The following is a 54,939-nucleotide window of genomic DNA, read 5'->3' on the forward strand; positions in this document are numbered from 1 at the left end:
AGTTCTCGGCGGAATCCACGGCGTGGGCGATCGGGACGCTGCCCGGCGGCGGGTCCCAGCATCCGCGCGATCCGGAGTACTCCTACTTCCGCGGCGACGGCCGCCGCCTGAAGGAGGCCTTCGAGCTGGTCGGGCCCGACCTGTTCCTGCGGGCGCTCAAGCGCACCGGGCTCACCTGGGACGACTTCGACGTGATCGCCGTGCACCAGGTGGCCGTGCCGTACCTGAAGGTCCTGGCGAGCGCGCTGGACCTGCCGGAGGAACGGCTGGTGCTGACGCTGCCCGAGCACGGCAACTGCGCCTCGGCCTCGCTGCCGCTGCAGCTCGCCGGGGCATCGCGGGGCGACAGGGTGGCCATGCTCGGTCTAGGCGGCGGGATCAGCCTCGGCATCGTGCTGGCCGACCTGTGAACGCCGAGACCCGCCTCTACCTGGCCGCGCACCCGTTCGCCTACCCGCTGATGCGGCTGCTGGCCCGGCTCGGCCCCGTGGTGCGGGTGCCGGGGCTCGGCGTGGTGGTCAACGACGCGGCGACCGCGCGGCGGGTGCTGATGGATCCGCGCTTCCGCAAGGACGGCCCGGGCTCGCCCGGCGATCTGTGGACGCCGGTGCTCGGCCCGTCGGTGCTGCTCAACATGGAGGGCGAGGCCCACGCGGCGCTGCGCGCCAAGCTCGCGCCGCTGTTCACCCCCGCCTCGGCCGCCGCGCTGGTCGACGACGTGCTGGCCGCCCCGCTGGACAGACTCGACGTACGGCTGGCCAAGGGCGCCACGGTGGACCTCGTGGAGGAGATGCGGCTGCTGGCCGGTGCGGTGATCTGCCGCGTCGTCGGCCTGGGCGAGGTGTCGGAGTCGCGGGCCAGGCAGCTGTTCGCAGACGGCGAGCGGGTGGTGTCGATGGTCTCGCTGCGCACCCGGCGGCTGAACCCGCGCCAGGTGAACGTGGCACGGCGCGTGCTCGACGGGATCGGCGACATCGCCCAGGCCGCCTACGAGGCCGGCGACCCCGCCACGGTCATGGGCCGGATGCGGGAGCTGGGCCTGTCGGCGGCCGAGGCCAGGGGCGCGGCGGGGGCGTTCTTCCTGACCGGCACCGAGACCGTGGCCACGCTCGTGCCCCGGCTGGTCGCCCTGCTGCACGACCACGACGCGCTCGGCGCCGATCTGGACAGCGCGATCGAGGAGTGCCTGCGGATGACCACGCCGACGCCGGTGATGCTCCGCTCGGTCGCCGCACCGGCCGAGGTGGGGCGGCTGCGGGTCCGGCCGGGAGACCGCGTGGTGATCGTCACGCACAACTGCGTGCACGGGTCCTTCGACCTGCAGCGGCGGCATCCACCTGAGTGGCGACGGCTGTGGTTCGGCGCGGGGCCGCACTTCTGCATCGGCTACCCGCTGGCGACGGCCGAGATCAGGGCGGTCGCCGCGACCGTGCTGCGGCACCGGGTCCGGGTGGTGTCCAGGCGCGCGGCCCGCGGCGTGCTGCTGCCGACCTACGAGCAGCTGTGGGTCAGGGCCGCGTGAGGGTCGGGGTGACCGGGGCGTCCGGGTTCGTGGGCCGCGCGGTGTGCCTGGCGGCCGCGGCCAGGGGCTGGCAGGTCCACGGGTTCGGCAGGAGGGCGAGCATCCCTGCCATGCCCGGCGTGCCGTACACCTCGTGGGATCTGACCCGTGACCGGCCGCCCGCGCTGGAGCTGGACGCGGTGATCCACTGCGCGGGCAGCGTCACCGACTGGGGGCCGCCGCGGGAGATCTGGCAGGCCAACCTGGCGGGCACCCGGGCCGCGCTGGCCGCCTTCCCCGGGGCGCGGTTCGTGCACGTGAGCACGGCCAGCGTCTACGACCCGCGCAGGCCGACGGTGATGGCCCGCGAGGACGAGGCCCCGGTGTCCCGCTACGTCAACGCCTACGGCGCCTCCAAGGCGGCGGCGGAGCTGGCCGTCATGGGCAAGGCGGTGATCCTGCGGCCGCACGCGGTCTACGGTCCCGGCGACACCACGCTGCTGCCCCGCGTCCTGGAGTCGGTCAGGGGGTCGAGGCTGGTCGCCGTGGGCGACGGCAGGCAGCGCGTCAGCCTGACCTCGATCGGCAACCTGGTCCAGGCCTGCCTGCTGGCCGTCGAGGCGCCGATCGGCGTCTACAACGTCACCGACGCCGAGCCCGTCGTCCTGGACGACGCGCTCAGGCAGATCCTGCGCGAGCGCGGCATCGACGCGACGCCGCTGTACCTGCCCGCCCGGCTGGCGCACGCCGTCGCCGCGCTGTCGGAGACGTTCTCGCGCACCCCCAGGCTGACCAGGTACGCCGTGGGGCATCTGGCCGTGGAGCGGACGCTGGACATCACCGCCGCCACGCAGCGGCTCGGCTACTCGCCGGCGGCCACGTCCTTCTCGGGCGCCTCGGCCTGGTGAGGCTTGCGCGCCTCCAGCATGACGGTCTTGAACCACGGCCCGCCGTACCAGAAGCGCCAGCCGAGGTCGCGCAGGCGCACGTCGGTCACGCCGAGCTCGCGCAGGGTCTCCTCGTAGTCGGGCGTGTGGCGGAAGTCCGCGATCAGCATCAGGCCGCCGGGCCGTAGCACCCGGTGCGCCTCGGCGACGGCCCTGACCCGGTCGGCCGGGTCGGGGATGTTGTGGATGGCCAGGCTGGAGACGACCACGTCGAACTCGCCGTCGGTGAACGGCTGCTCGCGCATGTCTCCCGTCACCAGCTCGACCCGGTCGGCCACGCCCTCCTTCGCGGCGTTGGCCCTGGTCACGTTCTCGTCGTTACCCGACTGGTCCTGGGTGCGCCACAGGTCCAGTCCCGTCGCCCTGCCCTTGGGCAGCCGCTTGGCCGCCAGCAGGAGCACCGCGCCGCGGCCGCAGCCCAGATCGAGCAGGTGCTCCTCGCCCTCGAGCCGCTCCAGTTCCCCCGCCCACACCGCGAACTTCCCCCGCCGCGTCGTGTAGAGGTAGCTCAGGGCGCTGAGCAGGGTATATACCCCTCCGATGAGGAACGCGACGCCCGCCGCGGGGATGTCGAACGCGAACGAGACCGCCATCAGGGCCAGGAGGACGGCCGCCACGATGAGCAAGCCGGCGAGCGCCCCGGGAGCGTCGAACCCGTAGCTTCCACGTCGATCGTTCACACTCACGTTATATCTCAAGAAGGGCTTGCCGGGAATTGGTACGACACATCCCCAGCTGGTAGCCGATCAATCACAAACCGTTACTAACCTGGGTTGAATATGTCCGTAACGGGGGTTGACCAGGGATGACAGGTAATGAGCGCGGTTTCGGACCCGTTGCGAGCGCCGCACTGACGCTCGGATCGGCCCTCCTGTGGGGCGTGGCACACGTGGCGACGGGACGCCACCGGATCGGCATCACGCTCATGGGAATCTACGTGGCGCTGCTCGCGGTGATCATCACCGCCGTCGGCGGGTTCGGGACCACGCTGCTCACCCTGGCCGTCCAGCCCGGCTGGCTCACCGCCCTCATCATCGCGCTGGCCGCCGTCGCGCTCGCCTGGATCTCCGTCATCATCTGGTCCTACCTGCTCGTCCGGCCCACCGACACGCACATCGCCGGCCGTACGGTGACCACCTCGCTGGCCATCTGCCTGTGCGGGCTCGTGGTGGCCCCCGCCGCCTACGCCGCCCGCCTGGCCTACGTCTCGCGCGACGTGGTCAACACCCTGTTCACCAGCCCCTCGCCGATCGTCGCCCTGGACCCGTGGAACGGCCAGGAGCGCGTCAACTTCCTGCTCATCGGCGCTGACGCCGCACCCAGCAGGCCCGGCGTGCGCACCGACAGCATGACCGTGGCCAGCGTCGACACCGCCACGGGTGCCACCACGCTGTTCGGACTGCCCCGCAACCTCGAGCACGTGCAGTTCCCGCCCGGCAGCCCCGCCAGGCAGCGCTTCCCCTTCGGCTTCTCCGGCGAGTCGACCTACACGCCCGGCCTGCTGAACGAGATCTTCCAGTACGCCGAGGACCACCCGGAGATGGAGCCCGGCCTGCACAAGGGCCAGCGCGGCCCCAAGCTGCTCAAGGCCACGATCTCCGACATCCTCGGCATCCCGGTGAACTACTACGCCATGGTCGACATGGCGGGCTTCGCCGACATCGTCGACGCGATGGGCGGCGTGAAGGTCACCATCAAGGAGCCCATCGTCTACGGCAAGTACCGCGAGGGCCTGCTGCCGGCCGGCACCCGCCGGCTGACGGGCGAGCAGGCGCTGTGGTTCGGCCGCTCGCGCACCGACAGCGACGACTACGTGCGGATGGGCCGCCAGAAGTGCCTGCTCAACGCGGTCGCCAAGCAGGCCGACCCGATGATGGTGCTCAACAGGTTCGAAAAGCTCGCCACGGCCACCAAGCGGGCGATCAGCACCGACATCCCGCAGAACCTGCTGCCGGCCCTGGTGGAGCTGTCGCAGAAGGTCAAGGACACCAGGATCCGCAGCCTCAGCTTCGTGCCGCCGCTGATCAACACCGCCTACCCGGACTGGGCGCTGATCAGGCACCGGGTCGCGCAGGCCCTGGCGCAGCGCCCGGCCAACAAGACGGCCACCGCCCCGAAGACCCATCACGCGCCCGTGCCGAGCATGGACGCCCCGATCGCCTTGGACAACACATGCGGTTAAACCACACGCAGCAGCAACGTCACGAAGCCGAGGAGGCCGCGATAGCCCTCCAGCCACATCTCCCGGTGCTCGAGCGCGGCGGCCATGGCCGCCTCGCCGTCGGCACCTGGGTTCCGCGTTGCCCAGTCGATGAGCGAGCCCGTCCACGACCACTCGTAGTCGTCCCACTCTGCGAGCTCGCTCACGTGGGCGTAGACGGTGCGCAGGCCCGCCGCCTCGGCCTGGGCCACCGTGCCCGGCAGGTCGGGGTACTCCCCGATCTCCGTCTCGAGCCGCTCGCCAGGCGGCCGTTCCCAGAACCCCTCGCCCACCACGGCCAGCCCGCCCGGCCGCAGCAGCCCGCGCACTGCCTTGAGCGTGGCGGTCAGCCCGCCGAAGGCGTGCGTCGCGCCCACGCACAAAACCAGGTCGTACGGTTGCGCGGGTGCGAACTCCGTGGCCGACCCGTGGTGCAGCGACAGCCGGTCCGCCACCCCTGCCCGCTCTGCGTGGCGCCTGGCGTCGGCGAAGCCGGCGTCGGAGAGGTCCACGCCGTCGGCGGTGGCCTCGCCGTACAGCTCGAGCAGGCGCACGCTCCAGAAGGCCTCGCCGCAGCCGAGGTCGAGGACCCGCGCGCCCGGGGCGAGCTTGGCCCTGCGCAGCAGCCTGTCGAGGCTGGCCTCGCTGATGGGCGCGGCGATGGGGTGGTCGGTGTGAGCCAGATGGCTGATCAGCTGTCGTTCCATCGGCTCAGGCTAGGGCTCGATCAGCGGGACGAGCACACCGTTTCTGACCTGGGGATTCAGCCGGGGACACCAGAAACTACCCAATACCGACTTGACGTGGAGGGAATTAGGGCATTGGATGCCCATATAGACGACTTATTAAGTAGGAAATAGGGAGTGGGCATGAACGCTCGCAGGGTGCTCGCCGCGCTGGCCGCATCGGCACTCGTCTCACTGGTGGCAGCCTGCGGGGGCGGCTCTACATCCGGCACGTCGGAGAAGGCGAAGGAGGTCCGGCTCGGCTTCTTCCCGAACATCACGCACGCGACCGCGCTGATCGGGACCGAGAAGGGCCTCTACGCCAAGCACCTCGGCGTGCCGGTGAAGACCAGCACGTTCAACGCCGGCCCCGCCGCCGTCGAGGCGATCTTCTCCGGGGCCATCGACGCCACCTACGTGGGCCCGAACCCGGCGATCAACGCCTGGGCGAAGTCCAAGGGCAAGGCCATCAAGATCATCGCTGGCGCGGCCTCCGGCGGCGTCTACCTGGTCGTCAAGCCCGGGATCAACTCGGTCGAGGACCTCAAGGGCAAGAAGATCGCCACCCCGCAGCTGGGTAACACCCAGGACGTCGCGCTGCGCTACTGGCTGCAGAGCAAGGGACTCAAGACCGACACCCAGGGCGGCGGCGACGTCCACATCGTGCCGCAGGAGAACGCCCAGACCCTGCAGACCTTCGCCACCGGCCAGATCGACGGCGCCTGGGTCCCCGAGCCCTTCGCCAGCAGGCTGGTCATCGAGAGCAAGGGCAAGATCCTTCAGGACGAGCGCGAGCTGTGGCCGAACAAGCAGTTCGTGATCACCCAGCTGATCGTCCGCCAGGACTGGGCCAACGCCAACCCCGACCTGGTCAAGAAGCTGCTCGAGGCGCACGTCGAGGCGACCAAGTTCATCAACGACGACCCCGCGGCCGCCGCCCAGGTGGCCAACCAGGCGATCGAGAAGCTGACCCAGAAGCCGCTCAAGCCGGAGGTCCTGGCCAGCGCGTTCAAGAACATCACCTTCACCAACGACCCGATCGCCTCCTCGCTCACCGCCAGCGCCGACCACGCCGTCAAGGTCGGGCTGCTCAAGCCGGTCGACCTGAACGGCATCTACGACCTCAAGCCGCTCAACGAGGTCCTGGCCGCTCAGGGACAGCAGTCGATCTCGGACAGGTGACGCCATGACCACGCAGGTAGTCGACACCGGAGAGGCCGTCAGGCTGGAGGGCGTCTCCAAGATCTACGGACACGGGCGGGCGGGGCTGCTCGCCCTGGACAAGGTCTCGCTGACCGTGGCACCCGGCGAGTTCGTCTGCCTGCTGGGCGCCTCGGGGTGCGGCAAGAGCACCCTGCTGTCGCTGGTGGCCGGGCTCGACCAGCCCACCGGCGGGCAGATCTCCACCGACGGGCGCAAGGTCGCGATGATGTTCCAGGAGCCCGCGCTGTTCCCGTGGCTGACCGTCTCGGCCAACGTCGAGCTGGCGCTGCGGGCGGCCGGGCTGCCCAGGTCAGAGCGGCAGGCGCGGGCGGCCGAGTTCCTCGACATCGTCCACCTGGGCGGGTTCGGCAAGAAGCGGCCGCACGAGCTGTCGGGCGGCATGCGCCAGCGCGTGGCACTGGCCAGGGCGCTGGCCCAGTGCTCGGGGTCGCAGGAGGCCGCCGTCCTGCTCATGGACGAGCCCTTCGGCGCGCTGGACGCGATGACCAGGGACCTGCTCCACGACGAGCTGGAGCGGATCTGGCGCGAGCGCGAGCTGTCGGTCCTGTTCGTCACCCACAACGTCCGCGAGGCCGTCCGGCTGGGCGACCGGGTGGTGCTGCTGAGCAGCCGGCCCGGCCGCGTGGTCGAGGAGTTCCCCGTCGGGCTCGCGCGGCCCCGCCGTACCGACTCCGCCGAGGTCGCGGGGCTGGCCGCGACCATCACCGACCGCCTGAAGGAGGAGGTCGTACGGCATGGCCGTTGACACGCACGCGCGGCAGATCGCCGGGCTGGACGCGCTCGAGCTGGGCGGCGACCAGCGCGCCGGGATCGCCGCGCGGGTCTGGGCCCGCGTGTGGCCCATGCTGACCGCCGTGGCGCTGGTCCTGGTCGCCTGGGAGCTGGTGGTGCTGAGCGGCCGCTGGCCGGAGTACGTCTTCGCCGGGCCGGTGACGACCTTCCAGGACCTGGCGAGCAGGCTCGGCGACGGAGAGTTCTACCAGGCGTTGGCGACCACGATGCGCCGCGCGGTCACGGGGTTCGCCCTCGCGGTGCTGGTCGGGCTCGTCGTGGGCGCGGCGGTGTCGCGGGTGAAGGTGCTGCGGGCCGCGTTCGGTGCGCTGATCACCGGGTTGCAGACGATGCCGTCGATCGCCTGGTTCCCCTTCGCGATCCTGCTGTTCGGGCTGAACGAGAGCGCGATCACGTTCGTGGTCGTGCTGGGGGCGGCGCCGTCGATCGCCAACGGGCTGATCACCGGGGTGGACTACACGCCGCCGCTGCTGCTGCGGGCCGGGCACGTGCTCGGGTTCCGCCGCCTGCAGCTGTACCGGCACGTGATCCTGCCGGCCTCGCTGCCGTCGTTCCTGGCCGGGCTGAAGCAGGGCTGGGCGTTCGCCTGGCGCTCGCTGATGGCCGGCGAGCTGATCGTGGTCATCGCCTACCAGTCGTCGCTGGGCCAGCAGCTCGCGATCGCGCGTGAACTGTCCGACTCGCCCGGCCTGATCGGCACGATGATCGTGATCCTGGTCATCGGCATCGTGATCGACCTGCTCTTCGAGCTGGCCGACGGCGCCCTGCGGCGGCGCTGGGGCCTGAACCCGGTGTGATGCGGATCTCCGCCAGAACCGATTACGCGCTGCGGGCGGTCACCGAGCTGGCCGCCGCACCGCCTGGCCCCGTGCCCGCCGAGAAGATCGCCACCGCGCAGAACATCCCGCGCAGGTTCCTGGACAACATCCTGCTGCAGCTGCGGCGGGCGGGGCTCATCCACAGTCTGCGCGGGCCCGAGGGAGGCTACTGGCTGGCGGTCCCCGCCGGCCGTCTCACGCTCGCCGACGTGATCGCCGTCGTCGAGGGCAAGCCCGAGTACCCCGAGCACGGCGGCTATCCGGGGGTCGCAGGTCCCCTGGCCGAGGTGTGGAGCGCCCTGCGCGAGCACGAGGAACGGTTACTGACCGAGGTCACCTTCGCTCAGATCGTCTCGTCCAGGTTCTCGGCGTAGTACGCGACGGCCTTGCCGTACGGGCCGACCTGGTCCTTCTCCGCGAGAAGGGTGAGCAGCGTGCTGACCGCCCGCCTGGCGTCACCGCGGTTGTAGAGCGCCATCGCCAGGAACGCGCGCAGCGCGGGATCTCCGGGGAACTCCGCCAGTCCCTGCTCGAAGACCTTCACCGCATCCTCGAAACGGCCGATGACGCGCAGCGTGCTGCCGTAGCCGGTGAAGATCCCCAGCCTGTCGTCCGCGCGCAGCGCCAGCGCCCGCCCGTAGTACGGCACGGCCTCGTGCTCCAGGCCGCGCCTGTCGTGGGCGTAGGCGACCTCCCGCACCAGCTCCGGATCGTCCGGGTTGCCCGCCAGCCGCGCCATCAACTCGTCGAATTGCTCGTCACTCACCGGATCAGTGTGTCATCATCGGGGACAACGGAAACGGTTTTCATAATCACTGGGAGTGCGGCGTGAGGGTGGCGTTCGTCGGCAAGGGCGGCAGCGGCAAGACGACGATGTCGGCGCTGTTCGCCAGACACGTGGCGAGCCAGGGCGGCCCCGTGGTGGCCATCGACGCGGACATCAACCAGCACCTGTCCCTCGTCCTCGGGGCCGACCGGGAGCCTGAGCCGCTCGGCGCCCACCTCACCGAGCTGAAGGAGCTCCTGCGCGGCGGCAACCCGCGCATCGCCTCGGCCGCGACCATGGTCAAGACCACCCCGCCGGGCCGCGGGTCGCGCCTGCTGCGCTTCGACGACCTGGCCGGCAGCCGGTACGCGGTGAGCACCCCCGACGGCATCCGGCTGATGGCCACGGGCCCGTTCAGCGAGGACGACCTGGGCGTGGCCTGCTACCACTCCAAGGTGGGCGCGGTCGAGCTGCTGCTCAACCACCTCGTCGACGGGCCGGGCGAGTACGTGGTGGTCGACATGACCGCGGGGGCCGACTCCTTCGCCTCCGGGCTGTTCACCCGCTTCGACCTGACGTTCCTGGTCGCCGAGCCGACCCGGCAGGGCGTCAGCGTCTACCGGCAGTACCACGACTACGCCTCCTCCTACGACGTGCCGATCGCCGTGATCGGCAACAAGGTCCAGGACCCGGCCGACGTGGACTTCCTGCGCTCCCAGGTGGGAGAGGACCTGCTGACCTGGATGGAGTACTCGCGGGCCGTGCGCGCGATGGAGCAGGGCCGCCCGTTCGCGCTGTCCGACCTGGAGCCGGTCAACGCCGACGCGCTGGCGCTGCTGCACAAGCACCTGGACGCCCAGGACAAGGACTGGGAGCGCTTCGGCCGCCAGACCCACGAGTTCCACCTGCGCAACGCCCGCGCGTGGGCCAACGAGCGCACCGGCCTCGACCTGGCCGAACAGATCGACCCCGGTTTCGTCTACGGCCCCTGACTGTCCCCTTCCCGGCATCTGGAGTGGCCCGGATGCCGCACATAGCGTCAGATAGATCCCTTTTGAGCGCAGGAGCTCGCGGGGAGAGAGCGAGGCACGATGCCAACGACCTGCGAAGCGGGCGCGACCATCAATCACAGTGAGGAGCAAGCATGTCGCTGACCGTTCCGAACGATCTGCTCGACCAGGCCGTGGCGGGGGACGTCGACGATGAGGCGTTCGTCGCCTGCGTCCGCGACTCCCTGCCCTACGCGTGGTCGATGATCAGCGAGCTGGTCCAGCAACGCGATCAGAGCGGCGCCGCGTTCGCCGACAACCAGGTGCCGCCGCCGGACGAGGCCGCCCGCGGGCAACTGCTGCGGTGCCTGGCCAGCGACGCGATGCGCGGGGCGCTCGAGCGCCACTTCGGCGTCCGCCTGGCCTTCCAGAACTGCCACCGGGTCGCCGTCTTCGACCCCACCGCGACCGAGGCGCTGCGCGACTTCGTCACCCCGCGCGCCCAGATCCTCAACCAGAAGCCCGAGCTCGTCGACTGCTGAGCTGCTCCGGTACGGCAGGCCCGGTCATCCCGCGTGGCCGGGCCTCCGCACGCGTGGCAGCACCTCGGCACCCAACCGCCGGATGTTCTCCAGGGTCCTGGCGTGCTCCCCCATCCCCTCGACCATGAGGATCAGGTGGCGCAGCCCGGTGACCTCGGCCGTGCGCAGGATCGTCTCCACGCAGTGATCCGCCGACCCGACCGGGTGCACCCGAGTCAGGAAGTCCACATATTTCCCGATATCGCGGGCGGGCCGAGGGCGGCCGTCCACCGGGACGTATCCCGCGAGCCCGGGTTCCAGCCACCGGGGGAGCGACGCCGTGAGCTCCGCGACCGCCTGCCGCGTGGAGTCACCTACGTATCCCACCGCGGCGGCCAGATGGCCGGCGGGCCCGGCGGCCAGGGCATCGTAGGCCGCCACCGCCGCGGCCTTCTCCTGGTCGTCCACGTGCATCCCCAGCAGCATCGGCAGCCCCCGCTCGGCCGCCACCCGCAGGGTCGCCTCGGAGGTGCAGGCCACCACGGGCCGCAACGACGCCGCAGGCACCGGCGACACCTCACGGAAGCGGAAGAACTCCCCCTGAGCCGAGACCGGCTCCCCCGACAGCGCCCCGCACAGCACGTCCAGCGACTCGGGAAACCCGCGCTCGAACCGCTCCACCCCGGTCCCGAACACCTCCAGGTCCACCCACGGCCCACCCCGCCCGACCCCGAGCAGGAACCGCCCGCCGGACAGGTGGCGCAGCATCGCCGCCTCCTCGGCCAGCGCCACCGGATGCCGCGTCGACAGCGTGCTCACCGCGGTCCCCACCCCGATCCGCGAGGTACGGGCGAGCGCCACCCCCGCCAGCAACGTCGCCGACGGGCACACGCCGTACGACATGAAGTGGTGCTCGGCGATCCACGCGTCGTCGAAGCCCGCCTCCTCGGCGGCCACGATCAGCTCGACCGCGTCCGCCAGCACGCGCCCCGCGGCCTGACCGGGAAATCGGGCCACCACCAGAAAGATCCCGATGCGCATCCTCCCGATGGTGTCCCGCGGCCCGGCGATCGTCTAGCCGAAGAGGCTGACCTGCCCCTCGACGGCCAGCGGGTCGCGGTGCACCTTGAGGTGGCGCCACTGCGGCAGGTCGTCCAGGTAGGACCACGACAGCCGGTGGTGCTCGGTGGGCCCCAGGCGGGCCAGTGCCTCCTGGTGGACGGGCGAGGGGTAGCCGGCGTTCTCCGCGAAGCCGTACTCCTCGAGCCCCAGCCCGGCCATGTAGGCGTCGCGCCGGACCTTGGCCAGGACCGAGGCGGCGGCCACCGAGACGCTCGCCGCGTCGCCCTTGATCTCCAGGCGCACCGGCCAGGGCGGGCCGATGTAGTCGTGGTTGCCGTCCAGGATCACCGCGTCGGGCCTCACGGGCAGCGCCTCCAGCGCCCGGCGGGCGGCGCGGCGCAGCGCCTCGGTCATGCCGACCCTGTCGACCTCCTCGTGGGAGGACTCGCCGAAGCCCACCCCGGCGGCCCAGGCCGACAGCTCGTCCTCGAGCGCCTCCCGCCGCAGGGCGGTGAGCTGCTTGGAGTCGGTCAGCCCCGCGGGCGGCTCCGACAGGTCGGTGACCACCGCGCACACGGTGACCGGGCCGGCCCACGCGCCGCGGCCGACCTCGTCGATGCCCGCGACCGTGCGCGTGCTGGGCTGGGCGAGCAGCAGTCGCTCGATGTCGTAGGTGGGCGCCACGGGCGCACACGTTACCGCTCGGCAGGCCGTACCGGGTCCAGGTCGGCGGCGATGTAGCGCGCGGCGACGTGGATGGCCCGCAGGGTGACCGACACCGAGGGGCGGTGCACGCTGGAGCCGCGCGCGACGGCGTGCACCTCGCGCCCGACCGGGTTGCCGGGGAACCGGCGTACGGCGATGCCGCGCACCGAGGAGGCCAGCGCGAGCGCGGGCACCGCGGCGATCCCGATGCCCTTGGCCACCAGCGACAGGATCGTCCCCAGCCCCTCGAACTCCCACGGCGTCGGCCTGGTACCGCCCACGTCCACGAACAGCCGGTCCACCGCCAGGCGGGAGGGCTCGCCGTCGGGCGTGGCCATCCACGGCTCGTCGCGCAGCTCGGCCAGGTCCAGCGGCACCTCGGGGTCGGCCAGGCGGTGCTTGCGCGGCACGACCAGCACCAGCGGGTCGTACAGCAGCGGGAAGACGCGCATCGACTCGCTGTCGCGGGCCCGGCCGTACCAGTCGTCGACCAGTGCGATGTCGGCCTCGCCCGACTGCACCTCGCGCATGCCGCGGCCCGACCGGCTCTGGCCCAGGCGCAGCGTCAGCTCGGTGTGCCGGCGCAGCGAGCGGGCCAGCGCGGGCGCGAAGGCCACCGCCGCCGTCGGGAACGCGGTCAGCACCACCCGGCCCGACGGCGTGCCGGCGTGCGCCGACAGGTCGGACTCGGCCTCCTCGACCATCGACAGGATCCGCTCGGCGTGCGCCACCAGGCGGCGGCCCGCGTCGGTCAGCTCGGCGCTGCGCGAGGTCCTGTCGAGCAGCGCGGTGCCCGTCTCCCGCTCCAGCGCGGCCAGCTGTTGCGACACCGCGGCCGGGCTGTAGCCGAGCGACTCGGCCGTGGCCGCGATGCTGCCCCGCCGGGCGAACTCACTGATCAACACCAGTCGCCGCAAATCAAGCATCGGATTTCCTTATGCCTACCCATGAAAAGCCTCGCTTGTACCGATGCCTTTGTACCCGCCAACCTGGGAACGTGACAAACATGAGCGTGACCCTCTCCGCGACTTTGGCGGCAAACGAAGACATCGATCGAAGACGACGCGCCGGGGAACGTGTGCTCAACCTGGCTTTCGGTGAGGCCGGATTGCCCGTCCACCCGGCGCTTCGCGACGAGTTGGTGGCCGCGTCCGATCGCAACGGCTACGGGCCGGTCGCGGGGGCGCCCGGACTCCGTGCGGCGGCGGCGGGTTACTGGCACCGACGAGGGCTCATCACCGACCCCGACCTGGTCGTCAGCGGTCCTGGCAGCAAGTCGCTGCTGTACGGCCTGCTGCTGGCCATCGGTGGCGACATCGTGCTGCCCAAGCCCAGCTGGGTCAGCTACGCCGCGCAGGCCGACCTGGTCGGCGCCAGGCCGCTGCTGGTGGCCCCGCCGCAGGGCGAGGGCGGCGTGCCCGATCCCGAGCGGATCACCTCCACCGTGCTGCACGCCCGCGCTCAGGGCCGCACCGTCCGATCTGTGCTGGTCACGCTCCCCGACAACCCCACGGGCCGGCTCGCGACGCCGCAGACCATCCGCCGCCTGGTGGAGGTCGCCCGCGAGCTCGACCTGATGATCATCTCTGACGAGATCTACCGCGACTTGCTGCACGACTCCGCCCTGCCGTACACCTCTCCCGCCGATCTCGCCCCCGAGCGGACCGTCGTCACGACCGGGCTGAGCAAGAGCCTGGCGCTCGGCGGCTGGCGCATCGGCGTGGCCAGGCTGCCCGACGGCGCCCACCAGCTGCGCAGCAGGCTGCTCGCAGTGGCCAGCGAGATCTGGTCCTCGCCCGCCGCGCCGGTGCAGGAAGCTGCAACCTACGCCTTCAGCGAGCCCCCCGAGCTGGTCGAGCGCGTCGCCCGCAGCCGCAGGCTGCACGGCCTGGTGGCGCGGGCCGTCCACGACCGCTTCGCCGAGGCCGGCGCGTCGGTGCCGATGCCGCAGGGCGGCTTCTACCTCTACCCCGACCTCGGCCACCTGAGGCTCGGCGGTTCCGCGGAGGTCGCCAGGATCCTGCTGGACGAGCACGGCCTGGGCGTGCTGCCCGGCCACGCCTTCGGCGACGACCCCGCGGCGGCCCGCGTGCGCGTGGCGGTGAGCCTGCTCTACGGCGACACGGCCGACCAGCGCCTGGCCGCGCTGACCAGCCAGGACCCGCTGTGCCTGCCCTGGATCGCGGAGAGTCTCGACCACCTGGCGACGGGGTTGAAGGAGCTGTCGGCGGCCCGGCCGGAGCCGGTGCGTGAACGGCGGCAGGCATTGGTGCCTACTCCTGCGCACAGTTAGCCAAAAATCTACCTTTGCGGAGCCGGGAAACTCGGCTCTGACCTGGGCAAATACCGCGGCTGCAGAAAGCTGCGAAAAGATGAGCGGGATGCCTCTTACCCTCGAGGTGGAGCAGCCCCCATCATGTGCTCATGCCCGCTCTTGTCACCCTGTCCGGGCGCACCGTGCGCCTGGAACCTCTCAGCTTCGCGGCGATCGACGATCTCGTCGCCGCGTCGGGTGAAGACCGTTCCACATACGCCTTCACTCGCGTCCCCCATGGGCGGGACGAGGTTGCCTCCTACGTGGGGGCCGCCATGGCTGAGCAGGCGGAGGGCCGCACGCTGCCCTTCGCCATCCGGTGGCTGACCACCGACCGCATCGTCGGTGCCACCCGTCTGATGCACCTGGAGTACTGGCAGGGCCCGATGCCCTGGCCTCCGGGTACACGCAGCGCGGTGGGCGATATCCCGTCCGTGGCGGACATCGGTTACACCTGGCTGGCCGCTTCGGCCCAGGGCACGGGTGTGAACCGGGAGAGCAAGTTCCTCATGCTCTCGCTCGCCTTCGAGACCTGGAACGTCCACCGCATCACGCTCAAGGCAGACGTACGCAACCATCGTTCACGGGCCGCCATCGAGGCCCTCGGCGCGCAGTTCGACGGGATTCGGCGAGCGGAAAGTCGGGGCGCCGACGACACGGTACGAGATACGGCCTACTACTCGATTCTCAATGCCGAATGGCCGTCGGTCCGAGAACGGCTGGCCATGCGGCTTGGCCTGGTAGAGGCCGCATAGGAAACCGTCCACAGCAGGCCCCGCCCGCATTTGCGGGCGGGGCCTCACGTATTTATGACAGGACCCGCGACCGCCCCCGCGTATTCGTGGGCCGCGCGACCTGGTGACTCCAGGATCGGACGGGACCCTCAACGCTCGATCAAAGGCGGATCAACGCTTCGGTGAACGAATGGCAGGATGCCTATCTGTTAGGGAACGAAGGATCTATCATTTGGTAACAAATCGTTCCATTGCGTTGGAGACAAGACGGCATGGCTGGTCAGAGCACCGAGGGCGGGCTGCGGTTCGCCGTGCTCGGTCCCGTGCGCGCGTGGCGTGATGGGCAGGAACTCGACCTGGGCACTCCGTTGCAGCGTTCCATTATGGGCATGCTGCTGTTGCGTGAGGGTCGTCCGGTCACCCCGACCGAGATGATCGACGCCGTCTGGGGCGAGGACGCGCCGCCACGGGCGCTGGGGGCGCTGCGGACCTACGTCTCCCGGCTGCGCACCGTGCTCGAGCCCGACCGGCCCGCCCGCTCCCGGCCCGAGCTGCTGACCTCCGTGGGCCGGGGCTACGCGCTGCGGCTGCCGGAGAACTCGCTGGACCTGACCCGCTTCGAGAAGGGCATCGCCGAGGCCGAGGCGGCCCGGCGAACGGGACGGCTGTCGGAGGCCGCCGAGGGCATGCGGGCGGCGCTGTCGCTGTTCGAGGGCGAGCCGCTGGCCGGCGCGGTCGGCCCGTACTCCGACCACCAGCGCGACAGGCTCATCGAGCGGCGGATCAGCGTTGTCGAGACGCTCATGGACCTGGACCTGGAGCTCGGCAACCACGCCGCGATCGTCTCCGAGCTGATCGCGCTGACCGCCGACCACCCGCTGCGCGAGCGGCTGCGCGCCCAGCTCATGCTGGCCTACTACCGCTGCGGCAGGCAGGGCGACGCGCTGGCCGTCTTCACCGAGACGCGCGAGGCGCTCATCGAGGAGCTGGGCATCGAGCCAGGGCCCGAGCTGGCCGCGCTGCACCAGCGCATCCTGGCCGCCGACCCGGCGCTGGCGGCCACGGTCACGGCGCCCGCCGCATCCGGCTCCTCCATGCCCGCCGAGCCGGCCGGCGAGGAGGAGGAATTCGACGAGCACGCGCTCGAGCTGCCCCGCCCCGCCCAGCTCCCGGCCGCGGTGAGCGACTTCACCGGCCGCAAGGAGATCGCCGGGCGGCTGCGCACGCTGCTGTCGGCGCAGAGCGCGGCCGAAGGCGTGCCCGTCGCCGCGATCTGCGGGATCGGCGGCGTGGGCAAGACCGCGCTGGCCGTGCACGTGGCGCACGCGGCCGACGACCTGTTCCCCGACGGCCAGCTCTATGTCGACCTGCGCGGCTACACCGACGAGACCACCGCGCCCGAGTCGGCGCTGGGCGCGTTCCTGCGGGCGCTCGGCATCCCGCCCGACGTGATCCCCGAAGGGCTGCCGGAGCGCTCGGCGCTGTTCCGCTCGCTGCTGGCCGACCGGCGGATCCTGGTGCTGCTGGACAACGCCCGCGACACCGAGCAGGTGAGCTCGCTGCTGCCGGGCTCGGCGGGTTGCGCGGCGATCGTGACCAGCCGGGTGAAGCTGGCCGACCTGCCCTCGGCGCGGCTCATCGACCTGGACGTGATGGAGCCCGACGAGGCGCTGTCGCTGTTCGCCGCCGTGGCGGGGCCCGAGCGGGTGGCCGCCGAGCACGGCGCGGCCATGGACGTGGTGGCGGCCTGCGGGTTCCTGCCGCTCGCCGTACGGATCGTGGCGGCGCGGCTGGCGGCCAGGCCCTCGTGGACGGTGGCCTCGCTGGTGCCGCGGCTGGCCGACGAGCAGCGCAGGCTGGACGAGCTGCGCGTGGGCAACCTGGCCGTGGAGGCCACCTTCGCGCTCGGCTACGGGCAGCTCGACCCCAACCAGGCACGCGCCTTCCGGCTGCTGTCGCTGCCCAACGGGCCCGACATCTCCGCGGGCGCGGCGGCGGCCGTGCTGTCGATGAGCCTGTTCGAGACCGAGGACCTGCTGGAGTCGCTGGTCGACGCCTCGCTGCTCGAGGCTCCCGCGCCCGGCCGGTACCGCTTCCACGACCTGCTCAAGCTGTTCGCCAGGCGGATGCTGGACAAGACCGAGCGGCAGCAGGCCAAGACCATGGCGCTGCGCCGCCTGCTGGGCTTCTACCTGGCCTCCGCCCAGTCGGCGCACCGGCTGGCCTACGAGGGCAGCATGATCGCCGACAACCTGGTCGTGGTGGGCAGCGGGCGCACGTTCAGCTCCGCCGACGAGGCGGTCGCCTGGCTCATCGCCGAGGGTGACGCGCTGTTCGCCGCCATCAACCAGGCCGCGAGCGCCTCGCGCACCGCCGAGCAGCTGCTGCCGGCCGGCGACCTGCTGGTGGCCATGGAGCCGCTGCTGGAGGCGGGCACCCACACCCGCGAGTTCGACCCCGGTACGCGCGCCGTGCTGGCCACCGCGCTGAAGATCGACGACAAGGGCAGCGAGCTGCGCGCCCGGTACGTGCTGGGCCGGGTGTTGTTCGCCGGCAACTCGCTGACCGAGGCCGAGGAGCAGTTCAGGATCGTCCACAAGCTGTCGGTGGAGCGCGGGGAGAAGGTCGTCACCGGCGAGGTGATGAACGCGCTGGCCGTCGTGGTCGGCCGCCAGCGCCGCCACACCGAGGCGCTGGCCTGGTTCGACACCGCGATGAAGTGGTACCGCGAGAACGGCGTGCCCGCCGGTGAGGCGCTGGTGCTCAGCTACTCCGCCCGCGACCACCTCGGCCTGGGCCGGCCGGAGGACGCGATCGCCGCCGCGGAGAAGGGCCTGGCGATCTTCACCGAGATCGGCAGCGGCGCCGGCACCGCCCGGGCCCGCTACCACCTGGGCATCGTGCTGTCGCGGGTCGGCCGGCTCACCGAGGCGGTCCACCACCACGCCGAGTGCCTGGCCTTCTTCCGGTCGAGCAAGCAGCGGGTCTGGGAGCAGCGCGTCTGCTCGCGCCTGGCCGAGACGTTCATCACCGCCGAGCGCTACGCCGACGCCGTACGGCACGCCGAGCAGGCCCTGGTGGTCTCGCGCGAGATCGGCCACCCCTACGGCGAGGCGCTCTCGCTGACCGTGCTGGGCAAGGCGCTCATGGGCCTGGGCAGCACCAGCAGGAGCATGGACTGCCTACGGCAGGCCTTCGACATCTTCTCCGGGCTCGGCGCCCCCGAGGCCGGAGACCTCAAGGCTCTCCTCGACAGTGCCCAGGTCGTCGAGTCCTGAGTACAGCTCGTCGTCCAGACGTGTCATCCACACATGGTTGATCAAGGCTGTCCCCTGGGAGTCACGAGATTGTGGCCCGGCCGGCCATCTGACCGCCACGCTTCGCTAGGGGGCCCGGTCATCCGGATGCTCCACGTGGCGGCTAGCCGCCTCACTTGACGGCCGGCCGGGCGCGACGCTGACCTCGAACCCCCCAGGTCCGCGCCTCGCCTCCGAGCTTCCCCCGGCCCGCTCAAAGAGCAATCAACGCCGGATTGCCGGGGCTCTCACCTGCTACGGCAGGCCACCGCCACCGGCCGCCACCCGTACTCCGGCCGAGGACCCGGGGCCTGAAGAGCCGAGGACGCCCCGGGATCGTGGACTTCCCGAGACACCTGAAGGCTCGCGCACGGCAGGCTTTCCGCGCCGGGTCGGCGAGGCGGGGGACGGGGAAGACCGGCGCTCCGTGCGGCGGCGAACCCGGGACGTGGGACGTGGATCCCGGGCGCCGTGACGGCGGGTGAGTGTCATCGACTCGCCAGTGGCGCCGGTCGCGGGCCCTCGGCACATGGCGGCGGGCGGCCGGTGGGGCGGCCCGCCGTACAAGATCAACCCAGCGTGAAGAAGCCCTCGGCGATCAGCGGGCGGAGGGCGTCGGCGTTCAGGATCTCGCCATCGCCGACGAGCTCGGCGATCACGTTGAGGAGCGGGCCGAGGGCGAGCTGGCCGTCGCAGACTCCGGCCAGGGCGGCCTCGACGGTGCCGACGTCGCGGGAGCGGCGCAGGCCGCGCGTCTGGCCCAGGGTGATGCGCATCGGGTCCTCGGCGCCGGGCAGGCCGACGCGCTCGTCCAGCAGGCCGTCGACGGTCCTGAGCATGGCCGCGTCGAGGTCCTTGACCCGGTGCGCGGTGGCGATGGCGGCCATGACGTCGTCCACGTAGCCGCCCACCGGTAGCTCCACCTGCTGCGTGAGTTCCTCCACGCGCACCACGGGGTCGAGCGTGCCGGAGCTGCGCAGGGTGATCCAGCCGAACCCGACGCCCTCCACGCGCTGGGCGTCGAACCAGGACAGCCAGCGGTCGTAGTGCTCGGTGTAGCCGGGGGTGCCCTGCTCGGCCGCGTCGCGCAGCCACAGCTCCACGTACTCGGCGGGATCCTGCACGTCGCGCTGGACCACCCAGCCGTCGCAGCCCGTCTCGCCCAGCCATCCGCCGACGCGGTCGCGCCAGTCCTCGCCCGCCACGTGCAGCCAGTTGGCCAGGAAGTGCGCCTGGCCGCCGGGGTTGAGGTGGTGGGCGGCCTGCCGTACGAGGTCGGCGCAGAAGCCGTCGTCGGCGCCCGTCTCGCGGTAGGTCAGGTCGCCGCCGGGCGAGATGACGAAGGGCGGGTTGGAGACGATCAGGTCGAAGCGCGAGTCCTGAACCGGCTCGAACATCGATCCGACCTCGCCGGTCACCCCGGTGACTCCTGACAACCGCCAGCTGAGCCGGGCGAGCTCCAGCGCGCGCGGGTTCACGTCGGTCGCCGTGATCTCCTCGGCCCGCCCCGCCAGATGCAGCACCTGGACACCGCACCCCGTGCCCAGATCCAGCGCGCTCCCCACCGGACGCCGCGTCACCAACTGCGCCAGATTCGCCGACGCGCCCCCTGCCCCCACGACGTGGTCGGCCCTGATCGCCGGATCCCCCGGCCGCACCTTACGATCGGAGACCACATAGCAGTGTTGATGGTCGCGCTCTCTCGGCCCTCGCTGGTCACGCAGGCTACCGCTCTCGGGCCAGGCGTTCGCCGCTCCGTCGGTCTCCCACGGCTGCAGATGCACGTCCGCGCGCACCGAGTCCCCGTCGACGGTGACCAGCCCGGACTCCAGTACGGCAGGCGGCACGCGCGAAGCGGGCACAGAAACCCCCAGCCACCACAGCCGGATCAGCGTGGCCAGCCGATCCCCGTCGGCCGTGGCGCGCAGGGCGGGCACGAGTTCCTCGCGGGCGAGGGCCGAGGCCGCCACCGTGCCGAGCCGGTCTCGGACGCCGTCGATGGTGTAGCCGGTCTCCAGGAGCAGCTCGCGCAGTCGTTCCACGAGCCCATCCTTTCACCGCAGAAGCTGCTGCATGATCTTATACCTACAGTAATCATTCTGTTACCGAACTAGCCAAGCAATCTGCAAGCGGCACACAAGAGGGTCGCGATATCTCTATACAGCCCAACCACCGTTCGACGAGGAGCGGACCCCGATGCTGATCCCGTGCTTGGCCTGCGAGTCCCGCTTCGGCCCTGACGAGTTCTTCCGCGCCTGCTCCGACTACAACCGCGGGCGCGACCTGGTCGCGTGGACCTGCCCGCGCTGCGGCAACCGCGACGAGCTGCGCGTCCTGCCGGGCGAGCTGGGGTTCGGCTATCCGCTGCGCGGCCGTTTCGCCGTGCACGACCGGCTCCGCGTGCCCGGGCTGCGCAGGCAGCGCGGCGACCTGCGCCTGGACATCTCCCTCGAATCGGACAGCTGGCGGGTGCTCACGCGGGTCCGGCAACCGGTATGACGGCGGGCTCGCCGCGCAGCAGCCTGGCCACGTGCTCGACGACCGTCTCGGCGTGCCGTTCCCTGCTCTCGCCGGTGGCCTCGCCCAGGTGCGGGGTGAGCACCACGTTGGACAGGCGGACCAGCGGGTGCGCGGGGTCGAGCCATTCGCCCTCGAAGTGGTCCAGGCCCGCGCCGCCGAGCCTGCCCGAGCGCAGCGCGTCCACCAGGGCCGACAGGTCGTGCAGGGCGCCGCGGGCGGTGTTGAGGTAGATCGCGCCCTGGCGCATCGCGGCGAACTCGGCGTCGCCGAACAGGCCCCTGGTCTCGGGCGTGAGGGTGACGTGCAGCGAGACCACGTCAGCCTCCGCGAGCAGCTCGCGCAGCGAGTGGGTGGCCTCCTCCACGTAGGGGTCGCAGGCGATGACATGCATGCCCAGGCCCTCGCACCGCCACCGCACGGCCTTGCCGACCCGGCCGAGGCCGACGATGCCGATCGTGCGGCCGCTGAGCCTGCGACCTCGGTGGCGCTGGGCGGGCGGGACGCGGCCACGGTAGACGCGGCCGCGCCGTACCTCTCTGTCGGCCGTGACGACGTTGCGGCTGACGGCGAACAGCAGCGCCAGCGTCAGCTCGGCGACGGCGTCGGCGTCGCGGTGCTCGGTGTGCAGGACGGGGATGCCGCGCTCGGCGGCGAGCGCCAGGTCGACGTTGGTGGGGGCGCCCATGCTGGCCACGACGTCGAGCGGGAGCGACAGCACGGAGCCGCGCACCTCGTCGCCGTCGGTGATGAGCACGGTCGCGCCGGTCTCGACGATCAGGTCGGCGAGCTGGTCGTCGGTGAAGCCGAGGCTGGGGCGTGCGGAAACCTCGGCCAGATCGGCGACCTCGCCCAGCAGGGCGAGAGCAGCCTGCGGCAGTGCGGGCAGAACCAGCGCCCGAGGTCGTCTCACATTCGCGACAATAACACCACGGAGGGTGTTCGACTCATTGCACGCCGCATTTGGTCGAGCCGGGTTCGGCTACCTCTCCTCGCGTTGCCTCAGCGACTGCCACGCCGCCTCGCCCAGTCCCTTGATCTCCTCGTCGGTGGGCGTGTGGGCGCCGGCGAACCACAGCCGGCACATCTCCTGCGCGGGGCCGAGCCACAGCACGTAGCACATGGTCGCGTGCACGGGCTGGAGCAGGCCGTTCTTCATGTGCGGCTTCCACCAGTCGGAGACCCGGCGGAAGAAGGTACGGCGGGCCTCGGCCACCTCGGCGCCGCCCGGCTCGCTCTTGCGCGGAGGCCGTTCGCTGACCAGGATCCTGGCCCGCTCGGGGTTCTCGCCCGCCCAGCGCATGTGCATGGCCACCACGGCCTCGATGCCGTCGCGGGCCTCTGAGTGCTTGACGAGCTCGCTGATGAAGGCCTCCTGGTAGGAGGCCAGGATCTCGGCGTACAGGACGCCGAAGACGTGTTCCTTGCTGGCGAAGTGGTGGTAGAAGCTGCCGACGCTGACGCCGCTCTCCTCGCGGAGGCTGGCCAGCGTCGTGGCCGACACCCCGTCCTGGCTGAACCGGCGCAGGGCACCCTCGATGATCCGGGTCCGGCCGTCGCGTCCGTTCTTGACACTCTTCACGTTGTCAATGGTGATGCACCAGAACGTTGTTCCGCAAATACCGCCGCTTCATGGATCATAGCGGTCACCTCAACCGACCCGGAAGTGACCTTCATCGTGGCACTGGGCCAGATCCTGCGGATCAGCCGCAGGACCCGGCGGTTCTCGCCGAGCACGTCCATCCCGACCGTGGTCGCACCCCTGATGGAGGCACGCAGCAGCAGCGTGTCGATCAGACGAGGGCCGAGCCCGCACCCCTGCCACCTGTCGGTGACCACGACCGCGATCTCCACGTCGGTGGCGTCGCCTCGGTAGCTCATCGCGTGCCCGATGATCTCGCCGTTCAGCGTCATCACCAGGGCGTCTCGGCACTCGTCCACCGCGATCAGGGCGCGCACCAGGCCGGCGGCTGGGCGGCCGAGGCCGGAGAAGAAGCGCAGGGTCTGCGTGTGCAGCGAGAGCCCCGACAGGAAGCGCCGGATCCCCTCCTCGTCATCGGGCCTGGCGGGCCTGATCTGAGTTCCGAGCATAGACCCAGCTTGCCGCCGAACGGCTGAGTCTGTCAATCAAACTCAGATATGATGTACGAATGAGCGTGATCCCACGACCGAACAACTGCTCGATCGAGCGCACGCTCGACATCGTCGGGGAGAAGTGGACGTTCCTCGTGCTCCGCGAGGCGTTCGGCGGGGTCCGCAGGTTCGCCGACATGCAGGCGACCACCGGCGCCCCGCGCCAGGTCCTCAGCGCCCGGCTCCAGCGGCTGGTCGACGAGGGGCTGATGCGCAAGGAGCCCTACCGCGTGCCCGGCCAGCGCCAGCGCGACGAGTACCGCCTCACCGACAAGGGCCGCGACCTCTATCCCATCCTGGTCGCGCTCATGCACTGGGGAGACACCTACACCGCCGACGACGACGGACCCCCCATGCTGATGACCCACCGCGACTGCGGCGCCCCGGTCGAGCAGTACATGCGCTGCGCCGACGGCCACGAGGTGCACGGCCCCCGCGAGGTCACGGCGCTGATCGGTCCCGGAGCCGGCCTGAAGTCGGCGTGAACCCACGGGCGGGGGCACCGGGTGGGGTGCCTAACCTGGAGGGGTGTACCGGTTCCTGCTGACGCCTCGATGGCTCGCGCTGCACGTCGTCGTGCTGCTCGTCATCCCTGCCTTCGTGTTCCTCGGCAGGTGGCAGTTCGGCCGGTACGAGGAACGCTCGACCAACAGTGACGTGGTCACCACCAACCTCGAGGCCAAGCCGGTGCCCATGGGCGACCTCGTCCCGCCAGGACAGGCGGTCAAGGACGGCGACCGGTTCCGCTCGGTGACCGTGGCGGGCACCTACGACGCCTCGCACGGGCTGCTGGTGCGCCGCCGGCCCCAGGAGGGGCGCAACGGCTTCTACGTGCTGACCCCACTCGTCACCGGCGGCGGGCAGGCCGTTCTGGTGAACCGCGGCTGGGTCCCGGCCGGCGCCACGGCCGACACGGCCCCGGCGGTCCCGGCCGCGCCGACGGGTCAGGTAACTGTCACCGGCCGGCTACGTCCTGGCGAGACCGAGGCCTCCAGCGGGATCAAGGAGCGTTCCGGGCTGCCCCAGGGGCAGGTGCTGCTGATCAACCCCGCCAGGATCGGCAGCGGCCTGCCGTACGGGCTGGTGGGCGGGTACGTGGAGCTGACCGGGCAGGAGCCGAAGAGCCAGCAGGCGCCTGAGCCGGTGACCGCGCCCGACGTGGGCTCGGGCGGCGGGCTGAACTTCGCCTACGGGCTGCAGTGGTGGGCCTTCATCGGCGTGGCCATCGGCGGATGGATCATGCTCATCCGGCGCGAGGTCGCCGACAGGCGGGCCAAGGACGGCGAACCTGCCAAGGTCCAGACCGCCAATTAAGGTGGCAAGCGTGACCCGCCACATCGAATTCGCCAATATCCACAATTTTCGCGATGTAGGCGGATACACCGCCTCCGATGGCCGCACGGTCCGGTGGCAGCGGCTCTACCGCGCCGACTCGCTCGGCTGGCTGACCGGCGACGACGTCGACCGATTCCTGGCGCTGAAGGTGCGCACCGTGATCGACCTGCGCGGCCCCGAAGAGGTGCGCAAGCGCGGCCGCGCCCCCGAGACCGAGGGCCAGCGCTACCACAACCTGCCCGTCGAGGGCCGCCCGTGGGACATCAGTCAGTTCGACCCCGAGGTGGGCCTCGAACGCTTCTTCGCAGACCGCTACCTGGAGGTCAGCGAGGACGGCGTCGACAACCTGCGCACGGCCGTCGAGACGATCGCCGCCGCCGACAACGCGCCGGTGGTCGTGCACTGCGTCGCGGGCAAGGACCGCACAGGCCTGCTCATCGCGCTGGTGCTCGCCCTGGTCGGGGTCGCCGAGGAGGACATCGTGGCCGACTACGCGCTGACCGGGCTGGCCACGGCCCGCTTCATCGCCGACGGGCCGCGCAAGTATCCCGACCACCCGATCTGGCCCGGATTCGGCGTAGCCCCGGCCGAGGCGATGTGGCTGTTCCTGACGGACCTGGCGGCCCGGCACGGCTCGGTGGAGGGCTACTGCAGGGACGTTCTCGGGCTCGCCCCGGCCACCATCGAAGATCTCCGGGCCAACCTGACTGATCCGATCTCCGAGGGGTAGGGGGCGCCGGGGTCCGCGAACGCGGCACCCTCACTCCGGCGGACCCCACCGTCCCGGGATCGCCCCGCCGATCCCGGGACCGCAGCTTGTTCGAGGTCGCGCCCCCGTCGTACGGTTACCTGCGTGACTACGCCGCTGCTCCCCGACCCCGAACCACGGCGGCGCGACTATGTGATCATCTCCGCCGACGACCACCTGATCGAGCCTCCGGACCTGTTCGAAGGCCGGATCCCGGAGAAGTACGCCGAGGTCGCGCCCAAGGTCGTGGATACGGACGCCGGTCACCAGGTCTGGCGGTACGGCGGGGCCACCTACCCGTGCGCCGGGCTGGACGTGGGTGCCAAGACCCTCGACCCGGTCCGTTTCGAGCACATGCGCCCCGGCTGTTATGACATCGAGTCCCGCATCGAGGACATGGACGTGGCCGGCATCTGGGCCGCGCTCTGCTTCCCCGGCATGCTCGCCCAGCAGGCCGGCATGCCCTTCGCCAGGACCCGCGACCAGGAGCTCGGCCTGGCCCTGGTCAAGGCGTGGAACGACTGGCACATCGACGTCTGGGCGGGTACCTACCCCGAGCGCATCATCGGCCTGCAACTGCCGTGGCTGCCCGATCCCGACGTCGCCGCCAAGGAGATCAGGGCCAACGCCGCCCGCGGCTTCAAGGCCGTCACCTTCCCCGAGTTCCCGACCCGGGTGCGGCTGCCGTCGATCCACACGGGCCACTGGGACCCGTTCTTCGCCGCCTGCGAGGAGACCGGCACGGTCGTCTGCCTGCACACCGGCGAGTCCGGCTGGTCCCCCGTGCCCTCGCCCGACACCCCGATCGAGGCGATCACCACGCTGATGCCGACCAGCGCCATGTTCGCCTGCGCCGACTGGCTGTGGTCGGGCATCCCGCTGCGCTTCCCGAACCTGCGCATCCTCATCGTCGAGGGAGGCGTCGGCTGGCTGCCCATGCTGGCCGAGCGCGCCGACTACGCGCTCGACCACCCGGTCGCCGGCGAGGCCGCCTGGGAGGGCGGCCTCAAGCCGAGCGAGGTCCTGCGCCGCAACTTCTTCTTCGGCACCCTCGACGACCACGCCCTGTCCGGCGTACGGCTGGCGGTCGGGCTCGACCACGTCCTGCAGGAAAGCGGATACCCGCACTCCGACTCGACCTGGCCCGACACCCAGAAGTCGGTGGCCAAGAACCTCGGCCAGCTCCCGCCCGCCGACATCGCCCGCGTCGCCTACGGCAACGCCGCCCGCCTGTTCGGGCACCCGCTGCCGTCACGGGCGTGGCTCAGGATGGAACAGCTCTGATCTGCTTGCGCTCCCACTCGACGTAACGCCCGCTCTCGCCCAGCATCGCGCTGAGCAGCCAGAGGAACACGCCGAAGTCGTCGACCACGCCGATGCCGACGAGGAAGTCGGGGATGACGTCGACCGGCGAGACGATGTAGAGCACGCCCAGAGCCATCAGCACCAGGTTCTTCCTGGCGCCGAACTCGCCGCGGGCGCTCGCGCCGATCATGCGGGGAATGGCCCGGACCCTGGCCATCAGGCCAGGGGTGCCGGGCTTGGTCACGTCCCGGTAGGTCCGCCAAGCACGGGCCGTCTTTGACATCATGAGCACCTCCTCACGACATAACGTGTTACCCGTGCCCGGAGGTTCCTAACTGCCGAACGGGTGAGCCTCCTCGACCTGGGCGGCGATCCTGATCAGCAGGTCCTCCCTGCCGATGTCGGCCACCAGCTGGACGCCCACCGGCAGTCCCGTCGCGGTCCTGTGCAGCGGCAGCGAGATCGACGGCTGCCCGGTGGCGTTGAACGGCGAGGTGAATGACACCACGTGCGCGGTCCTGCCGAACCCGATGCTCAGATCGTCCTCGGGGATCCAGCCCAGCGGGAACGGCGCCACCCCGACCGACGGCACGAGCAGCAGGTCGAACCCGCCGGCCCACCAGGAGGTCATCCGGCGGCGGAAGCGGTCGATCCACTGCGTGGCCAGGATGTGGTCGGCCGCGCTGCGGCCCCTGGCCACCGAGACCATGGCGGCGTTCCTGGGTTCGAGCTCCTCCAGGTCGACGGGCTTGCCGCGGAGCCGGCCGACGTTCTCGATCTCGGCGGCCAGGTTGTCGGCCACGATCGCGCCGAAGTGCGTGGGGAAGTCCGGATCGCCGAGCGCCGCCGGGTAGCCGGGTTCGACGTCGTGGCCCAGGCCCTCCAGGATCCGCGCGGCCCTGGCCACGGCCTCGGCCACCTCCGGCACCGCGGGAACGTCGCCACGCGGGTGCACGTCGGCGAACCCGATCCGCAACCGGCCGGGATCCGCGCCCACCTCCTCGGCCAGCGGCCTGCCCAGCGCGGGCGCGTCATACGGGTCCCCTGGCTGGTAGCCGGAGATCAGGTCGAGCGCCGCCGCCGTGTCACGCACCGTCCTGGTGACGAAGCCGTTGCAGGAGAACCCGTTCCAGCCCTCGCCCAGGGTCGGGCCGAAGCTGGAGCGCCCGCGGGTCGGCTTCAGCCCCACCAGGCCGCACAGGCTCGCCGGGATCCTGATCGAGCCGCCGCCGTCGCTGGCCGTCCCGATCGCCACCATGCCCGCCGCGACCGCCGCCGCCGACCCGCCGCTCGAGCCGCCCGCCGAGAACCCCAGGTCATAGGGGTTGCGCGTGGGGCCGAACGCCCGCGGCTCGGTGGTGATCGTGCTACCGAACTCCGGGGTGTTGGTACGGCCGAGCATCACGAAGCCCGCCTGGCGCACCTTGACCACCCCGTGCGCGTCGGCGTCGATCCTGACCCCGTCCATGGTCCGCGATCCCGCGCTGTACGGCTCGCCCGCCTGCTGCCAGCCCAGGTCCTTCAGCAGGATCGGCACCCCGCGGAACGGCGCGTCCTTCGGGATCTGGTCGACCTCCTCGAGCGCCCGCTCGAACCGCTCGTAGATCACGGCGTTCAGCGCCGGATTGCGCTCCTCGATCCTGGCGATCGCCGCCTCGACCAGCTCACGCGGGTCCAGTCCTTCGCGGACGGCCTCGGCCTGCCCGATCGCGTCCAGCCGCAGAATGTCGTCCATGGTCGTCCCTTCACGCTCGGGGGGCCAGGTCGCGCACAGCCTGAGTGAGAGGGATCTCACCACCGGGGATCGGGGCGAGGACGGGGGTGTCGAGCCCGTTGTCGATGTACTCCTGGATGCGGGCCCGGCAGGTCGCGGCGTCGCCGTGGATGACCAGGGCGTCGACGACCTCGTCGGGGATCGATTTGAGCGCGGTCTCACGGTCGCGGGCGGCCCAGGCCTCGTGCATCGGCCGCAGCACCTCGCCCCGGCCCAGCCAGTCGTGGAAGGCCGCGTAGACCGGCACGGTGAGGTAGCTGGCGATCATCCACCGGGCCAGCTGCCGCACCTGCTCGGCGTTCTCGCTGACGCACACGAACAGCCGCGCGATCAGCTCCGTGCCGGGCCCGACCTCAGCCCGGACCTTCCGCACGTCCTCGGGCGCCAGCCAGTTCGTGATCGCGCCGTCGGCCTCCTCGGCGGCCAGGTGGAGCATCCGCGGCCGCAGCGCCGCCAGCACGATCTTCGGCGCCACCCGCGGCGCCCGCTCCAGCTTGAACCCCTTCACCTCGAACGTCTCATACTTCTCCGAGACCTTCTCCCCCGCCAGCGCCGCACGCAGGAAGCGCAGCGTGTCGCGGGTGCGGGCGTACGGCTTGGCGAATGTGCCCGCGTTCCAGCGCTCCACGATGACCGGGGACGAGGATCCGATCCCGAGCACGAACCGCCCCGGCGCGAGGTCGGCCAGCGTGGCCGCCGACATCGCCAGCAGGCCAGGACCCCTGGTGTAGACCGGGATGATGGCGCTGCCCAGCCTGATGCCCTCGGTCCACTCGGCGGCCATGGCCAGCGGGAGGAGGCCGTCGGCGCCGTTGACCTCGGCGGACCAGGCGTCGGTGTAGCCGAGTGCGGGCAGCTCGGCGATCAACTCCCGCGAGTCGGCCAGCGAGCGGTCGTGGAAGGGAATCGTCATGCCCCAGTTCTGCGTCAAACCGGCCTCCAGGGGTGAGCCTCGCTTCTGCTCGACCATACCAACCAGACGGTATGGCGTCGCCACGCTGGACTTGGTTGCCGGGAATGTCGGCTGTGACGTGCTAGAACTTGATCACGATGTGGGGACGGCGGCTGCTCGCGGCGGGGGTACTGGCAACCGGGCCGGCGCTCCTTCCCGCGCTCTCCGCGGTCGCCGTGACCGGCCCGGTGCCGCTGTGCGTCGATGTGGTCCATGACGACGTGCTCGGCTTCGACGTGCCGGTCGTCCGGCCGGGTGCCGCCTGCACCTGCGCCCACCCCCTCCTCGCCCACCTCTTCGACGCCCGGTGCCCTACGCCGAGCCATGCGGCCCCCACGCAAACACTTTCCCCATCCATGGCACCCACGCAAACGCCCTCCGCCTCAGAGGCACCTTCCGCCGTCACGCCCACGCCCACCCCGGATCCCACGCCGACCACCTCGGCACAGGCTCTTTCGGGTCCGGGTAGTTCCAGACGGCACGCCTCGACCGCCTCCCGCCCCGCGCACGCGCCCTCGCAGCCGTCAGCGGTCCGCCCGTGGCCCGCTCAGCACCCCCAGCGACCCGTCCAACGCCCGAAGGCGCCCCGTGCCACCCCGAGACACTCCAGCGGCCGCCACGCGCCTGACAGGGGCCCCTGGCGCCCGGGTGGCGGCGGGCCTGCCGTACCAGGCGACGAGACAGGGTCGGTGGTGAGCCGGTTCGCCGAGCGGCGGCAGGGGATGGACCGGGCGACCGCCATGGTCGTGGTGTTCACCGGGGTCGTCTCCGTGGCGGCCGTGTCCGGGCTGGGCCGCAGGACGACGATCCGCCGCCGCTAGGGCTCGGTGCCGACGTGCCGGTCGATGGCGTCGAACTGGCGCTGCGCGGCCTGGAAGGCGTCCGGCCTGACGGCTCCGGGCCCCGAGTAGGGCTTGGCGAGCAGGACGATGACGACGATCCCCACCACGACCACGCCGACCCGTACCAGGTCGCTCGTGATCGAGGCCGCGCTCGGCTTCACCCCGGCCAGCCAGGGCAGCACGATCACCAGCGCCCCTGAGGCGATCATCGAGATGAGGAAGACGGGGTCGAGGCTGGAGGCGGCGTCGTCGGCCCGCATGCCGCGCGCGTGGCTGATGTCGGCGGCCCTGCCGAGGGCGTCCGAGCGCGAGCGGAGGCCGGTGATGCCCTCCGGGTGCAGGCGCTGCACGGCGATCCGCAGGTCGTCGAGCGTCTCGCCAGGCACGGACGACAGCTCACCCTTGGGCATCAGCGGCCAGTCCAGAGCAACCGCCTGGGTGGTGTACCGGCACACCTGGGCGCGGATCGGCGCGGCCTCGGGCAGCGGCGCGACGGCCCAGTAGAGCTCGGTCAGGCTCTCCGCCTCGGCCGCGGCGTCGGTCTCCGCCGCCTGGATCGCGTCGTGGCCGAGCACCGCGGCGTACGCCAGCACCAGCAGGTAGACCGCCAGCGCGAGGTTGACGGCGAAGTCCAGCGCGGCAGGGCCGTGCTCCTCGTCGCGCCTGCCTCGGCGCCGCAGCACGACCAGCGCGACCAGCAGGACGGCGACGGCCGCCGCGACCAGGAACCACACCATGATCACTGAGAGTAATCAGGTCATGCGCGTAGTTCGTGGACCGCCGCGATGAAATCCTTGGTGATGCCCCGCAAGCCCGGCAGATGCGAAAGCCCGACGAGCCGGTCGACGAGCGGGACCGTCACGTCGATCAGGCGGAAGGTGCGCGCGCACCCGGGCGAGGTGTCGTGCACCCAGAACAGGACCATGCCCATCGACAGCAGCCAGAGCAGCTCGGGCAGCTCCTCGCGCAGGTCGGAGTCCATGCGGTCGCGCGAGCCCTCCACGACCAGGCGGTAGATCCCGATCGACGCCTCGCGGGCGGGCGACGACTGGGCACTGAACGGGCTCAGCGGGTTCGTGGGCTCGGCGGCGTGCTTGAAGAACTTGACCGCGAACTCGTGGTACGGCTCCGACACGCGGACCCACTCGCGCAACACGCCGCTCAACCGGGCGGCGAAGGAGGTCTCGGTGGCCAGCAACTCCCGGCAGGCCTCTTCGTGCTCGGCCTGGGCGCGGTCGTAGTAGGCCTGGATCAAGGCCTCCTTGCTCTCGAAGTAGTAGTAGGCGTTACCTACGGATACACCAGCCTCGGCCGCGATGGCCCGCATCGTCGTCGCATCGAAGCCGCGCTCCCGGAACAGTCGCAAGGCCGTCTCGACAATGACCTCTCGGGTGCTCTCCGATCCTCGGTTTCGGGCTTCGGACACGTTCGTCACTTTACGTCTCTCAGCCGTGTTCGGTCATGAAGCCGCACGGTGATCGCCACCACAGGGCAAAGTTACGCGTGCTTCAGGGGTCATCATGCGTGAACGGTGGGATTGATGATTCTGGCGGAAGGGCTATTCCGCGAAAAGGCATCGACATGTGGATACGTGGAACGGTGCGGCTCGCAGGAGTCGCGCTTCTCGGCGTACAGATCACCATCATCGCGCTCGCAACGTCCGCATCCGCGACTCCGCGGACAGCGAACTCCGAGCCGAAGCGGTCGCCGACGCTGATCACTCACCACTACGCGATCGAAGGAGCGATCGAAACAGCACGCTGGTATGCCGACCTCGACAAGGTCGACAAGCCAGTAGAACTCGCTCGTGCCAGGCCCCGCTACGCGGCGATCCGCGTCTCGAACACCCAGGCGGTCGACTGGTTGCACGACGCAGGAGTGCGCGCGAAGTCGTCCGGGCACTGCGCCAACAGGCGGCAGAGCACGTGCACGTCACTGGAGGCGGTCCGCACGTACACCGTCTCCTCGGTCGTCGCTCTCAAGCGAGACAGCGACTGCCGCATTCTCATCACGGGAGGCACGGAGTCGGGGCACGCGCCCGGGCGCTTCAGCCACGCAGCCGGCTACAAGCTGGACATCACTCATAACGCGTGCATCGACCACTACATCACGACCAGCTTCCCCAGAAGCGGCACCCGGGGCGACGGCTCCGCCCTCTACCGGACCCCGACCGGCACGGTCTACGCCAGCGAGTCCTCCCACTGGGACATCCTGTTCCGGTAGTCGTTTCTTGGGGCATTCTTTACGGCGGGCGGCCGCCACCGGCCGCCCGCCGTCGTGCCTCGAGGGCCCGCGACCGGCGCTTCCGGCGAGTCGTGGACACTTTCCCGCCGTCACGGCGCCCGGGATCCACGTCCCACGGCCCGCCTGGCCGCCGCACAGGGCGCCGACATCCACCGACCCACATCCCACCGACCCGGCGCCCGAAAGCCTCGGGAACCGGAGGGGTGGCCCTGGAAACCCAGGGAACCGCCGAGGTGGTTCCCTGGGAACCCTTGGGAACCGCCGGGGCGGTTCCTGGAACCCGCCGGATGGTCCTCAGGGGATCGCTCCCGCGCCCACTACCCGGGCGCCGGAACGGCGGGATGTGGGTCGGCGGGGGTCGGCGCCCCTGTACGGCGGCCAGGCGGGCCGTGGCGCCCGGATTCCGGAAGACCGTGACGGCGGGCAAGCGACCCACCCATGCGTGTCGCCGAAAGCAGGACGGCAGGCCACGGCGGCGAGTAGCGGCCACCGTGGCCTGCCGTACAGCAGAGACCTCAAGAGCTCGTACGGCGGTGAGTCGCCGCCGTACGAGCAGAAGGCCCTCAGAGCTCGCGGGCGACCAGTTCGGCGATCTCGGCGGCGTTGAGGGCCGCGCCCTTGCGGAGGTTGTCGCCGCAGACGAACAGGTCGAGCGTGTTCGGGAAGTCGATCGCCTGCCTGACCCGGCCCACGTAGGTGGGGTCGGTGCCGACGACGTCCGCCGGGGTGGGCCAGACGTCGTTGGCCGGGTCGTCCATGAGGACGACCGTGGGCGCCGCCTCCAGGACGCGGTGCGCGTCGGCGACCGTGACCGGCCGCTGGAAGCGGGCGTGGACCGCCAGCGAGTGGGTCGTGACGACCGGCACCCGCACGCAGGTCGCCGACACCCGCAGGTCGGGGATGCCGAGGATCTTGCGGGACTCGTTGCGGAGCTTGAGCTCCTCCGAGGCCCAGCCGCCGTCCTTGTAGGAGCCCGCCCACGGCACCACGTTGAACGCGATCGGCGCGGGGAACGGCGACTCCGCCTCGAGCTTGTCGGCGAGCACCTGGCGCACGTCGCCGGCCTTCTGCCCGATCGAACGGTCACCGGCCAGGGCCTCGACCTCGTCGTAGAGCCTGGCGGAACCCGCCACGCCGGCGCCCGACACCGCCTGGTAGGAGGCCACGACGAGCTCCTCGAGGCCGTACTCCGCGTGGAGCGCGCCCATGGCAGCCATCATCGACAGGGTCGTGCAGTTCGGGGTGGAGATGATGTTCCTGGGCCGGTTGCGCACCTCGCCCGGGTTGACCTCGGGCACGACCAGCGGAACATCCGGCTGCATCCGGAAAAATCCGGACTTGTCGACGACCACGGGCCCGCGCGCGGCGGCGACCGGGACCCACTCCGCCGCGACCTCGTCGGGCACGTCGAAGATGGCGATGTCGATGCCGTCGAAGACCTCGGGCGTGAGCGCCTGGACGACGATGTCCTCACCGCGGACCGACAGGACCTTCCCCGCCGACCGGGCGGAGGCGATCAGCCGGATCTCTCCCCAGATGTCGGGGCGGGTGGACACGATGTCCCGCATCACGGTGCCCACGGCACCGGTAGCCCCTACGAGCGCAAGATTGGGCCTCATCGTCCGCTACCTCCGTACACCACTGCTTCGACCTGGTCCGCGTCGAGGTCGAAGGCGCGGTGCGCGGCCGCCACGGCCGAGTCCACGTCGCCCTGCTCGACGATCACTGAGATGCGGATCTCCGAGGTGGAGATCATCTCGATGTTGACCCCCGCGTCGGCGAGGGCCGCGAAGAACGTCGCGGTGACGCCGGGGTGCGAACGCATGCCCGCGCCCACCAGCGACACCTTCCCGATCTGGTCGTCGAACAGGAGCGACTCGTAGGCGATGTCACCCTGGATCTTCTTCAGTGCCGTGAGCGCCGTCTGGCTGTCGGCCGTCGGAAGCGTGAAGGAGATGTCGGTGCGACCCGTCGCAGCGGCCGAGACGTTCTGCACGATCATGTCGATGTTGATCTCGGCTTCGGCCAGCGTTTTGAAGATCGCGGCAGCCTCGCCGACCTTGTCGGGAACCCCGACAACGGTGATCTTGGCCTCGCTCCGGTCGTGCGCGACGCCGGAGATGATCGGCTGCTCCATCTCATGTCCTTCAATGTCAGGGTCTTCGGTGTAAGGGTCGGACACGACCCATGTGCCTTCCTTGGTGCTGAACGAGCTGCGGACGTGGATCGGCAGATCGAAGCGGCGAGCATACTCGACGCACCGCAGGTGCAGGATCTTGGCGCCGCAGGCCGCCATCTCCATCATCTCGTCGTAGGAGATCTTGGGGATCTTGCGGGCGGGCGGCACGATGCGCGGGTCCGCGGTGAAGATGCCGTCCACGTCGGTGTAGATCTCGCAGACGTCGGCCTCCAGGGCCGCCGCCAGCGCGACCGCGGTGGTGTCGGAACCGCCGCGGCCCAGCGTGGTGATGTCCTTGGTGTCCTGGGAGACACCCTGGAAGCCGGCCACGATCGCGATGTGGCCCTTGTCGATGGCCCCGCGGATGCGGCCGGGCGTCACGTCGATGATGCGCGCCTTGCCGTGCGAGGAGTCGGTGATCACACCCGCCTGCGAGCCGGTGAACGAGCGCGCCTCGTGACCCAGGTTGGCGATCGCCATCGCCAGCAGGGCCATCGAGATCCGCTCACCCGAGGTCAGCAGCATGTCGAGCTCGCGGCCCGGCGGCAGCGGTGATACCTGCTCGGCCAGGTCGAGGAGCTCGTCCGTCGTGTCGCCCATCGCGGAGACGATCACGACCACGTCGTTGCCGGCTTTTTTCGTCGCGACGATCCGCTGCGCGACCCGCTTGATGCAGGACGCGTCGGCGACGGACGAACCACCGTACTTTTGCACAACGAGCGCCACGAGAGTCTCCCGGTCTGGACTGTGAACCGCCAGTCTACCGAGGCGGTCTCATGGTGCCGCTGGGCTGGACCACTATGTGGACAGAGCCTCCTCGGCCACGTCCAGCCGGGTGTGCGCGGCCAGGGCCTGCAGCGCGCGCATCGCGGCGCCGGCGTGGTTGCCCCAGGTGTTGAAGTAGGAGTACTGCCACCACCACAGCGCCTCATGCGGGCGCCCCGCGTGGAAGTGGCGCAGCCCGTGGATGAGGTCGGCCGCGACCGCCGTGAGGTCGTCGGAGAGCCGGTAGGCCGTCACTGCGGTGTCCTTGTACGGGTCGAACACCTCGGCGTAGTCGTCGACCGCGCCGAGCCGCTCGGCCAGCGCCGTGCGCACGCCGTCGACGTCCGGGTCCTCGCTCATCGGCGGTTCGTTGTTGCCGGAAAGGATCACGTCCTGGCTGGCGCCGAGCTTGGCGCCGGCCAGGCTCACCTGAGCCACCTCCACGAGCAGCAGGGCCCAGATGCCGTCGCCGCCCTCACCGCAGGCGACCCTGGTCAGGCCATCCACGTAGTTCTGGGCGTGGCCCGCGACCTCCTCGGCGAGAACACTCCACTGATCAGACATCCAGCAGCCTCCGTCCTTCGAACGCGCGGCCCAAGGTCACCTCGTCGGCGTACTCGAGGTCACCGCCGACAGGCAGACCGCTGGCCAGTCGTGTCACTTTCACACCCATCGGCTTGACCAGACGGGCAAGGTAGGTAGCCGTCGCCTCCCCCTCGAGATTGGGGTCGGTGGCGAGGATGAGCTCGGTGACCCGGCCATCGGCCAGGCGCGTCATGAGCTCGCGAATGCGCAGGTCGTCCGGCCCGATGCCGTCGATCGGACTGATCGCGCCGCCGAGCACGTGGTAGGTGCCGCGGAACTCGCGCGTCTTCTCGATCGCCACGACGTCCTTGGACTCCTCGACCACGCAGATGACGTGCGTATCGCGACGCGGATCGCGGCAGATGCGGCACTCCTCCTCCGCGGCCACGTTTCCGCAGACCCGGCAGAACCGCACCTTCTCCTTGACCTCGAGCAGCGCGTGGGCGAGCCGCTTGACGTCGGCGGGATCGGCCGCCAGCAGATGGAACGCGATCCGTTGCGCGCTCTTGGGACCGACGCCGGGCAGCATGCCCAACTCGTCGATCAGATTCTGGACGACCCCCTCGTACATGGCCTAGAACCCCGGTAGCTGGCCGAAACCGCCACCACCCAGCCCCTGTGCCAGCGGACCGAGCTTCTCCTGCTGCAGATCGGCGGCCGCCCGCACGGCGTCGCGGACGGCGGCGATCACCAGGTCGGCGATCGTGTCGGCCGTGTCCTGCGGGTCGGATGCGTCGACCACGCTCGCGTCTATCTTCAGCTCGAGCAGCTCACCGGAGCCATTGACCACCGCGGTCACCAGGCCGCCCCCGGACGAGCCCTCGATCTGCGCGTCGTTCAGCTCCTGCTGGGCGCTGGCAAGCTGCTGCTGCATGAGCTGGGCCTGCTCCAGCAGCTGCTGCAGGTTGACATCCCCTGGATTCACCTTCGTGCGCTCCTCGTAGCTCCGCGTCTTCTGACGTCACGAGCCTACGGTGTTTGAGCGCCGTCATGTACTGGCATGGCCAGGTGTTTCGGCCTTGGCCGGGTCCCGGCCCCCCTCCAGCGCCCAGGACCCGGCCATCACGCCGGCCGGAGCGGCCGCACCACGCCGACGTGTCGAGCAGAGAATTTAGTAAGGGCAAGGTTGCACACAGGTTGCGATCGTTCAATCACCCTTCGCAATCCCCTGAACAGCTTGCGTTGGGCCTCCTTAACCCGGATGCTTCGGTTGACTACTTGGAGTGGCCGATGAGTTACGCCCATCTCGACGCGTACTCCCGCACACTGCGCGGAGCCCACGAAGCCGCCGTGACCGGTGAGGCCTGGCCGGCGGGGCCGCGGCGCCTGATCACCGCCTCTTGGCGGCGTTCCATGGAAGCCGGGATCGATCCGGAAAGCAGGGCCGCACCCCTGGTCTTCGACCAGACGCACATCGACGATGTCCGCCAGGCCCACCCGCTGCAGCCCTTGCTGTCGATGCTGGCCCAGACCCTCACCCAGATGGCCGATGAGAGCGCTCACATCATGATCGTCACCGATGCCGACGGTCGGATCCTGTGGCGCGACGGCAACCACGGCATCATGCGCACGGCCGACCAGGTCGGCCTCGCCGACGGCCATCACTGGGCCGAGGGCTCGGTGGGCACCAACGGCATCGGCACCGCCCTGGCCACCCGCCGGCCCGTCCACGTCTACTCGGAGGAGCACCTCCTGCGGGTCCTGCACGTCTGGTCGTGCAGCTCCGCGCCCATCGTCGACCCCGACACCGACCAGGTGCTCGGCTGCGTCGACGTGAGCGGCACCGCCCCCAGCCTGCATCCCGCCACGGTCGCGCTCGTCGCGGCCACGGCCAGGCTCGCCGAGACCCAGCTCGCCCTGCGCATGCACGAACGCGACGAGCTCCTGCGCCGCCGCTACGAGGCGCTGCGCTCGCGTCCCGGCATCCTGCTGTCCACCACGGGCCGCATCCTGGCCGGCGATCCCTCCGGCGCGCTCGGCCGCCGCATCCCGCTGCCCGTCACCGGGGAGCGCCTGATCCTGGCCGACGGGCGGGTCGCGCAGCTCGAACCCTTCTCCGACGGCTTCCTGCTGCGCGCGTCGATCTCGTCCGCGCCACCTCCGACGCTCCGCCTCACCTTCCTGGGCGAGGGCATGCCGATCGCCACCGTGGGCGAACGCCAGATCCAGCTCTCGCTGCGCCATGCCGAGATCCTGGCACTGCTCGCGTTGCATCCGCGTGGCCTGACGGCCGAGCAGCTGTCCTTCCACCTGTACGGCGACGACGGCAACCCCGTCACCATCCGCGCCGAGATCCACCGGTTGCGCTCGCAACTCGACGGCACCATCGGCGCCAAGCCGTACCACCTCAACTCCCCCACCGAGGCCGACTTCCTGGAGATCAGGCACCTGCTGTCGACCGCCTCCCCCGAAGCCCTCGCCCGCGCCTACACGGGCCCCCTGCTGCCCCGCTCCGAATCCCCCGAGATCCGCCGCGAACGCGACGAACTCGAAGTCCAGGTCCGCTCCAGCCTCCTGCGCCGAGGCTCCCCCGACGACCTGTGGACCTACGCCCAGACAACCAACGGCCGAGACGACCCACTCGTCCTCGAACGCATCGCCTCCACCCTCACCCCCACCGACCACCGCGCCGCCGCAGCCCAAGCCCGCCTCAACACCCTCACCTAACCCACCCCGGACGGCCCTGCGCCCACGGCCGTCCCCCACGCGCGCCCCAACCCCTCCAGCGCGCCCTCCCCAACACCCCCAACCTCCCACGCGCTCCCACCACGGGCCCCAACCCCTCCCACGCGTGCGCCCCTCCACGCCACGGCCCTACCAGCCGTCCCGCACACGTCCCGCGCTCCCCGCCGCCTCAGCACCCCACGCTTCCTGGACTTCCCTCGCCAGCTCAGCGCGCACCCTCCAGCGCTCCCACCCGCCCCGGCGCCCCACGTATCCCTGGCTCCTGCGCGGCCCTCGCCCCGGCGCGTTTCGATGCGCGGGCGTGCACGGCTCTCGTGCGGAGGGGCCTCGGACGCGACCTCATGCCGCTCTCGATGCCGGTGAATGCACGTCTTGCCTGTGGCGGCCCGCACGCGACTCCTTGACGTTCACGGCGCGTGCTTACCCTTGACGAGCGCTGTGGCTCTCCAGCGCACACGACTCTCCCTGGCGCGTTGGGCGACTCGGGTCCGGAAGACTCTCCCTGGCGCCTTGGGGTACTCGGGCGCGACAACTCTCCCCCGGCGCGTTGGGGTGTGCGGGAGTTCGCTCGGGGGGATTTGGTACGGCAAGCCGTACAACCCGCTACTCGCCGACGTCACGACCGGCTGTCGTTTCCACGGCAGGCGGGCGCGCGGCGCTGGGCGCCGTTACGGCCGCACGGGAACCACCGGGGTGGTTAAGTGTGGTCGATCTCCCCGATGACCTGGGCGCCGAGTTCGCGCTGCAGCAGGGCCATGCCCGAGACCACGTCCACATCGGCGTCGGCGTCGTTCAACGGGTCGACGTCGTCGCTGTCGGAGTTCTTGCCACGGCCAGGAACCGCGTCGGGCCATCCGGACGACCCGCCCTGACGAGGCGCAGGAGCCCGAGGCCCAGCCTGGGCCGCCGCCAAGGCAGCCGAGCGAGCCGCCGCATACCCGGACCCGGGCGCCCCCTGCGTGGGATCCGGCGACGGCGGCATCCCAGGCCCACCATCGTCGGGCGCATCGGGCCACGACTCATCCGTCGTAGGCGCACTCCGCGCACCGGCTCCCGCACCGTGCACCCCAGAGCTTCCAGCAGCCCCGGCACCGCCGACACCACCCGCCGCTCCAGCACCGCCGACACCGCCTGCCGACCCGGCACCGCCCTGCCCTACGACTCCAGCCGCACCAGCCCCACCGAGGCCCACGACCCCGCCAGCCCCACCGGCTTGACCGGCACCGCCGCCCAAAGCACCAGCATCAACGCCCAGCACGCCAGAGCCACCGAGCCCTGCGGAACCAGCAACACCACCGGACCCACCGTGCCCCACCGATCCAGCAAGCCCGCCATCTCCGCCCTGGCCCACCGATCCAGCCGCCCCACCGGGCCCGCCAAAGCCACCATGACCCACAGGTGCGGCAGCCCCAGCGGAACCACCCTGGCCCACCGATCCAGCAGGTCCGCCAGGTCCGCCCAAGCCACCGTGGCCCGCCGATCCAGCAGCCCCACCGGAACCGCTCTGGCCCATCGGCCCAGCAGCGCCATCGGGCCAATCGGAACCGCCATGGCCCACCGACCCGGCAGCGCCACCGGGTCCGCCTTGACCTGCAGCGCTGCCCAGTCCGCCAGAGCCGCCCGGCCCGCCGGGACCGCCTTGTGCGCCGGGGGCGTTAGGGCCGCCTTGAAGGCCGGGGTCGCCGGATCCGGCAGTGCCAAGGGAGCCGCCGGGGTTCGCGGAACCGGAGGCTGACATCCCGGGCGCGTTGGAGCCGGGAGCTCCGTATCCTGTGGCGCCGGGGCTCGAGGCGGTTGCGCCGGGGCCGGTCGCGCCTGGGGCTCCTGCGTTGGAGCCTGGGCGGCCGGGGTTGCCGGGGGACGAGCCGCGGTTCGGGGCGGTGGGTGGGTGGCCCTGGGTTGCGCGGGGTGGGGGTGAGCCGCCGACCACGGCCTCGACGCGCCACGTACCGCCGAGCACGTCGCTCAAGGCGGTAGCCACGACGGCGTCCTTGCCGCCGCCCGTGAAGTTCTTCATCGCGCCGACCTGGCTGAAGCCGAGCGTGACGAGGTTGCCCTCGACGCCGACCACCTGGGCGTTGGTGCTCACGTTCGCCCAGACGACGATGCTGCGCTGCTTCAACGCGGCCAGCACGGCAGCCCACTGCGACTGCAGAGCGGCAAGCCCACCACCGCCGGCACCCGCCCCGGCGCCCGCTCCAGACGCCCCACCCGATCCAGACGCCGCACCTGATCCAGGCACCGCTCCCGATCCAGACACGGCGCCTGATCCGGACGAGCCCGCCGCATAAGCAGCCCCGCCCCCAGGTGCTCCCATGCCACCGGACCCAGCCGAAGCGCCACCCGCACTGGAGGACTGGCCCCCCTGCCCGGGCCGCACCGTCTCCGGCCAATCGTCCTCCGCCGAGACACTCCCAGACCCGGAACCCGCCTGACCAGAACCCACCGCAGAATCGGAACCCGCCTGACCGACACCCGCCGAGCCGGGACCCGCCTGACCGACACCCGCCGAGCCGGGACCCGCCTGACCGACGCCCGCCACGCCAGAAACCGCATGACCAGAGGTCGCCGCCGAACCGGGACCCGCTGGTCCGTAGTCCGCAATGCCAGAAGCCGCCGGACCCGTCGCGGGAGCCACGGAAGGCGCGCCGCCCGCCGTACCAGCACCGCCCGCCGTACCAGCACCGCCCGCCGTACCAGCACCGCCCGCCGTACCAGCACCGCCCGCCGTACCAGCACCGCCCGCCGTACCAGCACCGCCCGCCGTACCTGCACCGCTGGCCGTACCGACGGCGCCCGCCGTACCGGCAGAGGAGCGAGCCGCCATCTGGGCGACGGCCGAGCCGCGCTCGAGGCGCTCCAGCCGGACCAGCAGCCCCTCCTCACCACCGGCGGCCCCGGGCAGCAGGACGCGGGCGCACATGAGCTCGAGCAGCAGCCGCGGCGACGTGGCGCCGCGCATCTCGGTGAGGCCGGCGTTGAAGACCTCGGCGGCGCGGGTGAGCTCGGCGGGGCCCATCGAGGACGCCTGCTGGACCAGGCGCTCCAGCTCGTCGGCGGGGCGGTCGAGCAGGCCGCTGGAGGCCGCTTCGGGGACGTTGGCCAGGATGACCAGGTCGCGGAAGCGTTCGAGCAGGTCGGTGGCGAAGCGGCGCGGGTCGTGGCCGCCCTCGATGACCCGGTTGACGGCGTGGAAGACCTGGGCACCGTCGCGGGCGGCGAAGGCGTTGACCACCTCGTCGAGCAGGTCGCCGTCGGTGTAGCCGAGCAGCGAGACGGCCTTGGCGTAGGTGATGCCGTCGTCTTCCGCCCCGGCAAGCAGCTGGTCGAGGATGGACAGCGAGTCACGGGCGGATCCGGCGCCGGCCCGCACGACCAGCGGCAGCGCGGTGGGCTCGAAGGGCACGTTCTCGGAGGAGAGGATCTCCTCCATGAGCGCGCGCAGCGTGGCGGGCGGCATCAGCCGGAACGGGTAGTGGTGGGTGCGCGACTTGATCGTGCCGATGACCTTTTCCGGCTCGGTCGTCGCGAAGATGAACTTCAGGTGCGGCGGGGGCTCCTCGACGAGTTTGAGCAGCGCGTTGAAACCCTCGCGGGTCACCATGTGCGCCTCGTCGATGATGTAGATCTTGTAGCGCGCCGAGACTGGGGCGAAGAAGGCCCGCTCGCGCAGGTCGCGCGCGTCGTCGACGCCACCGTGCGAGGCGGCGTCGATCTCGATCACGTCGAGGTGGCCCGGCCCGGTCGGGGCGAGCGCGATGCAGGACTCGCAGACTCCGCAGGGGTCGGGAGTGGGGCCCTTCTCACAGTTGAGACTTCTGGCGAGGATCCGGGCGCTGGAGGTCTTGCCGCACCCGCGGGGGCCGCTGAAGAGGTAGGCGTGGTTGATGCGCCCCGTACGCAATGCCTGGCGGAGCGGCTCGGTGACGTGCTCCTGGCCCTTGACCTCGGCGAAGGTCCCGGGCCGGTACTTGCGGTAAAGCGCAAGGCTCATGCGACCATCCCGCCTGCGAGGGGGCTCCCAACGAAGAGACCCCCCGCACACCCGCCAGAGCCCGCTTATCCTTGCTGCCTTCCGGCCCTGGGGAGGTTCACAGGATGACGCCGCGCGAGGGGTCCTGACACAGTCTAGCCACATCGGGCAGTGCTCGCTCCCGTCAAAACGTGGTCGGCGCACCGCGCGAAGTCCGGTAAGCTCTTCGGCGGAGGATTCGCCTAGTGGCCTAGGGCGCACGCTTGGAAAGCGTGTTGGGGGCAACCCCTCACGAGTTCGAATCTCGTATCCTCCGCCTGTCCAGAGGGGTCGCACCATGATTTCGGTGCGGCCCCTCTGGCGTTTCCGCCCCCGCCGGCCTCTTCCGGGTCCTCTCCGATCTCTTCCTTCGGCCCCTCAGATGAACCTGCGGCCTCCCAAATGAACCTGCCCACCAGCTCGAGTACGCCGAGGGTGGGGCAAGAGCGTGGCTTGATCACGTCTACCCTGTAGCCCGAAATGCGTGCTCTCACGAATCTCGGGCGGTATTGCCCAGCGGCTGAGCCACCGTCCATGCGGACGTTCCCGCTGTCACGCGGCGGTCGAGTGCGCACTGAGCTCCGGTTCTCCACAAGACGTAACCCAGCTCGAAAGGCAGACTGACAAGTGCCCTTACTCTCGATCATCACGCCCAGCTACAAGCCTGTCCGAGAACAACTCCTGGAAGCCTACGAATCGGTTCGCACTCAGGAGTTGCCCGAAGGGTGGGAGCTGGAGTGGATCATTCAAGAGGACGGCAGCACGGGCGTGGTGCGGGACATGCTTCCGGACGATCCCCTCGTGAACTTCGGGACGGGCCGTCGGGGTGGGGTCGCGTTGACGCGCAATCTCGCGCTCGCCCGCTCGAGGGGTGAGCTGGTCAAGAACCTCGATCAGGACGACATCCTGACCCCAGGTGTCCTGTCCCGGGACATCGAGGTCCTCGCCTCGGACCCTGTTGTGCAGTGGACCACCTCTCGCGTTCTCGACTTGTTGCCGGACGGCTCGACTGTGGGGTTCGAATCCGATCCGCCGGCCGGACGCATCGAGCCGGGATTCGTGTTCGATCACTGGCGAACGCACGACTACCGGCTTCCCGTGCATCCCACGACGATCTGCATCCGCCGAGAACTGGTCGTCGCGCTCGGCGGATGGATGGGGATCCCGGGCTCGGACGACACCGGCATGCTCGTACCGGCAAGCGTCACGAGTTACGGGTACTTCCACGGCGAGGTGGGCCTGCTCTACCGGAAATGGCCAGGTCAGGAGACGGCGAGCGCCGCGCACTACGCCGACGAGGAACGACGACTGCGCATGGACGTCATCGAGGCACGCGCGGAGGCGATCATCAAGCTCTGGCCATCGCTTCGCGTCAGCTGAAACGCCTCCAGGGAGTTGCATACATGTTAGGTATCTCCCTACATTGATCCCCCGAGCCGATCATCGGAGATGCCGTGCGCGAGCCGCCCCCGACGCCCGCCGACCAGTGGTCCCAGTGGGACACCAACCCCCCCCGGCTATTGGCCAGGCCTGGGAGCCGAGCACAAGGACGGCTTCGAGATCGACCGGAGAGGCGTGAAGGCCGTATCCGGCAACCTCGTCAAGCTGGCCATATCCTCTCAGCAGTTCACCCCCCTCTACGGCGGCGGCAGCTGGAACCTGCACTGGACGTTGCTCCGTGAGCTGAACACCCTGCTCTCCACGGCCCAATACGCCGCCTTCTCGTTCTGGGGAGATCTGTACGAGGAGGCCGGAATGGCCGGGCTCCTGATCGAACGGGCCTCTCAGCGCTACGACCTCGCGGAGCAGCCACTGCTCGGCGACATCCCCCGTGCCACGCTCGACCAGCGGATCGTCGGCATGATGACCGGCGACCCACCCGCCCACGTCCTGGGCGACGAGCCGAGCGACATCTACCCCAACGGCGGCGCCACGCTGGAGCTCCCCAAGGCGATCGACTACGGCGTGGGCAACATGACCGCCGCCAAGGCCAAGGAGGATCTCCTGGTCTATCCGCCCCTCACGCCGGTCGGCGCCGACTCCTACGTGCAGGCCGCCGACTCCCTGGTCGAGCTGGCGCACACGGTGCAGGGCCGTGCCCAGGACCTGCGCGACGCACCCTGGCACGGCGCCGCGGCCGACAAGGCCCAGACCGCGCTACGGCAGATCTACGCGAGCGCGACCGGCCTGGCCGCCGTCTGCGGCAAGCTGGCCGCGGCCAGCAAGGGTTTCGACGAGGTCCTCACCTGGTGCCGCGAGAACTTCGAGCGGGTGGCGGATCCCGACCGCGGCGGCTGGGACGAGTTCTGGGACATGGGCGGCACTCCCGACAGCCGTACCCGCGACTTCCTCAGCGGCCCCAACAGGCAGCTCATGGAGATCTACTACGCGATGCCCAAGCGCATCCAGGAGGATCTGCCGGGCCTTATGGTCACCGACCAGAGCCTCGCCGACCTGCGCGAGCGGAAGAACATGGTGAAGACGAGGCCCAAGACCTCGAAGTGGTTCAAGGAGAACGACAAGGCCTGGCTGGAGCACCACAACCCGATCCTCGAGGGCTACGAGGAAGCGGAGAAGGCGTACGGCTAGGCCGCGACGAGCGCCTTGGTGCGGTCGGTGGCCATGTGGAGGGCGAAGGCGCCCAGGATGGTCCCCGTGACGTAGCGCTGGACGCGCATCCAGACCGGGCGCTTGGCCAGGAAGGCCGCCAGGCTGCCCGCCGAGATCGCGATCAGGGCGTTGACCCCGGTGCCGATGAGGATCTGGACCGAGCCGAGCGCCAGCGACTGCAGCAGCACGTGCCCCATCGCCGGGTCGATGAACTGCGGCAGCAGCGACAGGTACAGGATCGCGATCTTCGGGTTGAGCAGACAGGTGAACAGCCCCATGCCGAAGAGCTTGCGCGGCGACTCGACCGGCAGCTCGCGCGGCTGGAAGGCCGAGGTGCCGCCGGGCTTGACCGCGTTCCACGCCACCCACAGCAGGTAGGCGGCCCCCGCCAGCTTCAGGGCGGTGTACGCAGCCGGCACGTAGGCGAAGATCGCCGTCAGCCCGAGGCACGTGGCCGTCAGATAAGCGGTGAAGCCCAGCGCAACGCCCGCCAGCGAGATCAACCCCGCCCTGCGCCCTTGGGCGATCGATCGAGACACCAGATAGATCATGTTCGGTCCCGGCGTCAGCACCATACCCAGCGAAACCAGCGCAATCCCGATAAGTCCACCCATCATGCATCGCACAGTAGCCCAGTCACAATGCGTAGTTGATCCGCTACTGGGAAGTATGCGGTCATGCAGTTCGACGATGACAAGGAGCTCGACCCATCCCAGGTCGAGGACGTCCGGGCATCGGGGCAGCAACCCGGCGGCGGGGGCATGCCGAGCGGCTGCGCGTCACTGCCGATCAGCGGCAAGGGCGGCGGCTGCCTGCTGCTCGCGCTGGCGCTGGCCGCCCTGTTCCTGTTCAAGGTCATCCCGGACTCCTTCACCGGCGAGCAGCAGGCGCCGCCCCAGGGCGGCCGCCAGGCTCCCGCACCCCGGATCTCGCCCAGCGGCAACCTCGCGGAGCGCTGCAGGACGGGCGCGGACGCCGATCAATCCGAGGACTGCCGCATCGTCGGCATCGTCAACAGCATCCAGGCCTACTGGAAGCAGGCATTCGCCGGACGCGGTGGCTCACCGTACACGCCGGCCAAGACGGTGCTCTTCTCCAACTCGGTCAGGACCGCGTGCGGGGTGGCCGACTCGGCGGTCGGGCCGTTCTACTGTCCCGCGGACCAGAAGATCTATCTGGATCTGGCCTTCTTCAACACGCTGCAGCGCGACTTCGGCGCCAAGGGCGGGCCGTTCGCCCAGGCTTATGTGGTCGCTCATGAGTACGGTCACCACGTGCAGAAGCTGCTGGGGACGATGAGCCGGGTCGGCAACAGCCGCCAGGGCGCCACCAGCGGGGCGGTGCGGCTGGAGCTGCAGGCCGACTGCTACGCGGGCGTCTGGGCGCACAACGCGGTCAAGACCGGCTTCTACACCCGGCCGTTCACGCAGGCCGACATCGACGAGGCGCTCAACGCGGCCTCGGCGGTGGGCGACGACAGCATCCAGCGGCGCGTGCGGGGCCGGGTGACCCCGGAGTCCTTCACCCACGGCACCTCGCGGCAGCGCGCGAAATGGTTCACGATCGGATACCAGAGCGGCGATCCCAAGCGCTGTGACACGTTCACGGGTGGCATCTGACGGTCCCTTTCGGGAAGCTGTCATCGAGCAGCATCCGAGAAGGGATGTCGGTGATGGACTTCAGGGACGACGTCGACCTCGACGCCTCGCAGGTCGAGGACGCCGGCGGCAGCGGCTTCGGCGGTGGGGGCGGCGGGGGCTTCGGCGGATTCCCCGGCGGCGGCATGATCATCGGTGGGGGCGGGATCCTCGGCCTGATCGTGCTCGTGGTCGTCCTGGTGCTGCAGAACGTGGGCTCGCACGAGACGCCCCAGCGCCGCCCGCCCTCGAACCTGTCCCAGGAGTGCAGGACCGGCAAGGACGCCGACCAGTCCGAACGGTGCCGGGTCGTGGGCGTGGTGAACAGCGTCCAGGCCTACTGGCGTGGCGAAATTTCCGGGTATCGACCGGCCAAGACCGTCCTGTACTCCGGCAGCCTGCGCACCCCCTGCGGCGCCGCCAGCAACGCGGTCGGCCCGTTCTACTGCCCCGGCGACCAGCGCGTCTACCTCGACCTGAGCTTCTTCGACCAGCTGCACAGCCAGTTCGGCGCCAAGGGCGGCCCCTTCGCCCAGGCCTACGTGATCGCTCACGAGTACGGTCACCACGTCCAGGACCTGCTCGGCCAGCTCAACAACGGCGGCAGCTCGGTGCCCACCGAACTGCAGGCCGACTGCTACGGCGGGGTGTGGGCCAAGCACGCGGTCGACACCGGCTTCTACGCCAAGCCCTTCACCGACGACGACATCTCCGAGGCGCTGGACGCGGCCGCCGCGGTGGGCGACGACAGGATCCAGAAGCGCACCCGCGGCAGGGTCGATCCCGAGTCGTTCACGCACGGCACCTCGCAGCAGCGTGTCAACGCGGTTCTGCGGGGCTACAAGAGCGGGAATCCAGCCCAATGCAACGCCTCTGACCTGCTCTGACGGGGGCTGAAGGAGCGAGGAAACGGAATCTCTCCTAAAATCGGAGGGGTGATCTTCAAGCTGGTCGGCGACGGACGCCCCTATCCCGAACACGGTCTGACCCACCGCGAGTGGGCCCAGATACCTCCGCGGCAGGTGCGCCTCGACTCGCTGATCACCACGAAGGCGATGCTCGATCTGCACTCGCTCCTCGCGGCCGACTCCACCTTCTACGGTGACCTGTTTCCGCACGTCGTCCAGTGGCAGGGCGAGCTCTACCTGGAGGACGGCCTGCACCGCGCGCTGCGTGCCGCGCTGCACCAGCGTTCGATCTTGCACGCCCGAGTCCTGGAATTGCAGGACTGAACTTTGCTACGGTGATCTTCGATCTGGACGGATTCGCCTGGAGATCGGATGACCCCCGAAGAACCGCTGAACATCCCGCTCGGCGTGCCGACGGCCGCTCGGATGTATGACGAGGCGTTGGGCGGTAAGGACCACTTCGAGGTCGACAGGGCCGCCAACGCCAAGCTGTACGACGTGATCGGCGAGAACCGGGTGCGCTCGACCGCGCTGGAGAACCGGCGCTTCCTGGGGCGGGCGGTGCAGTACCTGTCGCGCGAGTGCGGCATCCGCCAGTTCCTCGATGTCGGATCCGGCCTGCCGACCGCGCGCAACACCCACCAGATCGCCAAGGAGGCCGATCCCGCCTCCCGCGTGGTCTACGTGGACATCGACCCGATCGTGGCCGTACACGGCAGGGCGCTGCTGGCCGACGACACCACCAGGATCGTCACCGCCGACATGCGCCAGCCGAAGACCATCCTGGACAACCCCGAGGTCACCGACTTCCTCGTCTTCGACGAGCCGCTCGCGGTGCTGTTCGTGGCGGTCTTCCACTTCGTCACGCCCGCGGAGGACCCGCAGGGGATCGTGGCGGCCTTCCGCGAGAGGCAGGCGCCCGGCTCGTACGTGGCGATCTCCCATCTGACGACCGACGGCATGTCGGAGGAGGAGCAGCAGGGCTGGCACGCCGGGTTCGCCGGGGCGACGGTGCCGCTGGTGCTCAGGAGCGAGCCGGAGATCCGCGGGCTGTTCGACGGTTACCGGTTGGTCGAGCCCGGCGTGGTGCGCCCGTGCGACTGGCGCCCGGACGAGCAGGACTGGCCCCGCACCACCTCGCTCTTCGGCGGCGTCGCCCGGCTGTGACCCCCTGGTCGTAGGGTGACCGATGTGCTGATTCACGGTGTGCTGGCGTTATCGCTGTCCTTGAGCGGGCTGACGGGTGCGACCGCCGGGGTGGACTGCGCCAAGGTCAAGTGCCTGGCGCTGACGTTCGACGACGGGCCGAGCGCCTACACGGCCAAGCTGCTGGACACGCTCAAGCGGGAGAAGGTCAAGGCCACCTTCTTCCTCATGGGTCAGCACGTGGAGCAGTATCCGAAGCTGGCCAGGCGGCAGCTCGCCGAGGGACACGCCATCGGCAACCACACCTGGGACCACCCGCACCTGCCCGCGATGACCGATCAGCAGATCCTCGACGAGATCCGCACCACGCAGGACGCCATCGCCAAGGCCACCGGGCAGCAGCCCAAGCTGTTCCGCCCGCCGTACGGGGACACCGACCAGCGCGTGCTCGACCTGGTGGGGCAGGAGGGGCTGCCGCAGATCCTGTGGACGGGCACCACGCTCGACTGGAAGCTGCGCGACCCCAAGAAGATCACCGCCGCCGTGCTCCGGCTGGCCAGGCGGGACGGCGTGATCCTCATGCACGACGTGGTGCCGCAGACGGTCAAGGCGATGCCCGGCATCATCAAGGACCTCAAGAAGCGCGGCTTCCACCTGGTGACGGTCCCCGCCCTCCTCCGCGGCAAGCCCGTCCCCCCGGGCACCACCTACCCGCCCGCTCCCTGATCTCAAGCCGAAGGGCCCCTGACCAGACGGTCAGGGGCCCTTCGCAGGAGCGGTGGTGGTGGGATTTGAACCCACGGATGAGTTGCCCCATCACACGCTTTCGAGGCGTGCGCCCTCGGCCACTAGGCGACACCACCGCCGACGAGCTTACCGGATCCTGCGAGTGCCGAAGAACTCCTTAAGTACGGCGGAGCACTCCTCCCCGAGCACGCCCATGACGACCTCGGGCCGGTGGTTGAGGCGCCGGTCGCGCACCACGTCCCACAGCGATCCGACGGCGCCCGCCTTGGGGTCGACGGCGCCGTAGACGATGCGGTCGACCCGGGCGAGCACCAGGGCGCCCGCGCACATCGTGCACGGCTCGAGGGTGACGACGAGGGTGCAGCCGTTGAGGCGCCACGTGCCGCGGGCGCGGGCGGCCTGCCGTACCGCGAGGATCTCGGCGTGGGCGGTGGGGTCGGCGGAGGACTCGCGGTCGTTGCCCGCGCGCCCCAGGACCTCGCCGTGCTCGTCGAGGACGACGGCGCCGACCGGGACCTCGCCGCGGGCGCCGGCAGTGGCCGCCTCGGCGAGGGCGAGGCGCATGGCCTCGGTAGCGTTCACCGCAGCCGATCGAGCTCGTCGGCGAAGGCGAGGCGCTCGGCGATGACGGACAGGATGTCGGCGGGCAGCACGCCCTCCTCCATCGACAGCTCAAGCAGCTCCTCCGAGCTCACGCCCAGGTCGCTGAGCAGCTCGAAGTCTCCGGCGGGGCGGATGCCGAGCCCGTTGTTCTCCTTGTCGACGGCCACGCCGGCGAACTCGGCGAACAGCTCGCCGATGCTGTCGGACATGATCGCGTGCGCGTCGGACAGGAACACGCGCGGCTCCTCCTCGCCCCGGTAGCGGGCGATGGCGAACCATTCGTCCTCCACCTCGACGCACAGCAGGGCGAGCTCGTCGCCGGCCAGGCCGAGGGTTTCGCTGACGGCGTCGCCGAAGTCGTCGACGATCTCGGCGGCGCTGAGATCGACCTCGGCACCGCTCCAGCCGTTCGAGGTCCTGACGAAAGCCGCAGAGAAGGTGTTAGAGGCCATGTCCGCGCTCCAGGGGGTTAGCCGAAGACCGATTCGATGGCTCGCTCGAACGGCTCGGAGAAGCCGAGCCGGGCGGCGATGCTGGACAGGACATCCTCGGGGAGCAGGTCGATGTCGCCGGACAGGATGCCGAGCTCCATCTCGTCCAGCCCGAGGTCGGCGAAGATCGACAGATCTCCCGCGGGCAGCACCGTGTCCTCGTCCTGGAGGATCTCGTCGAGTTCGTCCTCGTCGGGGACCGGCACATCCAGATAGTTCAGTACCTGGCGGGCCAGCGGGAAGTCCCAGGAGGCGGCGATGTCGGACAGGAAGACATCGACGCGATCACCCAGCACCCGCAGCGCCACGAAGAACTCATCCCCCACGGCGACCAGGCCAATCGTGCCGCTCTCGCTGGGCTGCTGGCGCAGCGCGTGGATCAGCCCGAGCAGGTCGGAGGTCAGAGCGGCGGGCAGCAGCTCGGCGTCCCAGCACTCATCCTCGCGATAGACCACGATGGCGAAGTCGAGCGCATCTTCGTCTGTCATCGTCCACCCCACCGACGTGGCCTCTACGGATTCCAATCGTTCCAGAACCGGCCAGCCGCCGTGCGCCCCTCCGACCAAATTGTGATCAAAACCAGGAGCACGACGTGCCGGTACGTTGCTCACAAGATAGCGTTGTCCGTTATGGAAACCCTCGTCGTCGACCATCCGCTCGTGGCGCACAAGCTGACCACGCTGCGCGATGTCCGCACCGACTCCCCCACCTTCCGCAGGCTGGCGGACGAACTGGTGACGCTGCTTGCGTACGAGGCCACGCGCGACGTCCGCGTGACCGATGTGACCGTCGACACCCCGGTCGCCCCCGCGCACGGTGTACGGCTGGCCAAGCCGTACCCGCTGGTGGTGCCGATCCTGCGGGCGGGGCTGGGCATGCTCGACGGGATGACGCGGCTGCTGCCCACGGCCGAGGTCGGTTTCCTCGGCATGATCCGCAACGAGTCCACGCTGCAGGCCGAGACCTACGCCACGCGGCTGCCCGACGACCTGTCCGGGCGGCAGTGCTATGTCGTCGACCCGATGCTGGCCACCGGCGGGACCCTGGCGGCGGCCGTGCAGTTCCTGTTCGAGCGCGGCGCCGTCGACGTGACCGCCATCTGCCTCCTGGCGGCTCCCGAGGGCCTGGCCTACATGGACAAGATCTTCGCCGACTCCGGCCGCCCGCTGCGCGTGGTGACCGCGGCGCTGGACGAACGCCTCAACGAGAACGGCTACATCGTGCCCGGACTCGGCGACGCGGGTGACCGCCTTTACGGGGTCGTCTGAGAAGTCATTCTTTTCCTCACGCTCGGTCACCCTCTCGTTACATACTGTGGTTATGTGGGTACGTAGAGCGAGGAAGGCAACTTCCGCATGGGCGTGAGGGAGCGCGATGAGGGATATTCCGACCACCGAGGTGTTCTCGTGAGCGATCTCACCGAGGCGGAATCGAGTCCGTACGCGGAGGTCGAGACGGCGCTGCGCAAGGAGTTCGCCGGCGTCCACAGCTCGCACACGGTCACGCGCTGTGTCGAGGCTGCACACTACGGTGCGCTTGAGGTAACCGGCTTCGCCCATCCCAGCCTGGTGGAACGGATCGCCCGCAAGCACCTTCACGTCCTCGCTCTCGTGGCCAGCGAGCGCGGCTAAGCAAGATCAGAACTAACCGGCCAAGTTACCTTTACCCCGGCAACCGGGTGGGTAATGTATACGGCGGGTGTAGTGGGTAAGTGGTACGGAGGCGACAGTGCAGGTCAAGAAATGGCTCACCTGGGGTGGTATCGCATTTGTTGCGTACTACCTGTTCGCACGACCAACCGACGCCGCGGACGCGGTCAGAGGCGCGTTCGACACGGTGTTCAACGCGGCGGACTCGCTCGCTCAGTTTGTGAATAACCTCGCATGAGACTTGTGACCCACGGGGACTCTGCTCCGTCGTCGGTCAACCGTTACCTACTCCCCCACGAACATCAGGTCATCATGGTGCGGCGTCACCCAGCCGTGCTGCTCCGTCCGGTCGCCGAGGTCTTCGGCGGCCTGATCATCGCCGGGCTGCTGAGCAAGTTCTTCGGCGACAAGGGGGGCGGCACGGCCCTCGTCGTCGTTTGGTGGCTTTGGCTCCTGCTACTGATCCGTTTCGTGTGGAAAGTCGCGGAGTGGTCAGTCGACTACTTTGTGGTGACCTCAAAGCGGATGTTGCTGACCACGGGATTGATCACCCGCAAGGTCGCGATGATGCCGCTGCAGAAGGTCACGGACATGAGCTTCCAGCGATCTCTCCTAGGGCGCATGCTCGGTTACGGGGAGTTCATCCTCGAGTCGGCCGGTCAGGACCAGGCACTGTCCACGGTGGAGTACATTCCGTATCCAGAGACCTTGTACCTAGAGGTGTGTCAGATGCTTTTCCCCAGCAAGGACGAAGGGGACGATTAACCTCTCGGTAGTGATTTCTTCAGGTGGGGATACCCGATTCGGCTACTTCGTGCAATCATTTGCGTGTTGTTGACCCTTCCCCGCCTTGAGAGATGAGATGCCGAGTCAGGGAACAATCGGTGACCGCGTCCGCGGACTGCGGCTGAACAGGCGGATGTCCCAGGCCCAGCTGGCCGGCCCCGACCTGTCTGACAGTTATGTCTCGCTCATCGAGTCGGGTAAGCGCACGCCGACTCCGGTCGTGGCCCGCCTCCTCGCTGAGCGGCTGGGTTGCACGACCGAGTTCCTCCTGCACGGGATCGAGCCTCGCCAGCGCATCGACACCGAGCTCGGGCTGCGCCACGCCGAACTCGAACTGCGCCATGGCGATCCTGCCGTGGCCGCCGACAGGTTCACCGAGATCGTCAAGGCATCCGACGAGGAGAACGCCCTGCTCACCGCGCACGCCCGCTTCGGCAGGGCCCGCGCGCTCGAGGCCCAGGGACGCCTCGGCCAGGCGGTGGAAGCATTCGAGCGGCTGCGCCGCGAGGCCGCCGCCCACCCTGAGCGACTGGCCGACCTGCCCCTCACGATCGCGCTCAGCCGCTGCTACCAGCGGGCCGGCGACCGGCTGCGCGCCCGCGACCTGGCCGCGAGCGCGCTCGAGCAGGCCGAGCGGCTGGCGATCACGCAGGGTGAGATCGCCGTGGACCTCGCCACCGCGCTGGTGGAGACGGGCGAGGACCACGCCTACGTCAAGACCGTGCTCGACGTCAGTGGCGTTCCTACCGTTGTGGACCGTTCCGGAGAGATCCGAGCGCTGTGGCAGGCCAGTGTGGCGGCCGCGGCTGGTGAGGACTCCGCACTGGCGGTCCGGCTGGCCGACGACGCCATCACCGCGGGCAGGGAGACGCGCATCGCGCTCCAGCTCGCCCGCGCGGCGATGCACTGGGCGCGGATGGAGTCCTCCTCAGCCGAGGAGGCCGACGGCCTGGTCCAGGCCGCGGGCCAGGTGTTCGCCGCCTTCCCCGCGACCGCGCAGGAGTACGCCGAGAGCCTGATCGCGCGCGCCAGGGTGCGGCTGCGCGCCGACGACCCGGCCCGCGCCGGGGAACTGGCGACCGCGGCCCTCGAGGTGGCCCACGAGGGCACCACGCCCGCGGAGGCGCACCTGGTGCTCGCCACGACGGCCGCGGACCTGGACGCCGACGCCACCGCCCACCTCGACGCGGCGCGCGCGCTGCTCGACGCGCTGAACCGGCCCGTGTTCGGCTCCGACCGGCAGGCCGCGCGGTGCTGGCGCGAGCTGGGTGACCTCTACGGCCGCGTCGGTGCACGCGGTCAGCAGACAGCGGCGTATCGTAAGGCTCTCGAGGCGGCGGGCGTCCGGTCCGCCATGGCGGGGGTGACAGTCGACGCGTCGATAGCCCGCTGACCTCCCAGGCGCGTTGCAGATTTGGCATTTCGCGTCTGGAATAATTAGGGTCTACCAGTCATTGACTCATAGGATGATTGGCGTTCCCGGAGGAGGCGGACTTTGAGTCTGCGTACGGCGCAGCGGGCTTCGCTCGTCGACCAGGTGATCGACCAGCTCAAAGAGCAGATCACCTCAGGGTCGTGGCAGATGAACGGGAAGATCCCGACCGAGACCGTGCTCGCCGAGCAACTCGGGGTGGGTCGCAACACCGTTCGCGAAGCAGTGCGCGCCCTCACTCACGCGGGGTTGCTCGAGTG

Annotated in this window: 59 protein-coding genes, 2 tRNA genes and 1 other RNA gene (2 of these 62 only partly in view); 35 read left to right on the forward strand and 27 right to left on the reverse strand. The window is 70.3% G+C overall.

Annotation, left to right across the window (positions count from 1 at the left end):
- The 3 genes in view from KIK09_RS11740 to KIK09_RS11750 are tightly spaced (each overlapping or abutting the next) and all read left to right on the forward strand, a layout consistent with a single transcriptional unit that may run on beyond the window.
- Positions 1-410, forward strand: partial view of a 3-oxoacyl-ACP synthase III family protein gene (locus tag KIK09_RS11740; RefSeq protein WP_250572903.1) — the 3' portion only. It extends 529 nt beyond the left edge of the window; the window shows 410 of its 939 coding nt (coding positions 530-939); the start codon falls outside the window, past its left edge; its stop codon occupies positions 408-410.
- Positions 407-1,522 carry a cytochrome P450 gene (locus KIK09_RS11745; protein ID WP_214318877.1) on the forward strand — a complete coding sequence of 372 codons (1,116 nt, stop codon included), beginning with the start codon at positions 407-409 and terminating at the stop codon, positions 1,520-1,522. Before KIK09_RS11740 ends, KIK09_RS11745 begins: the two co-directional genes overlap by 4 nt.
- Positions 1,519-2,409 (forward strand): NAD-dependent epimerase/dehydratase family protein, encoded by an 891-nt coding sequence (locus KIK09_RS11750; RefSeq protein WP_214318879.1) that lies wholly within the window; start codon positions 1,519-1,521, stop codon positions 2,407-2,409. Before KIK09_RS11745 ends, KIK09_RS11750 begins: the two co-directional genes overlap by 4 nt.
- On the opposite strand, the gene KIK09_RS11755 is transcribed toward KIK09_RS11750, so the two are convergent.
- Positions 2,364-3,128, reverse strand: coding sequence for a class I SAM-dependent methyltransferase (locus tag KIK09_RS11755; protein WP_214318881.1), 765 nt, complete (start codon positions 3,126-3,128; stop codon positions 2,364-2,366). The two genes, KIK09_RS11750 and KIK09_RS11755, sit on opposite strands and share 46 nt — an antisense overlap.
- Positions 3,129-3,328: 200 nt before the next feature.
- On the opposite strand from KIK09_RS11755, the gene KIK09_RS11760 reads away from it, so the two are divergent.
- Entirely contained in the window at positions 3,329-4,630 is a 1,302-nt protein-coding gene (locus KIK09_RS11760; RefSeq protein WP_308164033.1) for an LCP family protein, read from the forward strand.
- Here KIK09_RS11760 and KIK09_RS11765 read toward each other — a convergent pair.
- Positions 4,627-5,355, reverse strand: a complete 729-nt coding sequence (locus KIK09_RS11765) for an SAM-dependent methyltransferase (protein ID WP_214318883.1) — start codon at positions 5,353-5,355, stop codon at positions 4,627-4,629. The genes KIK09_RS11760 and KIK09_RS11765 overlap by 4 nt on opposite strands.
- A gap of 162 nt (positions 5,356-5,517) precedes the next feature.
- On the opposite strand from KIK09_RS11765, the gene KIK09_RS11770 reads away from it, so the two are divergent.
- Genes KIK09_RS11770 through KIK09_RS11785 form a run of 4 tightly spaced genes read left to right on the forward strand, consistent with a single transcriptional unit; the run spans position 5,518 to position 8,581 of the window.
- On the forward strand, positions 5,518-6,555 hold the full coding sequence (locus tag KIK09_RS11770; protein ID WP_214318884.1) for an ABC transporter substrate-binding protein: 1,038 nt from the start codon (positions 5,518-5,520) through the stop codon (positions 6,553-6,555).
- A 4-nt stretch (positions 6,556-6,559) separates the two neighbouring features.
- Positions 6,560-7,342 (forward strand): ABC transporter ATP-binding protein, encoded by a 783-nt coding sequence (locus KIK09_RS11775; RefSeq protein WP_214318886.1) that lies wholly within the window; start codon positions 6,560-6,562, stop codon positions 7,340-7,342.
- Entirely contained in the window at positions 7,332-8,186 is an 855-nt protein-coding gene (locus tag KIK09_RS11780; RefSeq protein WP_214318888.1) for an ABC transporter permease, read from the forward strand. The genes KIK09_RS11775 and KIK09_RS11780 overlap by 11 nt, the downstream gene beginning before the upstream one ends.
- Positions 8,186-8,581: an RrF2 family transcriptional regulator gene (locus KIK09_RS11785; protein WP_214319617.1), complete on the forward strand. Its 396-nt coding sequence runs from the start codon at positions 8,186-8,188 to the stop codon at positions 8,579-8,581. The genes KIK09_RS11780 and KIK09_RS11785 overlap by 1 nt, the downstream gene beginning before the upstream one ends.
- Here the strand turns inward: KIK09_RS11785 and KIK09_RS11790 are convergent.
- Entirely contained in the window at positions 8,551-8,973 is a 423-nt protein-coding gene (locus KIK09_RS11790; protein ID WP_214318890.1) for a tetratricopeptide repeat protein, read from the reverse strand. The genes KIK09_RS11785 and KIK09_RS11790 overlap by 31 nt on opposite strands.
- Before the next feature lie 62 nt (positions 8,974-9,035).
- On the opposite strand from KIK09_RS11790, the gene KIK09_RS11795 reads away from it, so the two are divergent.
- Positions 9,036-9,965, forward strand: a complete 930-nt coding sequence (locus tag KIK09_RS11795) for an ATP-binding protein (RefSeq protein ID WP_214318892.1) — start codon at positions 9,036-9,038, stop codon at positions 9,963-9,965.
- A 152-nt stretch (positions 9,966-10,117) separates the two neighbouring features.
- A complete protein-coding gene (locus KIK09_RS11800; RefSeq protein WP_214318894.1) occupies positions 10,118-10,504 on the forward strand; it encodes an SCO5389 family protein in 387 nt (128 codons plus the stop codon).
- Positions 10,505-10,528: 24 nt separating this feature from the next.
- On the opposite strand, the gene KIK09_RS11805 is transcribed toward KIK09_RS11800, so the two are convergent.
- From KIK09_RS11805 to KIK09_RS11815, 3 genes are read right to left on the reverse strand one after another with little or no spacing between them, the layout of a single operon-like run.
- Positions 10,529-11,524, reverse strand: coding sequence for an LLM class flavin-dependent oxidoreductase (locus KIK09_RS11805; RefSeq protein ID WP_214318895.1), 996 nt, complete (start codon positions 11,522-11,524; stop codon positions 10,529-10,531).
- A 33-nt stretch (positions 11,525-11,557) separates the two neighbouring features.
- Positions 11,558-12,229 (reverse strand): ribonuclease HII, encoded by a 672-nt coding sequence (gene rnhB / locus KIK09_RS11810; protein WP_214318903.1) that lies wholly within the window; start codon positions 12,227-12,229, stop codon positions 11,558-11,560.
- An 11-nt stretch (positions 12,230-12,240) separates the two neighbouring features.
- Positions 12,241-13,176 carry a LysR family transcriptional regulator gene (locus tag KIK09_RS11815; RefSeq protein ID WP_214318905.1) on the reverse strand — a complete coding sequence of 312 codons (936 nt, stop codon included), beginning with the start codon at positions 13,174-13,176 and terminating at the stop codon, positions 12,241-12,243.
- A gap of 80 nt (positions 13,177-13,256) precedes the next feature.
- Here KIK09_RS11815 and KIK09_RS11820 point away from each other — a divergent pair, with 80 nt between their 5' ends.
- From KIK09_RS11820 to KIK09_RS11830, 3 genes are all read left to right on the forward strand, one after another.
- Positions 13,257-14,543 (forward strand): pyridoxal phosphate-dependent aminotransferase, encoded by a 1,287-nt coding sequence (locus KIK09_RS11820; RefSeq protein WP_214318907.1) that lies wholly within the window; start codon positions 13,257-13,259, stop codon positions 14,541-14,543.
- A gap of 131 nt (positions 14,544-14,674) precedes the next feature.
- The gene (locus KIK09_RS11825) at positions 14,675-15,319 is read left to right on the forward strand and encodes a GNAT family N-acetyltransferase (RefSeq protein WP_214318911.1); all 645 of its coding nucleotides are present in this window, start codon (positions 14,675-14,677) and stop codon (positions 15,317-15,319) included.
- A gap of 251 nt (positions 15,320-15,570) precedes the next feature.
- Positions 15,571-18,576 (forward strand): AfsR/SARP family transcriptional regulator, encoded by a 3,006-nt coding sequence (locus KIK09_RS11830; protein WP_214318914.1) that lies wholly within the window; start codon positions 15,571-15,573, stop codon positions 18,574-18,576.
- Between the two features lie 587 nt (positions 18,577-19,163).
- Here the strand turns inward: KIK09_RS11830 and KIK09_RS11835 are convergent.
- Positions 19,164-20,636: a DUF7059 domain-containing protein gene (locus KIK09_RS11835; protein WP_214318917.1), complete on the reverse strand. Its 1,473-nt coding sequence runs from the start codon at positions 20,634-20,636 to the stop codon at positions 19,164-19,166.
- Between the two features lie 154 nt (positions 20,637-20,790).
- Between KIK09_RS11835 and KIK09_RS11840 the strand changes: the two genes are divergently transcribed.
- Positions 20,791-21,093 carry a hypothetical protein gene (locus KIK09_RS11840; RefSeq protein ID WP_214318919.1) on the forward strand — a complete coding sequence of 101 codons (303 nt, stop codon included), beginning with the start codon at positions 20,791-20,793 and terminating at the stop codon, positions 21,091-21,093.
- On the opposite strand, the gene KIK09_RS11845 is transcribed toward KIK09_RS11840, so the two are convergent.
- The 3 genes from KIK09_RS11845 to KIK09_RS11855 form a co-directional block, all read right to left on the reverse strand.
- Complete coding sequence (locus tag KIK09_RS11845) at positions 21,068-22,024, reverse strand: NAD(P)-dependent oxidoreductase (protein WP_214318921.1); 957 nt, start codon at positions 22,022-22,024, stop codon at positions 21,068-21,070. The genes KIK09_RS11840 and KIK09_RS11845 overlap by 26 nt on opposite strands.
- Positions 22,025-22,093: 69 nt before the next feature.
- Entirely contained in the window at positions 22,094-22,693 is a 600-nt protein-coding gene (locus tag KIK09_RS11850) for a TetR/AcrR family transcriptional regulator (protein WP_214318923.1), read from the reverse strand.
- A complete protein-coding gene (locus KIK09_RS11855) occupies positions 22,690-23,202 on the reverse strand; it encodes a GNAT family N-acetyltransferase (RefSeq protein WP_214318925.1) in 513 nt (170 codons plus the stop codon). Before KIK09_RS11855 ends, KIK09_RS11850 begins: the two co-directional genes overlap by 4 nt.
- 59 nt (positions 23,203-23,261) lie before the next feature.
- Between KIK09_RS11855 and KIK09_RS11860 the strand changes: the two genes are divergently transcribed.
- The 4 genes from KIK09_RS11860 (at position 23,262) to KIK09_RS11875 (ending at position 26,611) form a co-directional block, all read left to right on the forward strand.
- Entirely contained in the window at positions 23,262-23,729 is a 468-nt protein-coding gene (locus tag KIK09_RS11860) for a winged helix-turn-helix transcriptional regulator (RefSeq protein WP_214318928.1), read from the forward strand.
- A 43-nt stretch (positions 23,730-23,772) separates the two neighbouring features.
- Positions 23,773-24,558, forward strand: coding sequence for an SURF1 family cytochrome oxidase biogenesis protein (locus tag KIK09_RS11865; protein ID WP_214318930.1), 786 nt, complete (start codon positions 23,773-23,775; stop codon positions 24,556-24,558).
- A gap of 10 nt (positions 24,559-24,568) precedes the next feature.
- The gene (locus tag KIK09_RS11870; RefSeq protein WP_214318931.1) at positions 24,569-25,309 is read left to right on the forward strand and encodes a tyrosine-protein phosphatase; all 741 of its coding nucleotides are present in this window, start codon (positions 24,569-24,571) and stop codon (positions 25,307-25,309) included.
- A gap of 123 nt (positions 25,310-25,432) precedes the next feature.
- A complete protein-coding gene (locus tag KIK09_RS11875) occupies positions 25,433-26,611 on the forward strand; it encodes an amidohydrolase family protein (protein WP_214318933.1) in 1,179 nt (392 codons plus the stop codon).
- Here the strand turns inward: KIK09_RS11875 and KIK09_RS11880 are convergent.
- Genes KIK09_RS11880 through KIK09_RS11890 form a run of 3 tightly spaced genes read right to left on the reverse strand, consistent with a single transcriptional unit; the run spans position 26,592 to position 29,376 of the window.
- Entirely contained in the window at positions 26,592-26,918 is a 327-nt protein-coding gene (locus KIK09_RS11880) for a YkvA family protein (protein WP_250572904.1), read from the reverse strand. The genes KIK09_RS11875 and KIK09_RS11880 overlap by 20 nt on opposite strands.
- Before the next feature lie 45 nt (positions 26,919-26,963).
- On the reverse strand, positions 26,964-28,367 hold the full coding sequence (locus KIK09_RS11885) for an amidase (protein WP_214318935.1): 1,404 nt from the start codon (positions 28,365-28,367) through the stop codon (positions 26,964-26,966).
- A gap of 10 nt (positions 28,368-28,377) precedes the next feature.
- On the reverse strand, positions 28,378-29,376 hold the full coding sequence (locus tag KIK09_RS11890; protein ID WP_250572905.1) for an LLM class F420-dependent oxidoreductase: 999 nt from the start codon (positions 29,374-29,376) through the stop codon (positions 28,378-28,380).
- 674 nt (positions 29,377-30,050) lie between these two features.
- On the opposite strand from KIK09_RS11890, the gene KIK09_RS59070 reads away from it, so the two are divergent.
- Positions 30,051-30,179, forward strand: coding sequence for a hypothetical protein (locus tag KIK09_RS59070; protein WP_275956085.1), 129 nt, complete (start codon positions 30,051-30,053; stop codon positions 30,177-30,179).
- Here KIK09_RS59070 and KIK09_RS11895 read toward each other — a convergent pair.
- The gene (locus tag KIK09_RS11895) at positions 30,176-30,937 is read right to left on the reverse strand and encodes a bestrophin-like domain (RefSeq protein WP_214318937.1); all 762 of its coding nucleotides are present in this window, start codon (positions 30,935-30,937) and stop codon (positions 30,176-30,178) included. The two genes, KIK09_RS59070 and KIK09_RS11895, sit on opposite strands and share 4 nt — an antisense overlap.
- A 20-nt stretch (positions 30,938-30,957) precedes the next feature.
- Entirely contained in the window at positions 30,958-31,635 is a 678-nt protein-coding gene (locus KIK09_RS11900; protein WP_308164036.1) for a TetR/AcrR family transcriptional regulator, read from the reverse strand.
- A 164-nt stretch (positions 31,636-31,799) separates the two neighbouring features.
- On the opposite strand from KIK09_RS11900, the gene KIK09_RS11905 reads away from it, so the two are divergent.
- A complete protein-coding gene (locus tag KIK09_RS11905; protein WP_214318940.1) occupies positions 31,800-32,423 on the forward strand; it encodes a hypothetical protein in 624 nt (207 codons plus the stop codon).
- Between the two features lie 584 nt (positions 32,424-33,007).
- Here KIK09_RS11905 and KIK09_RS11910 read toward each other — a convergent pair.
- From KIK09_RS11910 to KIK09_RS11930, 5 genes are all read right to left on the reverse strand, one after another.
- Complete coding sequence (locus KIK09_RS11910) at positions 33,008-34,063, reverse strand: aspartate-semialdehyde dehydrogenase (protein WP_214318943.1); 1,056 nt, start codon at positions 34,061-34,063, stop codon at positions 33,008-33,010.
- Positions 34,060-35,349, reverse strand: a complete 1,290-nt coding sequence (locus tag KIK09_RS11915; protein ID WP_214318944.1) for an aspartate kinase — start codon at positions 35,347-35,349, stop codon at positions 34,060-34,062. Before KIK09_RS11915 ends, KIK09_RS11910 begins: the two co-directional genes overlap by 4 nt.
- Positions 35,350-35,421: 72 nt before the next feature.
- Complete coding sequence (locus KIK09_RS11920; RefSeq protein ID WP_214318953.1) at positions 35,422-35,952, reverse strand: DUF5063 domain-containing protein; 531 nt, start codon at positions 35,950-35,952, stop codon at positions 35,422-35,424.
- Complete coding sequence (recR, locus tag KIK09_RS11925; RefSeq protein ID WP_214318955.1) at positions 35,945-36,544, reverse strand: recombination mediator RecR; 600 nt, start codon at positions 36,542-36,544, stop codon at positions 35,945-35,947. The genes KIK09_RS11920 and recR overlap by 8 nt, the downstream gene beginning before the upstream one ends.
- Positions 36,545-36,547: 3 nt before the next feature.
- A complete protein-coding gene (locus KIK09_RS11930; RefSeq protein ID WP_214318957.1) occupies positions 36,548-36,898 on the reverse strand; it encodes a YbaB/EbfC family nucleoid-associated protein in 351 nt (116 codons plus the stop codon).
- Positions 36,899-37,203: 305 nt separating this feature from the next.
- On the opposite strand from KIK09_RS11930, the gene KIK09_RS59080 reads away from it, so the two are divergent.
- Entirely contained in the window at positions 37,204-38,640 is a 1,437-nt protein-coding gene (locus KIK09_RS59080; protein ID WP_214318959.1) for a helix-turn-helix domain-containing protein, read from the forward strand.
- Positions 38,641-39,355: 715 nt separating this feature from the next.
- On the opposite strand, the gene KIK09_RS60565 is transcribed toward KIK09_RS59080, so the two are convergent.
- Positions 39,356-42,652 carry a DNA polymerase III subunit gamma and tau gene (locus tag KIK09_RS60565; RefSeq protein WP_372455647.1) on the reverse strand — a complete coding sequence of 1,099 codons (3,297 nt, stop codon included), beginning with the start codon at positions 42,650-42,652 and terminating at the stop codon, positions 39,356-39,358.
- A 31-nt stretch (positions 42,653-42,683) separates the two neighbouring features.
- Positions 42,684-42,779, reverse strand: an RNA gene (gene ffs, locus KIK09_RS11945) — signal recognition particle sRNA small type.
- An 83-nt stretch (positions 42,780-42,862) separates the two neighbouring features.
- Between ffs and KIK09_RS11950 the strand changes: the two genes are divergently transcribed.
- The 3 genes from KIK09_RS11950 to KIK09_RS11960 all read left to right on the forward strand — a co-directional run bounded on the left by KIK09_RS11950 (position 42,863) and on the right by KIK09_RS11960 (position 45,259).
- Positions 42,863-42,947 (forward strand) — tRNA-Ser (locus KIK09_RS11950).
- A 350-nt stretch (positions 42,948-43,297) separates the two neighbouring features.
- Positions 43,298-44,050, forward strand: coding sequence for a glycosyltransferase family 2 protein (locus KIK09_RS11955; protein ID WP_214318960.1), 753 nt, complete (start codon positions 43,298-43,300; stop codon positions 44,048-44,050).
- Between the two features lie 195 nt (positions 44,051-44,245).
- Positions 44,246-45,259, forward strand: coding sequence for a WXG100 family type VII secretion target (locus KIK09_RS11960; RefSeq protein WP_214318963.1), 1,014 nt, complete (start codon positions 44,246-44,248; stop codon positions 45,257-45,259).
- On the opposite strand, the gene KIK09_RS11965 is transcribed toward KIK09_RS11960, so the two are convergent.
- On the reverse strand, positions 45,256-45,897 hold the full coding sequence (locus KIK09_RS11965; RefSeq protein ID WP_214318965.1) for a LysE family translocator: 642 nt from the start codon (positions 45,895-45,897) through the stop codon (positions 45,256-45,258). The two genes, KIK09_RS11960 and KIK09_RS11965, sit on opposite strands and share 4 nt — an antisense overlap.
- A 60-nt stretch (positions 45,898-45,957) precedes the next feature.
- Here KIK09_RS11965 and ypfJ (KIK09_RS11970) point away from each other — a divergent pair, with 60 nt between their 5' ends.
- From ypfJ (KIK09_RS11970) to KIK09_RS11990, 5 genes are read left to right on the forward strand one after another with little or no spacing between them, the layout of a single operon-like run.
- On the forward strand, positions 45,958-46,899 hold the full coding sequence (gene ypfJ / locus KIK09_RS11970; protein ID WP_214318967.1) for a KPN_02809 family neutral zinc metallopeptidase: 942 nt from the start codon (positions 45,958-45,960) through the stop codon (positions 46,897-46,899).
- Positions 46,900-46,952: 53 nt separating this feature from the next.
- Positions 46,953-47,804 carry a KPN_02809 family neutral zinc metallopeptidase gene (ypfJ, locus tag KIK09_RS11975; RefSeq protein ID WP_214318969.1) on the forward strand — a complete coding sequence of 284 codons (852 nt, stop codon included), beginning with the start codon at positions 46,953-46,955 and terminating at the stop codon, positions 47,802-47,804.
- 48 nt (positions 47,805-47,852) lie between these two features.
- A complete protein-coding gene (locus tag KIK09_RS11980) occupies positions 47,853-48,149 on the forward strand; it encodes a type II toxin-antitoxin system VapB family antitoxin (RefSeq protein WP_214318971.1) in 297 nt (98 codons plus the stop codon).
- A 48-nt stretch (positions 48,150-48,197) separates the two neighbouring features.
- Entirely contained in the window at positions 48,198-48,992 is a 795-nt protein-coding gene (locus tag KIK09_RS11985; protein ID WP_214318973.1) for an SAM-dependent methyltransferase, read from the forward strand.
- Positions 48,993-49,016: 24 nt separating this feature from the next.
- On the forward strand, positions 49,017-49,697 hold the full coding sequence (locus KIK09_RS11990) for a polysaccharide deacetylase family protein (protein WP_214318975.1): 681 nt from the start codon (positions 49,017-49,019) through the stop codon (positions 49,695-49,697).
- A 50-nt stretch (positions 49,698-49,747) separates the two neighbouring features.
- Here the strand turns inward: KIK09_RS11990 and KIK09_RS11995 are convergent.
- The 4 genes from KIK09_RS11995 to KIK09_RS12010 form a co-directional block, all read right to left on the reverse strand.
- Positions 49,748-49,834: transfer RNA gene (locus tag KIK09_RS11995), tRNA-Ser, on the reverse strand.
- Between the two features lie 10 nt (positions 49,835-49,844).
- Complete coding sequence (gene tadA, locus KIK09_RS12000; RefSeq protein ID WP_308164038.1) at positions 49,845-50,300, reverse strand: tRNA adenosine(34) deaminase TadA; 456 nt, start codon at positions 50,298-50,300, stop codon at positions 49,845-49,847.
- Entirely contained in the window at positions 50,297-50,773 is a 477-nt protein-coding gene (locus tag KIK09_RS12005) for a tRNA adenosine deaminase-associated protein (protein WP_214318976.1), read from the reverse strand. The genes tadA and KIK09_RS12005 overlap by 4 nt, the downstream gene beginning before the upstream one ends.
- A 17-nt stretch (positions 50,774-50,790) precedes the next feature.
- On the reverse strand, positions 50,791-51,300 hold the full coding sequence (locus tag KIK09_RS12010; protein ID WP_214318978.1) for a tRNA adenosine deaminase-associated protein: 510 nt from the start codon (positions 51,298-51,300) through the stop codon (positions 50,791-50,793).
- A 141-nt stretch (positions 51,301-51,441) separates the two neighbouring features.
- Between KIK09_RS12010 and upp the strand changes: the two genes are divergently transcribed.
- The 6 genes from upp to KIK09_RS12040 form a co-directional block, all read left to right on the forward strand.
- Positions 51,442-52,080, forward strand: coding sequence for a uracil phosphoribosyltransferase (gene upp / locus KIK09_RS12015; RefSeq protein ID WP_214318980.1), 639 nt, complete (start codon positions 51,442-51,444; stop codon positions 52,078-52,080).
- Positions 52,081-52,218: 138 nt separating this feature from the next.
- The gene (locus tag KIK09_RS12020) at positions 52,219-52,443 is read left to right on the forward strand and encodes a hypothetical protein (RefSeq protein WP_214318982.1); all 225 of its coding nucleotides are present in this window, start codon (positions 52,219-52,221) and stop codon (positions 52,441-52,443) included.
- 97 nt (positions 52,444-52,540) lie between these two features.
- On the forward strand, positions 52,541-52,699 hold the full coding sequence (locus KIK09_RS12025; protein ID WP_214318983.1) for a hypothetical protein: 159 nt from the start codon (positions 52,541-52,543) through the stop codon (positions 52,697-52,699).
- The gene (locus KIK09_RS12030) at positions 52,696-53,226 is read left to right on the forward strand and encodes a PH domain-containing protein (RefSeq protein WP_214318985.1); all 531 of its coding nucleotides are present in this window, start codon (positions 52,696-52,698) and stop codon (positions 53,224-53,226) included. Before KIK09_RS12025 ends, KIK09_RS12030 begins: the two co-directional genes overlap by 4 nt.
- A 97-nt stretch (positions 53,227-53,323) precedes the next feature.
- Complete coding sequence (locus KIK09_RS12035) at positions 53,324-54,640, forward strand: helix-turn-helix domain-containing protein (RefSeq protein ID WP_214319621.1); 1,317 nt, start codon at positions 53,324-53,326, stop codon at positions 54,638-54,640.
- 102 nt (positions 54,641-54,742) lie between these two features.
- Positions 54,743-54,939, forward strand: partial view of a FadR/GntR family transcriptional regulator gene (locus KIK09_RS12040; RefSeq protein ID WP_214318987.1) — the start only. The gene runs 478 nt beyond the window's last position; only the first 197 of its 675 coding nucleotides appear in the window; the start codon lies at positions 54,743-54,745; its stop codon lies off the right edge, out of view.

Source organism: Nonomuraea sediminis (genome assembly GCF_018531495.1).
Classification (GTDB): Bacteria; Actinomycetota; Actinomycetes; order Streptosporangiales; family Streptosporangiaceae; genus Nonomuraea; species Nonomuraea sediminis.

Bases quoted from the DNA above. Each gene is read 5' to 3' on its own strand.
- KIK09_RS11765 (WP_214318883.1), bottom strand. From the start codon at position 5,355: ATGGAACGACAGCTGATCAGCCATCTGGCTCACACCGACCACCCCATC.
- KIK09_RS11770 (WP_214318884.1), top strand. From the start codon at position 5,518: ATGAACGCTCGCAGGGTGCTCGCCGCGCTGGCCGCATCGGCACTCGTC.
- KIK09_RS11775 (WP_214318886.1), top strand. From the start codon at position 6,560: ATGACCACGCAGGTAGTCGACACCGGAGAGGCCGTCAGGCTGGAGGGC.
- KIK09_RS11780 (WP_214318888.1), top strand. From the start codon at position 7,332: ATGGCCGTTGACACGCACGCGCGGCAGATCGCCGGGCTGGACGCGCTC.
- KIK09_RS11785 (WP_214319617.1), top strand. From the start codon at position 8,186: ATGCGGATCTCCGCCAGAACCGATTACGCGCTGCGGGCGGTCACCGAG.
- KIK09_RS11800 (WP_214318894.1), top strand. From the start codon at position 10,118: ATGTCGCTGACCGTTCCGAACGATCTGCTCGACCAGGCCGTGGCGGGG.
- KIK09_RS11805 (WP_214318895.1), bottom strand. From the start codon at position 11,524: ATGCGCATCGGGATCTTTCTGGTGGTGGCCCGATTTCCCGGTCAGGCC.
- KIK09_RS11815 (WP_214318905.1), bottom strand. From the start codon at position 13,176: ATGCTTGATTTGCGGCGACTGGTGTTGATCAGTGAGTTCGCCCGGCGG.
- KIK09_RS11820 (WP_214318907.1), top strand. From the start codon at position 13,257: ATGAGCGTGACCCTCTCCGCGACTTTGGCGGCAAACGAAGACATCGAT.
- KIK09_RS11825 (WP_214318911.1), top strand. From the start codon at position 14,675: ATGCCCGCTCTTGTCACCCTGTCCGGGCGCACCGTGCGCCTGGAACCT.
- KIK09_RS11830 (WP_214318914.1), top strand. From the start codon at position 15,571: ATGGCTGGTCAGAGCACCGAGGGCGGGCTGCGGTTCGCCGTGCTCGGT.
- KIK09_RS11840 (WP_214318919.1), top strand. From the start codon at position 20,791: ATGCTGATCCCGTGCTTGGCCTGCGAGTCCCGCTTCGGCCCTGACGAG.
- KIK09_RS11855 (WP_214318925.1), bottom strand. From the start codon at position 23,202: ATGCTCGGAACTCAGATCAGGCCCGCCAGGCCCGATGACGAGGAGGGG.
- KIK09_RS11860 (WP_214318928.1), top strand. From the start codon at position 23,262: ATGAGCGTGATCCCACGACCGAACAACTGCTCGATCGAGCGCACGCTC.
- KIK09_RS11880 (WP_250572904.1), bottom strand. From the start codon at position 26,918: ATGATGTCAAAGACGGCCCGTGCTTGGCGGACCTACCGGGACGTGACC.
- KIK09_RS11885 (WP_214318935.1), bottom strand. From the start codon at position 28,367: ATGGACGACATTCTGCGGCTGGACGCGATCGGGCAGGCCGAGGCCGTC.
- KIK09_RS11890 (WP_250572905.1), bottom strand. From the start codon at position 29,376: ATGGTCGAGCAGAAGCGAGGCTCACCCCTGGAGGCCGGTTTGACGCAG.
- KIK09_RS11895 (WP_214318937.1), bottom strand. From the start codon at position 30,937: ATGGTGTGGTTCCTGGTCGCGGCGGCCGTCGCCGTCCTGCTGGTCGCG.
- KIK09_RS11910 (WP_214318943.1), bottom strand. From the start codon at position 34,063: ATGAGGCCCAATCTTGCGCTCGTAGGGGCTACCGGTGCCGTGGGCACC.
- KIK09_RS11920 (WP_214318953.1), bottom strand. From the start codon at position 35,952: ATGTCTGATCAGTGGAGTGTTCTCGCCGAGGAGGTCGCGGGCCACGCC.
- recR (WP_214318955.1), bottom strand. From the start codon at position 36,544: ATGTACGAGGGGGTCGTCCAGAATCTGATCGACGAGTTGGGCATGCTG.
- KIK09_RS59080 (WP_214318959.1), top strand. From the start codon at position 37,204: ATGAGTTACGCCCATCTCGACGCGTACTCCCGCACACTGCGCGGAGCC.
- KIK09_RS60565 (WP_372455647.1), bottom strand. From the start codon at position 42,652: ATGAGCCTTGCGCTTTACCGCAAGTACCGGCCCGGGACCTTCGCCGAG.
- KIK09_RS11965 (WP_214318965.1), bottom strand. From the start codon at position 45,897: ATGATGGGTGGACTTATCGGGATTGCGCTGGTTTCGCTGGGTATGGTG.
- ypfJ (WP_214318967.1), top strand. From the start codon at position 45,958: ATGCAGTTCGACGATGACAAGGAGCTCGACCCATCCCAGGTCGAGGAC.
- ypfJ (WP_214318969.1), top strand. From the start codon at position 46,953: ATGGACTTCAGGGACGACGTCGACCTCGACGCCTCGCAGGTCGAGGAC.
- KIK09_RS11985 (WP_214318973.1), top strand. From the start codon at position 48,198: ATGACCCCCGAAGAACCGCTGAACATCCCGCTCGGCGTGCCGACGGCC.
- KIK09_RS12005 (WP_214318976.1), bottom strand. From the start codon at position 50,773: ATGGCCTCTAACACCTTCTCTGCGGCTTTCGTCAGGACCTCGAACGGC.
- KIK09_RS12010 (WP_214318978.1), bottom strand. From the start codon at position 51,300: ATGACAGACGAAGATGCGCTCGACTTCGCCATCGTGGTCTATCGCGAG.
- upp (WP_214318980.1), top strand. From the start codon at position 51,442: ATGGAAACCCTCGTCGTCGACCATCCGCTCGTGGCGCACAAGCTGACC.
- KIK09_RS12030 (WP_214318985.1), top strand. From the start codon at position 52,696: ATGAGACTTGTGACCCACGGGGACTCTGCTCCGTCGTCGGTCAACCGT.
- KIK09_RS12035 (WP_214319621.1), top strand. From the start codon at position 53,324: ATGCCGAGTCAGGGAACAATCGGTGACCGCGTCCGCGGACTGCGGCTG.